The organism is Solilutibacter pythonis, assembly GCF_003697345.1.
Taxonomy (GTDB): domain Bacteria; phylum Pseudomonadota; class Gammaproteobacteria; order Xanthomonadales; family Xanthomonadaceae; genus Solilutibacter; species Solilutibacter pythonis.
In genome coordinates, this window is record NZ_RFLY01000005.1 from 1 (window position 1) to 57,671 (window position 57,671).

General features: G+C 66.5%; 49 protein-coding genes and 3 pseudogenes (1 of these 52 running past the window's edge). 43 read left to right on the top strand and 9 right to left on the bottom strand.

Annotated elements, in window-relative coordinates; all coding sequences use genetic code 11:
* A partial coding sequence (locus EBB59_RS04370) for an RHS repeat-associated core domain-containing protein (protein WP_245979030.1) occupies nt 1–932 on the top strand: 932 nt, incomplete at its 5' end.
* Nucleotides 933–934: 2 nt separating this feature from the next.
* Nucleotides 935–1,354, top strand: coding sequence for a hypothetical protein (locus EBB59_RS04375; RefSeq protein WP_122100941.1), 420 nt, complete (start codon nt 935–937; stop codon nt 1,352–1,354).
* Nucleotides 1,355–1,444: 90 nt separating this feature from the next.
* On the opposite strand, the gene EBB59_RS04380 is transcribed toward EBB59_RS04375, so the two are convergent.
* Nucleotides 1,445–1,834, bottom strand: a complete 390-nt coding sequence (locus EBB59_RS04380) for a helix-turn-helix domain-containing protein (RefSeq protein WP_122100942.1) — start codon at nt 1,832–1,834, stop codon at nt 1,445–1,447.
* A gap of 162 nt (nt 1,835–1,996) precedes the next feature.
* On the opposite strand from EBB59_RS04380, the gene EBB59_RS04385 reads away from it, so the two are divergent.
* From EBB59_RS04385 to hrpA, 7 genes and pseudogenes are all read left to right on the top strand, one after another.
* Nucleotides 1,997–3,802 (top strand): P-loop NTPase family protein, encoded by a 1,806-nt coding sequence (locus tag EBB59_RS04385; protein WP_158601710.1) that lies wholly within the window; start codon nt 1,997–1,999, stop codon nt 3,800–3,802.
* A complete protein-coding gene (xerC, locus tag EBB59_RS04390) occupies nt 3,802–4,797 on the top strand; it encodes a site-specific tyrosine recombinase XerC (protein ID WP_122100944.1) in 996 nt (331 codons plus the stop codon). The genes EBB59_RS04385 and xerC overlap by 1 nt, the downstream gene beginning before the upstream one ends.
* A gap of 973 nt (nt 4,798–5,770) precedes the next feature.
* Nucleotides 5,771–6,454: pseudogene (locus EBB59_RS04395) on the top strand (RHS repeat-associated core domain-containing protein); the annotation flags it as partial.
* A gap of 1,032 nt (nt 6,455–7,486) precedes the next feature.
* Nucleotides 7,487–8,053, top strand: a complete 567-nt coding sequence (locus EBB59_RS04400; protein ID WP_122100946.1) for a YqgE/AlgH family protein — start codon at nt 7,487–7,489, stop codon at nt 8,051–8,053.
* Nucleotides 8,050–8,511 (top strand): Holliday junction resolvase RuvX, encoded by a 462-nt coding sequence (ruvX, locus tag EBB59_RS04405; protein ID WP_122100947.1) that lies wholly within the window; start codon nt 8,050–8,052, stop codon nt 8,509–8,511. The genes EBB59_RS04400 and ruvX overlap by 4 nt, the downstream gene beginning before the upstream one ends.
* Before the next feature lie 3 nt (nt 8,512–8,514).
* The gene (locus EBB59_RS04410) at nt 8,515–9,426 is read left to right on the top strand and encodes an aspartate carbamoyltransferase catalytic subunit (RefSeq protein ID WP_122100948.1); all 912 of its coding nucleotides are present in this window, start codon (nt 8,515–8,517) and stop codon (nt 9,424–9,426) included.
* Between the two features lie 222 nt (nt 9,427–9,648).
* Nucleotides 9,649–13,662, top strand: coding sequence for an ATP-dependent RNA helicase HrpA (gene hrpA / locus EBB59_RS04415; protein WP_122101064.1), 4,014 nt, complete (start codon nt 9,649–9,651; stop codon nt 13,660–13,662).
* A gap of 10 nt (nt 13,663–13,672) precedes the next feature.
* On the opposite strand, the gene EBB59_RS04420 is transcribed toward hrpA, so the two are convergent.
* Both EBB59_RS04420 and EBB59_RS04425 read right to left on the bottom strand, forming a co-directional pair.
* The gene (locus EBB59_RS04420) at nt 13,673–14,074 is read right to left on the bottom strand and encodes a GFA family protein (protein ID WP_122100949.1); all 402 of its coding nucleotides are present in this window, start codon (nt 14,072–14,074) and stop codon (nt 13,673–13,675) included.
* 42 nt (nt 14,075–14,116) lie between these two features.
* Nucleotides 14,117–14,608 carry a hypothetical protein gene (locus EBB59_RS04425; RefSeq protein WP_122100950.1) on the bottom strand — a complete coding sequence of 164 codons (492 nt, stop codon included), beginning with the start codon at nt 14,606–14,608 and terminating at the stop codon, nt 14,117–14,119.
* Nucleotides 14,609–14,674: 66 nt separating this feature from the next.
* Between EBB59_RS04425 and EBB59_RS04430 the strand changes: the two genes are divergently transcribed.
* The 7 genes from EBB59_RS04430 to tsaB all read left to right on the top strand — a co-directional run bounded on the left by EBB59_RS04430 (nt 14,675) and on the right by tsaB (nt 25,224).
* Nucleotides 14,675–16,801 (top strand): RelA/SpoT family protein, encoded by a 2,127-nt coding sequence (locus tag EBB59_RS04430; protein WP_122100951.1) that lies wholly within the window; start codon nt 14,675–14,677, stop codon nt 16,799–16,801.
* Between the two features lie 55 nt (nt 16,802–16,856).
* Complete coding sequence (locus EBB59_RS04435) at nt 16,857–17,705, top strand: NAD-dependent epimerase/dehydratase family protein (RefSeq protein WP_122100952.1); 849 nt, start codon at nt 16,857–16,859, stop codon at nt 17,703–17,705.
* Complete coding sequence (locus tag EBB59_RS04440; protein ID WP_245979031.1) at nt 17,702–18,700, top strand: glycosyltransferase family 2 protein; 999 nt, start codon at nt 17,702–17,704, stop codon at nt 18,698–18,700. The genes EBB59_RS04435 and EBB59_RS04440 overlap by 4 nt, the downstream gene beginning before the upstream one ends.
* Before the next feature lie 5 nt (nt 18,701–18,705).
* Nucleotides 18,706–19,635, top strand: coding sequence for a glycosyltransferase family 2 protein (locus tag EBB59_RS04445; RefSeq protein ID WP_245979032.1), 930 nt, complete (start codon nt 18,706–18,708; stop codon nt 19,633–19,635).
* A gap of 89 nt (nt 19,636–19,724) precedes the next feature.
* The gene (mrcB, locus tag EBB59_RS04450; protein WP_122100954.1) at nt 19,725–22,175 is read left to right on the top strand and encodes a penicillin-binding protein 1B; all 2,451 of its coding nucleotides are present in this window, start codon (nt 19,725–19,727) and stop codon (nt 22,173–22,175) included.
* 28 nt (nt 22,176–22,203) lie between these two features.
* Nucleotides 22,204–24,210, top strand: coding sequence for a DNA repair helicase YoaA (gene yoaA / locus EBB59_RS04455; protein ID WP_122100955.1), 2,007 nt, complete (start codon nt 22,204–22,206; stop codon nt 24,208–24,210).
* 312 nt (nt 24,211–24,522) lie between these two features.
* Nucleotides 24,523–25,224 (top strand): tRNA (adenosine(37)-N6)-threonylcarbamoyltransferase complex dimerization subunit type 1 TsaB, encoded by a 702-nt coding sequence (gene tsaB / locus EBB59_RS04460; RefSeq protein WP_122100956.1) that lies wholly within the window; start codon nt 24,523–24,525, stop codon nt 25,222–25,224.
* 39 nt (nt 25,225–25,263) lie between these two features.
* Here the strand turns inward: tsaB and EBB59_RS04465 are convergent, their stop codons facing one another.
* Together EBB59_RS04465 and gshB are read right to left on the bottom strand one after the other, a co-directional pair.
* Nucleotides 25,264–26,148, bottom strand: a complete 885-nt coding sequence (locus EBB59_RS04465) for an energy transducer TonB (protein ID WP_122100957.1) — start codon at nt 26,146–26,148, stop codon at nt 25,264–25,266.
* Nucleotides 26,145–27,098, bottom strand: a complete 954-nt coding sequence (gene gshB / locus EBB59_RS04470; protein WP_122100958.1) for a glutathione synthase — start codon at nt 27,096–27,098, stop codon at nt 26,145–26,147. Before gshB ends, EBB59_RS04465 begins: the two co-directional genes overlap by 4 nt.
* A 181-nt stretch (nt 27,099–27,279) precedes the next feature.
* Between gshB and pilG the strand changes: the two genes are divergently transcribed.
* The 5 genes and pseudogenes from pilG to EBB59_RS14525 form a co-directional block, all read left to right on the top strand.
* The gene (pilG, locus tag EBB59_RS04475) at nt 27,280–27,675 is read left to right on the top strand and encodes a twitching motility response regulator PilG (protein WP_122100959.1); all 396 of its coding nucleotides are present in this window, start codon (nt 27,280–27,282) and stop codon (nt 27,673–27,675) included.
* An 11-nt stretch (nt 27,676–27,686) separates the two neighbouring features.
* The gene (locus EBB59_RS04480) at nt 27,687–28,052 is read left to right on the top strand and encodes a response regulator (protein WP_122100960.1); all 366 of its coding nucleotides are present in this window, start codon (nt 27,687–27,689) and stop codon (nt 28,050–28,052) included.
* Nucleotides 28,053–28,056: 4 nt separating this feature from the next.
* Nucleotides 28,057–28,602, top strand: a complete 546-nt coding sequence (locus tag EBB59_RS04485; RefSeq protein WP_122100961.1) for a chemotaxis protein CheW — start codon at nt 28,057–28,059, stop codon at nt 28,600–28,602.
* A 70-nt stretch (nt 28,603–28,672) separates the two neighbouring features.
* Entirely contained in the window at nt 28,673–30,694 is a 2,022-nt protein-coding gene (locus EBB59_RS04490; protein WP_122100962.1) for a methyl-accepting chemotaxis protein, read from the top strand.
* A gap of 63 nt (nt 30,695–30,757) precedes the next feature.
* Nucleotides 30,758–32,992: pseudogene (locus EBB59_RS14525) on the top strand (Hpt domain-containing protein); the annotation flags it as partial.
* Between the two features lie 451 nt (nt 32,993–33,443).
* Here EBB59_RS14525 and EBB59_RS14530 read toward each other — a convergent pair.
* Nucleotides 33,444–34,352: a pentapeptide repeat-containing protein gene (locus EBB59_RS14530; RefSeq protein ID WP_122101066.1), complete on the bottom strand. Its 909-nt coding sequence runs from the start codon at nt 34,350–34,352 to the stop codon at nt 33,444–33,446.
* A gap of 155 nt (nt 34,353–34,507) precedes the next feature.
* Here EBB59_RS14530 and EBB59_RS14535 point away from each other — a divergent pair.
* From EBB59_RS14535 to EBB59_RS04515, 3 genes and pseudogenes are all read left to right on the top strand, one after another.
* Nucleotides 34,508–36,784 (top strand): annotated as a pseudogene (locus EBB59_RS14535) (response regulator); the annotation flags it as partial.
* A gap of 1 nt (nt 36,785) precedes the next feature.
* Nucleotides 36,786–38,609, top strand: a complete 1,824-nt coding sequence (locus EBB59_RS04510) for a chemotaxis protein CheB (protein ID WP_147455507.1) — start codon at nt 36,786–36,788, stop codon at nt 38,607–38,609.
* A complete protein-coding gene (locus tag EBB59_RS04515; RefSeq protein WP_122100964.1) occupies nt 38,606–39,079 on the top strand; it encodes a chemotaxis protein CheW in 474 nt (157 codons plus the stop codon). Before EBB59_RS04510 ends, EBB59_RS04515 begins: the two co-directional genes overlap by 4 nt.
* Nucleotide 39,080: 1 nt before the next feature.
* On the opposite strand, the gene EBB59_RS04520 is transcribed toward EBB59_RS04515, so the two are convergent.
* Nucleotides 39,081–39,818 carry a 16S rRNA (uracil(1498)-N(3))-methyltransferase gene (locus EBB59_RS04520; protein WP_122100965.1) on the bottom strand — a complete coding sequence of 246 codons (738 nt, stop codon included), beginning with the start codon at nt 39,816–39,818 and terminating at the stop codon, nt 39,081–39,083.
* Entirely contained in the window at nt 39,809–41,209 is a 1,401-nt protein-coding gene (bioA, locus tag EBB59_RS04525) for an adenosylmethionine--8-amino-7-oxononanoate transaminase (RefSeq protein WP_245979046.1), read from the bottom strand. Before bioA ends, EBB59_RS04520 begins: the two co-directional genes overlap by 10 nt.
* Before the next feature lie 29 nt (nt 41,210–41,238).
* On the opposite strand from bioA, the gene nudE reads away from it, so the two are divergent.
* The 16 genes from nudE to EBB59_RS04605 all read left to right on the top strand — a co-directional run bounded on the left by nudE (nt 41,239) and on the right by EBB59_RS04605 (nt 54,733).
* A complete protein-coding gene (nudE, locus tag EBB59_RS04530) occupies nt 41,239–41,796 on the top strand; it encodes an ADP compounds hydrolase NudE (protein ID WP_122100967.1) in 558 nt (185 codons plus the stop codon).
* Entirely contained in the window at nt 41,793–42,584 is a 792-nt protein-coding gene (gene cysQ / locus EBB59_RS04535) for a 3'(2'),5'-bisphosphate nucleotidase CysQ (protein ID WP_122101068.1), read from the top strand. Before nudE ends, cysQ begins: the two co-directional genes overlap by 4 nt.
* Nucleotides 42,581–43,396 (top strand): nucleoside triphosphate pyrophosphohydrolase, encoded by an 816-nt coding sequence (mazG, locus tag EBB59_RS04540; protein ID WP_122100968.1) that lies wholly within the window; start codon nt 42,581–42,583, stop codon nt 43,394–43,396. The genes cysQ and mazG overlap by 4 nt, the downstream gene beginning before the upstream one ends.
* Before the next feature lie 77 nt (nt 43,397–43,473).
* Entirely contained in the window at nt 43,474–44,187 is a 714-nt protein-coding gene (locus EBB59_RS04545) for a response regulator transcription factor (RefSeq protein ID WP_122100969.1), read from the top strand.
* Nucleotides 44,188–44,199: 12 nt separating this feature from the next.
* Nucleotides 44,200–45,501, top strand: a complete 1,302-nt coding sequence (locus EBB59_RS04550; RefSeq protein WP_122100970.1) for a sensor histidine kinase — start codon at nt 44,200–44,202, stop codon at nt 45,499–45,501.
* Nucleotides 45,502–45,562: 61 nt separating this feature from the next.
* Nucleotides 45,563–47,092, top strand: a complete 1,530-nt coding sequence (locus tag EBB59_RS04555; protein ID WP_122100971.1) for an efflux RND transporter periplasmic adaptor subunit — start codon at nt 45,563–45,565, stop codon at nt 47,090–47,092.
* A complete protein-coding gene (locus EBB59_RS04560) occupies nt 47,092–47,850 on the top strand; it encodes an ABC transporter ATP-binding protein (RefSeq protein WP_122101069.1) in 759 nt (252 codons plus the stop codon). Before EBB59_RS04555 ends, EBB59_RS04560 begins: the two co-directional genes overlap by 1 nt.
* Nucleotides 47,847–49,082: an ABC transporter permease gene (locus tag EBB59_RS04565; RefSeq protein WP_122100972.1), complete on the top strand. Its 1,236-nt coding sequence runs from the start codon at nt 47,847–47,849 to the stop codon at nt 49,080–49,082. Before EBB59_RS04560 ends, EBB59_RS04565 begins: the two co-directional genes overlap by 4 nt.
* A gap of 127 nt (nt 49,083–49,209) precedes the next feature.
* Nucleotides 49,210–49,590 carry a diacylglycerol kinase gene (locus tag EBB59_RS04570; protein ID WP_122100973.1) on the top strand — a complete coding sequence of 127 codons (381 nt, stop codon included), beginning with the start codon at nt 49,210–49,212 and terminating at the stop codon, nt 49,588–49,590.
* Nucleotides 49,591–49,609: 19 nt separating this feature from the next.
* A complete protein-coding gene (locus EBB59_RS04575) occupies nt 49,610–50,359 on the top strand; it encodes a TerC family protein (protein ID WP_122100974.1) in 750 nt (249 codons plus the stop codon).
* A 114-nt stretch (nt 50,360–50,473) separates the two neighbouring features.
* Nucleotides 50,474–51,079, top strand: a complete 606-nt coding sequence (locus EBB59_RS04580) for a LemA family protein (protein ID WP_122100975.1) — start codon at nt 50,474–50,476, stop codon at nt 51,077–51,079.
* Nucleotides 51,080–51,117: 38 nt separating this feature from the next.
* Nucleotides 51,118–51,996 carry a TPM domain-containing protein gene (locus EBB59_RS04585; protein WP_425451795.1) on the top strand — a complete coding sequence of 293 codons (879 nt, stop codon included), beginning with the start codon at nt 51,118–51,120 and terminating at the stop codon, nt 51,994–51,996.
* Nucleotides 51,996–52,490, top strand: coding sequence for a TPM domain-containing protein (locus tag EBB59_RS04590; protein ID WP_122100977.1), 495 nt, complete (start codon nt 51,996–51,998; stop codon nt 52,488–52,490). The genes EBB59_RS04585 and EBB59_RS04590 overlap by 1 nt, the downstream gene beginning before the upstream one ends.
* Nucleotides 52,491–52,548: 58 nt before the next feature.
* Complete coding sequence (gene lgt, locus EBB59_RS04595; RefSeq protein ID WP_122100978.1) at nt 52,549–53,433, top strand: prolipoprotein diacylglyceryl transferase; 885 nt, start codon at nt 52,549–52,551, stop codon at nt 53,431–53,433.
* Complete coding sequence (locus tag EBB59_RS04600) at nt 53,433–54,227, top strand: thymidylate synthase (RefSeq protein ID WP_122101070.1); 795 nt, start codon at nt 53,433–53,435, stop codon at nt 54,225–54,227. Before lgt ends, EBB59_RS04600 begins: the two co-directional genes overlap by 1 nt.
* The gene (locus tag EBB59_RS04605; protein WP_122100979.1) at nt 54,224–54,733 is read left to right on the top strand and encodes a dihydrofolate reductase; all 510 of its coding nucleotides are present in this window, start codon (nt 54,224–54,226) and stop codon (nt 54,731–54,733) included. Before EBB59_RS04600 ends, EBB59_RS04605 begins: the two co-directional genes overlap by 4 nt.
* Before the next feature lie 16 nt (nt 54,734–54,749).
* Here EBB59_RS04605 and EBB59_RS04610 read toward each other — a convergent pair whose 3' ends face one another.
* The gene (locus EBB59_RS04610; RefSeq protein ID WP_122100980.1) at nt 54,750–55,784 is read right to left on the bottom strand and encodes a sensor histidine kinase; all 1,035 of its coding nucleotides are present in this window, start codon (nt 55,782–55,784) and stop codon (nt 54,750–54,752) included.
* 123 nt (nt 55,785–55,907) lie between these two features.
* Between EBB59_RS04610 and EBB59_RS04615 the strand changes: the two genes are divergently transcribed.
* The 3 genes in view from EBB59_RS04615 to EBB59_RS04625 are tightly spaced (at most 11 nt apart) and all read left to right on the top strand, a layout consistent with a single transcriptional unit that may run on beyond the window.
* Entirely contained in the window at nt 55,908–56,453 is a 546-nt protein-coding gene (locus EBB59_RS04615; RefSeq protein WP_147455508.1) for a GspH/FimT family pseudopilin, read from the top strand.
* A gap of 11 nt (nt 56,454–56,464) precedes the next feature.
* Nucleotides 56,465–56,887 (top strand): type IV pilus modification protein PilV, encoded by a 423-nt coding sequence (pilV, locus tag EBB59_RS04620; RefSeq protein ID WP_122100981.1) that lies wholly within the window; start codon nt 56,465–56,467, stop codon nt 56,885–56,887.
* Nucleotides 56,884–57,671 carry the 5' portion of a prepilin-type N-terminal cleavage/methylation domain-containing protein gene (locus tag EBB59_RS04625; protein WP_122100982.1) on the top strand. It continues 259 nt past the right edge of the window, so only the first 788 of its 1,047 coding nucleotides appear in the window; its start codon is at nt 56,884–56,886; its stop codon lies beyond the right edge, outside the window. Before pilV ends, EBB59_RS04625 begins: the two co-directional genes overlap by 4 nt.

Consider the following 57,671-nt stretch of genomic DNA (forward strand, 5'->3'; position numbering starts at 1 on the left):
AGGAGGGGAAGAAGATGAAAGGAATAACGTACACGAAAGCAAGGCGTCGGGTGCGGCCGTGGATATGGGCATTGTGGCTATGCTGTCTGCCGGTGGTCGCCTGGTCGCAGGTGGTGGAGTATATCCACACCGATGCGTTGGGCAGCCCGGTGGCGGTGACGAACGCATCGGGTCAAGTGATTGAACGAACCGGGTATGCCCCCTACGGAGAGAAGCTGGGCAAGGCCAACGACGACCGCCCGGGGTATACGGGCCACGTGATGGACAGCGCCACCGGGCTGACGTATATGCAGCAGCGCTATTACGATCCGGGGATCGGAGTGTTCCTGAGCGTCGATCCGGTGACGGCGTACTCGAACCCGATAGGGCAGTTCCATCGCTACCGCTACGCAAATAACAATCCGTACAAGTTCACGGACCCGGATGGACGGTCTCCAGACACGTTCATCGATGCCGGCTTCATCATTTACGATGCCGGGCGATTCCTGGGCGCTGCCGCTGCGTGGGGGCATGGGAAGTTAAGTGGCAATGAAGCCTTAGCCGCCGCCGGTCGGGAAGGAATGGCGGAAACAGGGCGTGACTTGGGCGTTTCGGCGGCTTCGGCGGCAATACCGGGACTGGCAGCGCCAATGGCACGAGGAATAGCGTCAGAAGCACGTGTTTTGAAAGAAATGGGAGAGGTAAAGAACACAGAAAGAGTGGCTACTTCTCAAGGTCGGACTATTCCTGATTTTCAGAATGCCAGGCAAGTAGGCGAAATCAAAGATACACAGCGCGTATCGAATACCGCGCAACTCAGATCACAACGGGAGCATGCTCAAGCTACAGGACGTGAGCACACGGTGGTAACTGGAACGAACACAAAAGTGAGCAACACTGTTGAGCAGCAGTCGAGAGTTATTCGTCGCGATGATCTGGGGCCACAAAGGTGACGATGAAGAAACAAACCGAGATGTTGATGAATGAGCTTCTTGGCTTCGCTGAAAAGATGCTCGGCGAGCATGGGGAATTTCATCCCTTCGGCGGCTACTTGAAGCCTTCCGGTGCAGTGGTGCATGTGGGTGTGCAATCGAATCGAGAGAGTGAGACAGCGCAGCAAAAAATAGACGTGATGGTCGAGTCATTCAAACAGCTAGCCGCACAGAAAAAGGCGATCGCGTTTGGCGTTGTGGCAGATGTAAAGCTACCTCAGGCTGATGGCGGAAAAGGTGATGCGATCAAGTTTTTACTTGAACACCAAGGTGGTTATTGCGCTGAAGTATTTTTCCGCTATGAAGTCGATGATGGCGATGTAGAAATCACGGATACGATTGCACAGCAAGGCGAGCCGCTGTTCTTTACGACCACTCATTGAGAGTGGCGGTTCCAGGCTCACTTCCTGATCGCCCATGAAACAAGGCCCGCGATGCGGGCCTTGTCGTTGTTGGGGCTGTGATCGTTGCGGTCAGCGACCGGCCTGTGCGAGCAGCGAGTCGAGGACTTCGCTCACGATGCGTTGTCGTGCTCTGGGAAGCTGGCTGATGCGTTCGAGCTGCTGTTGCAGCTTCGACGCCGGCCCGCGCTTGCCGGCAGTGCGCTTGGCCGGTGTGCCGATCAGTTCTTCGATGGAGACATCGAGCACGCGGGCGACCGTGGGCAGCATCGCCACGGCGATGCGTGCGGTGCCGCCTTCGTAATGCGCCATCGTCTGCTGGGCGATGCCCAGGTGTTCGGCCAGGTCGGTCTGGGTGAGGCCGAGCGCCTTGCGCCGCTGGGCGATCTGGCGGCCGAGCTGCCGGTAGAAATCCGGATCCTTCATGGCGTGATCGGGCGAGTGAGCGGGTAGATCGAGCATAAGGTCGGCTCCGGATGGCGACGGTTGACTATACCCATATTATGGGTAATATGTGTGCGGGTTATTTTTACCCAAAACCCCTTGACAGGTTTTTGCCCGGAGGCCCGCTCATGCCGCAAGCCCTTGATCCTTCGTCGGCGGCCCTGTCGGCGCCGTTGTCGGGTGCCCCCCCCTGCCAACCCTTCAGTTGAGATTGCCGGCGAGGACGACATCCGGCTCGCGCGAGGCCCGCGCAGTTACCGGGTGCGGGGCCTGGCTCGCAACCTGTCGGCCGAGGTGTTGAAGGTGACGCTGCGGCTGAGTGCCGGCGAACACCTGCACCTGGATACGCTGGACCTGTACCAGGCGCGGCAGCGGGCGGCGTTCGTGAAGGCCACTGCGCTGGAGCTGGGCGTGGCCGAGTCGGTGATCGCCGGCGACCTGGCGGCGCTGGTGATCGCGCTGGAGCCGCTGCAGGAAGCTGCGATCCGGGGCGCGTTGCAACCGGAGGCCTCCGGCGCGGAGCAGGTGCTCACACCGGCAGAGGAAGCCGCAGGCTTGGCGCTGCTGCGCGACCCGGCGCTGGTCGAGCGGGTCGTGGCCGACGTCGAGGCGATCGGTGTGGTGGGCGAAGGCACCAACGCGCTGGTGGGCTATCTGGCGATGGTGTCGCGGTTGCTGGACAAGCCGCTGGCGATCCTGATCCAGAGCACCAGCGCGGCCGGCAAATCGACCCTGATGGACGCGCTGCTGTCGCTGATGCCGGAAAACCAGCGCGTGCACTACAGCGCGATGACCGGCCAGAGCCTGTTCTATCTGGGCGAAGGCGACCTCAAGCACAAGATCCTCGCCATCGCCGAGGAAGAGGGTGTGCGGCAGGCGGCCTATGCGTTGAAGCTGTTGCAGAGCCAGGGCGAGCTGTCGATCGCGAGCACGGGGAAGGACCCCGCGACCGGGAAACTGGTCACCGCCGAGTACCGCGTGGAAGGCCCGGTGATGTTGTGCCTGACCACGACCGCGATCGACATCGACGAGGAGCTACTGAACCGGTGCCTGGTGCTGACGATCAATGAAACGGCCGAGCAGACCGCTGCGATCCAGCAGCGCCAGCGGCAGGCACGCACGCTTGCCGGGTTGCAGACGAAGGTGCGCAGCGAACACATCCTGCAGGCGCATCGTGCCGCGCAAACCTTGCTCCGCCCGCTGGCCGTGGTGAACCCGTTCGCCGAGTCGCTGACGTTCGCGAGTGATCGCGTGCGCCTGCGCCGCGATCACGTGAAGTACCTGGCGCTGATCGACGCGATCGCGCTACTGCATCAGCACCAGCGGCCCGTGCGCACGGTGGAGGTCGATGGTGCCGCGGTCGAGTACATCGAAGTCACGCAGGCCGATATCGCGCTGGCGAACCGGCTGGCGCACGCCGTGCTCGGCCGCAGCCTCGATGAACTGCCGCCACAGACGCGGCGCGTGTTGGCGGCGCTGGATGCGTGGGTCACGGAGCAGGCCGGTGCCCAAGGCATCGACTGGTCGGCCGTGACGTTCACGCGTCGGGCTGTGCGCGGCTACCTGGGGCTGAGCGACACGCAGTTGCGGGTGCACCTGGACCGGCTGGTGCAGCTCGACTACGTGGCGCTGCATGGCGGCAAGCCGGGGCAGCGCTTCGCCTACCGGCTGCTGTTCGACGGCGATACCGGGCAGGATGCGCCGCAGTTGATCGGGCTGGGTGTGGCGGAGACTGAGGCCGCCATACCCGCAACCTCGCGGGGTGAAAAGCCAACCTCACGGGGCAAAACGGCAACCTCGCGGGGTCAGAGCCCTAACCTCGCGGGGGGATCGCGGGCCGGTCGCGGTGGGGTTGCGGGGGGATCACGGGGCACCGAATCCGCCAAAAGCCCCGAGAAAATAGCGCTCGACCGCGTTCCAACGCCGCTTGCTGGCCAAAAACCACGTCGCGGGAAGCTCAACGGCCATGCGCACGGGGAACGCTGATGGCCGGCAAGCGCACCGAGCAGCTGCGCCTGTTGCTGGCGCCGAGTCCGCCCGAGAGCCTGTCGGCGTGGATCCGCCGCTACCTGGCCCACCTGGAAACCCTGCACCGCAGCGTGGCCGACCAGAGAACGCGCAGGAGCCGCTTGGCGCACTTCCACGCTTGGTGCGTTGATCGCGGCATCGCCCGGCCGCAGGACGTGACCCACGCGCACCTGGCGCGGTTCCAGCGGCATCTGTTCCTGTACCGCAAAGCGAACGGGCAGCCGATCGCGGTGAACGGCCAGCGGATCGCGCTGTTCACCATCGAAATGTTCTTCCGTTGGCTGGTGCGGCAGCGTGTATTGACATCGAACCCTGCCGCCGACCTCGAACTGCCGAAGCGCACGGACGATCTGCGTGAGCCGCTGACGCTGGAGGAAATGGAAGCCGTGCTGGCGCTGCCGGACATCGAGCAACCCGAAGGCCTGCGGGATCGCGCCTGTCTGGAGTTGTTCTACGCCACCGGCATCCGCCGCATGGAGCTGGCCAACCTGCTGCAGTCCGACCTCGACCGAACCCGCGGCACGCTGCATGTACGGCTGGGCAAGGGGAAGAAGGACCGGTTCGTGCCGGTGGGCGAACGAGCCTTGGCATGGGTGACGAAGTACGAACACGAGTCGCGGCCGCGGTTGTTGAGTGATCCCAACGAGCGACACCTGTTCGTGAACCAGTATGGACAACCCCTCTCTCCTGATGGGTTGAGCTGGCGCGTGCGCGATTACTTCAAGCAAGCCGGCATCGAGAAGCGGGGCGCGTGCCACCTGTTCCGGCACACAATGGCGACCGCGATGCTCGACAACGGCGCCGACATCCGCCACGTGCAGGAGATCCTCGGCCACGGCCAGATCACGAGTACGCAGCGTTACACGCACGTGTCGATCGCCCGGCTGCACGCGGTGCATGCGGCGACGCACCCGGCGGCGAAGCTGTTGCGCGATCCTGATGGCGCGGCTTAACCGCTGCGCGGTTCAAGCCGACGCCGCTTCGCTGCGCCTGGCATCTTGGCGATCGGAGACGAACAGCAAAGCGCCGCGTCACCCAACCGCGCTGCGATCGGCCAGGAAGAACGAGTGGGTCAGCGCCCTGCTGCGCAGCGCGCTGGCGTCATCTGTCCGGGGGTAAGTCGGCCTGCGGCCGCCTTAACATAACGCTGCGTTACGCAAACCGCCGGTCTGTCACGGCGCTTGCGATGCTGCAATGGGCCAAAGGCATGTTCGCAGGCAAGTGCCGCGCCAGCCCGGCGCTTCGCGTAACAAGCGTTCATGTCTTGCGCCCCCGGAAAAGCAGGATCAAGCAACGGCGTGCGTGGCCGCGTGTGCTGCGCACACCCGCCCACGTCGTGCGGGTGCGCGCCGCTGCGCGTCGCGCCGGCTTCGTGAAGCATCACGCGTTGCGCGTGGACCAGCTTGCACCGCTTCGGTCGATCTGCCGCCACGCGCTTGCGTCTGAGCGTGCGTCGCCGGCTCGGCTTAACCGCTGCGCGGTTCAAGCCGAAGCCGCTTCGTTGTCGTCGCTGTTGCAGCACAAAGCGGGTCAGCAGGGAGGATGTGTCGTCGCGTCCCGAATGCCGCCGCCCTGGGAACGCGTACCGACGCCGGCCAGGGCGCGAGAAAGAGCGTCACCGTCGGGGCTTCGCCCCGACACCCCGTCGTCGCTCCGATCACTTCCCCTGCTGACCCGAGGATCTCCGGAGCCGATCCACGATCCCGGCTGAAGCCGAACCAGGTAATCGGGACGCCGCGTCCTGCTCGCCGATCCGAAGGGGTGCCCTTGACGTACCCGCGCTGCGGCCCGAAAGTCGCTTCAAGGGCTTCGGCGAAAACGGCAGGAGGTGCATCAAGGGCAGTTGGCGACGGCGGAGCGCAGCGCGTCGGGGGTTGATCGCAGCAACAGGCGGAACCCGCGTCGGGTCAGAGTGTTCAGCGCTATTACGATCCGATGCTCGGATGCTTCCTCAGTGTTGATCCGGTATCCGCTGACACCAGCACGGCTTGGAATTTCAACCGCTATAACTATGCGGCGAACAATCCCTATAAATTTATTGATCCGGATGGGCGTGCTATACAGGCATTGTGGGGTGTGCCGATAGGTGTTGGTGTGAATTTGAGTGTTCAGTTATTGGCAGGGAAAGGCTCATTCAGCAACAGGTGGTCCAATGTTAGCTGGGGGCAAGTTGGAGTTGCGGCTGTTGCAGGTGGCCTTAGTGGTGGTGTCAGTGCCATTGCAAATACAGCTGTTACGACAACTGGTACAGTTGCTGCCAACGTGATTGGAAATGCAGGTGTTGGTGCTTTAGCGACTCAGGCAAGTGCTCAAGTTGAGGGGCGAACTGCATCTGTTGAAGAGGTTGCCCAAGGGGCAGTTCTAAGTGGTGCTGCATCAGGAGCAGGTGCTGCAATTGAGGCAATACCCGGAGCAGTTGCCCGGAGTGCAAGTGCAGGGATGTCTCAGACTGAAAGAACAGCGACAGCAAATTTATTGAACGGGATCAGGGAGGTAACCCCTAACTTTTCTCATGCGAATCCCAGTCAAACGGCAGCAAATGCTATTGGCTCAGCTGTGAGTACTAGTCCTGATTTGAGACCTTTGATTGAAAGGGAGAAAGATAAATGAACTCTTCTTGCAAGATTTTTCTGAAATCAATGGGGGGCTATTACTTAAAGTCGATTGCCTTTGCTCTTGTAAGCTATTTGTTTTTATTTGTTGTCTATGGTGGCGTGAGGATATCGCTTCTTGCGTGGTTGGTCGTGGTGATTTTTGCATTCACTATTGCCTATATTCCAACCATCATTAGATTTTACAGGGGTATCAAGTGAGTATTTTGGTCTGACAAAGTGCTAGCTTAAAAGTTTGATCTTGAAGTTGGAGGGGGTTAATGGATTGCATTCAGGGCAGGCTGGGTGCAATGAGTGGAGAGATCGGCTTTCATGGTAAGGATTATTTGGGGTTGGCTAGGCTGGAGAGCATGAGTCCTGTTGGGCTGTTGTGTATATCGGAAGAGGCAAAGGACTCTGTTGTATTTCATGTTGATGATCCCAAAGGAATTATTCTTGTTGATTGTTATCCGGCTCAGTTGAGTGATCCATTAAGCGTTGTAGTACAAGGAGATAGTCTTATCCATAAGCTAATCTCATGCTTTGGGAGCATGAGTAAGTAGGTGCATGAGGTGTTGGCGGTGTTTATTTCTGCTGGCGTTGCCGCATTGCTCTTATGGGGCGTGGCGCTGCCAAGTTTGCTTTAATTTTTATGGTGGCGTTATTTTCTGGCCTTTGCTTGGGGGGTAAAGGTAGGAATGGAGCGGGTTCTGTAATTATTTATTCGGGATATGGATAATTTTCATGGGTGAATTGGTGCTGGTTTATTATATTGGCGCTCTGGAGTGGCTGGGTCGTAATGGCATATATTTGCGAGTACGCTCATAATCAATGACGTGCGGGGTGACTCCAGGTATGGACATCACTGCTTGGTGTTAAGGGGCATGCCATCTGAATTTATGGGGCTGGTCGGTGATGGGTGAATGCCAAGAACAGCATCAACACCAGCTTCGTAAAGCTGACCCATGACGCGCAAGCAAGACAGGCTGGCAAATTAAAAATGACCAGGGCCATGAACTACTGCCTTGGCAGAAGCCGTTACAATTCACGGATGTTCGATACCGCCACCCGCCTGTCCCAGCAACTGCTGATCGCGCTGCCCGCGCTCGACGATCCGGCTTTCGCACGTACTGTCACGCTGATCTGCCAGCACGATCCCAACGGGGCGATGGGGATCGTGGTCAACCGTGCCTCGGAGCTCAGTATCGGCCAGTTGTTCGCGCAGATCGATGTCGAGGGGGGCGCGCCGGAATTGCTGGCCCGGCCGGTGATGGCCGGTGGCCCGGTGCATGCCGAGCGTGGCTTCGTGCTGCACGATGGCGAGCGCGAATGGGATTCCAGCATCCGCCTGCCCAATGGGCTTTCGCTCACCACTTCGCGAGATGTACTGGTGGCGATGGCCGCGGGCGAGGGGCCGGCGCGGACGCTGGTGGCGCTGGGGTGCGTCGGTTGGGGGGCGCAGCAGTTGGAGCGGGAGATCGCCGAGAGCAGTTGGATGACCGCGCCGGCCGACGAGGACATTCTGTTCCACCTGCCATTGGAGCAGCGTTGGCAGGCCGCCGCCGGTCTGGTGGGCGTGAACCTGATGAACATGACGCATTATTCCGGCCGGGCATGAAGCTGGACGGTACCGTGCTCGGTTTCGACGTCGGCGCGCGGCGCATCGGCGTGGCCGTCGGCAGTGCGTTGGGGGCCGGTGCGCGCGGCATCGCCGTGGTGGACATGCGCGATGACAGGCCCGACTGGCCGGCGCTCGACAAGCTCAAGCGCGAATGGCTGCCGGCCGGGTTCATCGTCGGCGACCCGATGACCCTCGACGGCGGTGATCAATCATCGCGGCAGCGGGCGCGTCGCTTTGCCCGTGCGCTTGGCGAACGCTTCGGCTTGCCGGTGCTGATGATCGACGAGCGCAGCAGCAGCATTGAAGCCGCCCAGCGCTTCGCCGTCGCCCGGGCCGAGGGCCAGCGCCGCCGCCGCGATGCGGCCGAACTGGACGCGGTGGCCGCCGCGGTCATCGTCGAGCGCTGGATCGCCGCCCCCGAAACCGCGGTGAACGTTGCCGCCAAGGACGCCTGAGCCATGCCCAAGCATCTGCTTTCCATCCGTGACCTCGCCGCCCCCGAATTGCTTGCCCTGCTGGCGCGCGCCGAGGCGTTGCGGCGTATCCGCGACTGCCGCGAGCGGCTTGACGGTCTGGCGGTGTGCACGCTGTTCTTCGAGCCCTCCACCCGCACCCGGCTGAGCTTCCAGCGCGCGGCGCAGCGGCTCGGCGCGGACGTTCTCGGGTTCGAGGCGGCCACCTCCTCGGCCACCAAGGGCGAGACCGCGCTCGATACGCTGAAGAACATCGAGGCGATGGGCGTGCGTGGTTTCATCGTCCGGGCGCGTGAGGATGGCGCGGTCGCCGCGCTGGCGGCCACGGCGGGCAGGGATACCGCGGTGATCAACGCCGGCGACGGCCGCCATCAGCATCCCACCCAGGCATTGCTGGACATGCTGACCATCCGCGAGGCCAAGGGCGAGGATTTTTCCGCGCTGAAGGTGGCGATCGTCGGCGACATCCTGCATTCGCGGGTGGCGAGAAGCGATCTGGCCGCCTTGCGGGCGCTTGGTGTCGGCGAGATCCGCGCCTGCGGCCCGGACAACCTGCTGCCGCGCGACGAGACACTGGCCGGCTGCCACGTCACCGGCGATCTGGACGAAGCCCTGGCCGATGCCGACGTGGTGATGACGCTGCGCCTGCAACGCGAGCGCATGGAAGATGGCCTGGTGGCATCGCTGGCCGATTACCACCGCGATTACGGCATTACCGCCGCGCGCATGGCGAAGGCGAAAGCCGATGCCATCGTGATGCATCCGGGGCCGTTGAACCGGGGCGTCGAGATTGGCGACGAGGTGGCCGATGGCCCGCGCTCGCGCATCCTGCGCCAGGTGGAGAACGGCGTGCTGGTGCGGATGGCGGTGCTGGAGCGGGCGTTCGCCAAAACCTGATTCGCCGGGACAGGCGGTGGGCCGCGCGCCGCCGGCATGGCGGCGAGGCCGCTATCGGCACGCACGGGATAGGGTGATCCCCGGCCAGCTTCGGGGTTCCCGGCCCGTTGCTCCACGGCGCGCGCGGGAAGCGCCGGCTTTCCCTGGCCGGCGCCTCGCGGGTTGGCGAGAATGCCGGCCATCGAAGATTGTTTGTTGGAATCCCGTCCCCATTTTTCCGCGATGTCTGAAACACCCGTCCTCGATCTCCGCCATGCCCGCCGCGCCATCGATGGCGCGTTGACGCGCGACCGTGGCCGCCTGCTGGGGTTATGGGCGAAATGGCGGGCGAAGCCGGCGGACGCGGCAATGCGCGATGCCTTTTCGCGAAAGCTGGAAGCCTCGCTTGTCGCCCGCGAGGCGCGAGGTGCGCAACTGCCCGAGGCCACGATCAATGCCGATCTGCCGATCGCCGGGCATGCCGATGAAATCGCCGGGCTGATTCGCAAGCATCAGGTGGTGGTGATCGCCGGCGAAACCGGCAGCGGCAAGACCACCCAACTGCCCAAGCTGTGCCTGATGGCCGGGCGGGGGCGGGCAGGGATGATCGGCTGCACCCAGCCGCGCCGCATCGCCGCGCGCTCGGTGGCGCGACGGGTGGCGGAGGAGTTGCGGGTGCCGATGGGCGGCGTGGTGGGTTTCCAGGTGCGTTTCAACGAACAAATGGGCGAGGCCACCGCCATCAAGTTCATGACCGACGGCATCCTGCTGGCGGAAATCCAGTCCGACCGCTGGCTGTCGCGTTACGACACGATCATCATCGACGAGGCGCACGAGCGCAGTCTCAACATCGATTTCCTGCTCGGTTATCTGAAGCAATTGCTGCCCAGGCGGCCCGATCTCAAGCTCGTCGTCACTTCCGCCACCATCGATACCGCGCGTTTCTCCGCGCATTTCGGCGATGCGCCGGTGGTGCGGGTCGAAGGCCGCACCTACCCGGTGGCGTTGCGTTACCGGCCGCTGGAGGGCGAGGGCGACGCGGACGGCGCGCGCACCGTGCTCGATGGCATCGTGGCCGCCTGCGACGAGATCACCCGCGAGAACCCGTTGGGCGACACCCTGGTCTTTCTGCCCGGCGAACGCGAAATCCGCGATGCGCACCTGGCGCTGGAGCGGCGCAAATACCGCGCCACCGAAGTGGTGCCGCTTTACGCCCGGCTTTCCGCCAGGGATCAGGACAAGGTGTTCCAGCCGGGCGTGAAGCGTCGCATCGTGCTGGCCACCAACGTGGCCGAGACTTCGCTCACCGTGCCGCGCATTCGTTATGTGGTCGATCCGGGCCTCGCCCGGGTCAAGCGCTACAGCCCACGGCAGAAGCTCGACCGCCTGCACATCGAAGCGGTCTCTCAGGCCAGCGCGGCCCAGCGCGCGGGCCGCTGCGGGCGTGTGGCCGATGGCGTCTGCATCCGCCTGTATTCCGAAGCCGACTTCGCCGCGCGGGCCGAATTCACCGATCCCGAGATCCGCCGCTCGGCGCTGGCCGGCGTCATCCTGCGCATGTTGTCGATCGGGCTGGGCGATATCGAGCGCTTCCCGTTCCTGGAGCCGCCCGATCCGCGTGCGCTGGCCGATGGCTGGCAGCAGTTGGCCGAACTCGGCGCCATCGACGGTGCGCGCAAGCTCACCGCCACCGGCCAGCGGATGGCCAGGCTGCCGGTGGATGTGAAGCTCTCGCGCATGCTGATCGCCGCGGAGAAACACGGCGTGTTGCACGAGATGCTGGCCATCGCCAGCTTTCTCGGCATTCAAGACCCGCGCGAGCGCCCGGCCGAGGCGCGCGCCGCCGCCGACAACGCCCATGCCGAATTCGCCGACCCGAAATCCGAGTTCATCGGTATCTGGAAGCTGTGGGAAACCTTCCGCACGGCCCACGAGGAGATGAGCCAATCGCAACTGCGCAAATGGGCGGAGAAACGCTTTCTCGGTTTCCTGCGGCTGCGCGAATGGCGCGAGCTGCATCGGCAATTGAAATTGCAATGCGAGGAACTGGGCTGGGCGAGTGCGCGCGTGCGCCCGCCGCCCGCCGTTGCCGCGGCGGGCAGGCGCCCACGTGAAGCGGCGAGGCGCGATGCGGAAGCCGCGGCCTCGCCCGTAATGGTGCCCGGGAAGCGCGAAGCGGAAACCGATCGTGTCGATTACGCCAGCCTGCATCGCGCCCTGATTGCCGGGCTGCCCACGCAGATTGGCCATCTGGCTGAGCGCGGGCAGTACGAAGGCCCGCGTGGCCGGCGGTTCCAGTTGTTTCCTGGCTCGGTGCTGGCGAAAAAACCGCCGCCGTGGGTGCTGTCGGCCACCCTGCTCGATACCGAGAAAGTGTGGGCCATCACCAATGCCGCCATCGATCCCGAGTGGGTGGTCGCCGAACTGCCGCATTTGCTCGCCCGCCGCCATCATGACCCGCGCTGGTCGCGCTCGCAGGGGCGGGTGCTCGGCAGCGAGCAGATCAGCCTCTTCGGTCTGGTGCTGGCGCCGAAAAAGCCGGTGCATTACGGCGCGCTGTACCCGGAGGAGTCGCGCGCGATCTTCGTCCGCGATGCGCTGGTGACGAGCGAGATCAACATGCGCAGCGGCTTTCTTGCCCGCAATCTCCGTACCCTGGCCGAAGCGAAGCAGGAGGAAGCCAAGCAGCGACGCGCCGGCCTGGTGGTGGACGAGGACTGGCAGGCGCAGTGGTATCTCGAGCGCCTGCCCGCGCAGGTACACAACGCGCAGGCGCTGGATGCCTGGTTCAAAGGCTTGCCGAAGCCGGAACAGGCGGCGCTGGAATGGACGCGTGACGACCTGCTGGTGGTCGAGGAAACCGATGCCGCGCGCTTCCCGCCGATACTCGCCCTGGGCGCGGCGCGGCTGGCGGTGCGCTACCGTTTCGAGCCGGGCGCGGCGGACGATGGCATGACGCTGGTGGTGCCGCTGCACCTGCTGAACGCCCTGGACGAGGCGCGGCTGTCGTGGCTCGCCCCCGGCTTCGTGCGGGACAAGGCCGCGGCGCTTATCAAATCCCTGCCCAAGCCGCTGCGGCGCAATTTCGTGCCCGCGCCGGATTTCGCCCGCGCGTTCGCCGAAGCGCACCGCGAACCGGAAGCCGACGCCCTGGTTTCCGCACTGGCGAGATTCCTGAAAAGACTCTCCGGCGTCGACGTCGCCGCGACCGATTTCGATGAAGCCGCCATCGAACCGCATCTGCGCATGAACCTGCAATTGCAGGATGAGTCCGGCAAGCAGGTGCTGGCGGTCTCGCGCGAACTGGCGCGATTGCGGACGCAATTCGGCGCGCGCGCGCAACGCGCCTTCGCCGGACGCGCGGCGAAGAACCTGGCGCAATCCGGCCTGGTCGATTTTCCCGATGCGCCGGTGCCGGTGCGGGTCACGGGCGATGGTGGTATTCCCGCTTTTCCGGCGCTGCATGACGATGGCGACTCGGTCTCGCTGCACGTCCACGCGCAGCGCGAAGTGGCGCGCCGCCATCACGCGGCCGGTGTGTGCCGCCTGTTGCGGATCGCCCTGGCAGACAAGCAAAAACAAGCGCGCCGGCAATTGCCGATCAAGCCCAAGACCGGGCTGCTGTACGCCGCCATCGATCAAGCGCCCGGCAAAATGCAATCGCTGCGCAAGCCAGTGGCGCGTGATGCCGAGCGCTTGCGCGAGGATCTGCTGGAAGGCGCTTTCGCCACGTTGCTGGCGGCCGATTTCGATGACGTCCGCAACGCCGATGCGTTTGCCGCGCGCCGCGACGCCATCGGCAGGACATTGTTCGCCGAGGCGATGAAACGCCTCCAGCAGGCCGAAACCATCCTCGACCTGATCGCCGAGGCGCGCGCCCGGTTGGAATCGACGTTGATGGGTTGGGCCAGCGGCAACCTGGACGACATGCGCGCGCATCTGGCCGCGCTGGTGCACCCGGGCTTCCTGCGCGATGTTCCCGCCGAGGCGCTGGCCGAATACCCGCGCTGGTTGCGCGCGCTCTCGCTGCGCGCCGAGCGCGCGCAACGCGATCCGGCCAAGGATCAGGCGCGGATGCTGGAGATCAAGCCGTTCGTCGACGCGCTGGCCAGCGCCGCCGTGGACGACGCCGAGGCGCAGACGCTCCGGCGCGAGCTGGAAGAGTTGCGCATCGCCACCTTCGCCCAGGAGGTCGGGGTGAAGGGGGGCGTGTCGGCGAAAAAACTCGCGGCGAAGATCGCCGCCTGGCGGGGCTGAGGCTCAAGCTTTAAGCGTCTTCCCCGGCGAATTGCGCGAAGGCTTGCGCGCCGGTGAGCTTGGGCGTCTGGTTGGCCAATTCGTACCAGTCGGGCTTTTCGTCGATGAAAATCTGGCTGCCCAGATGGAAGGGCCGCTCATGGAAGAGGCCGGCGGACAAGATGTATTCGTTGGACGAGAGCAGGCGATAGAACAGGTGGGTGCCGCATGTGGGGCAGAAGCCGCGTTCGGCCCATTCCGAGGAACGGTAGGTGCTGGGCTTGCCGCCGCCGAATTCCACATGGGTGCCGAGATGGAGGGCGAAGAAGGGACCGCCCGACCAGCGGCGGCACATGCCGCAATGGCAGAGACCGATGTCGTCTTGATCGGGGGCGGTGACTTCGATCGCACCGCACAGGCATGAACCTTTCATGGTGACTCCGGGGAGGGGGAAACAGGTGTGCCTGGAGCGGCGTTATTTGATGCGCTTGACCTTGGCCTGTGTGGCGTTGTTGCCGACCCGCAGCCACCACACGCCCAGCATGCCGGGACGGATTCTCGCCTCGGGGTTGTGCTCGCGCACGCCATAGAGCGTGGTGTCGTCGGTCTGTTGCCAGACCTGGCCATTTTCCAGTGCGTATTCCTTGCCGCGACCGAAACCGCGGAATTCGCCGCTCAGCCGGCTTTCGATCGGTTCGCTGGCGCCGAAATCGAAGAAGCCGCGGTTCTTCTTCACCATTTCCCGCCGGCCTTCCTCGCGGGCGCGTTCCAGCGCGGTGGGATCGGCGGCGGCGTGCGACAGCCAGGCGTTGAGCCGGGTCAATTCGGCGGGCGTCAGTTTGTCCAGACCGGCGGCCTTGAAGGCCTCCGCGCTCATCCGTTTTTCGATGGGCGCCGGGGTTTGCGCGTGCAGGGGCGCGGAAAACACCAGGGCTGAGGCGAGTAGCGGAGCGAGTAGTGGCTTCATCGGGCTTCCAATCGCGGGGCTTCGCGGTAGTGTAGCCGTCACGATTCCACGAATGCGAAGCCCCGCTTGATCTCTCCTCCCGCGCTTGCCGACGTGCTCGACCTGCCGGATGCCGTATTGCCGGCCCCGGCGTCCGAGCGCTTGCGGTCGGTATTGCCAGCGCTGCCGGATGGCCCGGGCTGGCGGCGGTTGCCGGCGCTTCTGGCACTGCTGGCCGGGCTGAATGCCGATGCGGAGATGATCGAAGCCGCCATCGTCGATGCCGCGGGCGGGGCGGCGGCTGGGTGCAAGGCGTTGCCGGCGCCGCCCGGCGTGGCGGCTCTCCTGGAAGGTCTGGCGGCCGAATCGCGGGTGCGGGCCTTGCATGCCGAGCAGGCGCAGGGACGCGATCCCGAGGGGCTGCGCCGGCTGTTGCTGGCCATGAGCCAGGATCTGCGCGTGGTGCCGGTGCTGCTGGCCCGTCATCTCGTCCGCCTGCGCCATGCGGTGGCGATGGAGGCCGCCGATGCCGTCGAGCTGGCCCGGCTGACCCGCGATATCCATGCGCCGCTGGCCAATCGCCTGGGCATCTGGCAGCTCAAGTGGGAGTTGGAGGATCTGGCCTTCCGCGTGCTGGAGCCGGAAGCCTACCGCCGCATCGCTCGCCTGCTCGACGACAAGCGCCGCGACCGTGAGGGCTACATCGAGGTGTTCAAGCGGGAGCTGGGGGCCGCGTTGGCCGCCAATGGCATCGAAGCCGACATCGCCGGCCGGCCGAAGCACATCTACAGCATCTGGCGGAAGATGCAGAAGAAGAACCTGCCGTTCGAGGGGCTTTACGACCTGCGCGCGGTGCGCGTGCTGGTGGGGGAAACCGCCCAGTGCTATGCCGTGCTCGGCCTGGTGCATGCGCAGTGGATGCCGGTGCCCGGCGAGTTCGACGATTACATCGCCCGGCCCAAGGCCAACGATTACCGCTCGCTGCATACCTGCGTGGTCGGGCCGGGGGGGAAGATCGTCGAAGTGCAGATCCGCACGCGCGAGATGCATGCGCATGCCGAACTTGGCGTGGCCGCGCATTGGCGTTACAAGGAGGGCGGCACAGGCGATGCCGCGCTGGAACGCAAGGTGGCCTGGATGCGGCGGCTCCTGGACGCCGCCCACGAGGAAAACGATGCCGGGTTGCGCGCCGACCTGGATCAGGAACTGACCGAGGACCGCGTCTACGCGCTCTCGCCCAAGGGCGAGGTGATCGACCTGCCGGCCGGGGCCACGCCGCTGGATTTCGCTTATCGCGTGCATACCGACATCGGCCATCGCTGCCGCGGGGCCAAGGTGAATGGCCGCATCGTGCCGCTCGACCACAAGCTCTGCACCGGCGAGCGGGTCGAGATATTGACCGGCAAGATCGACGAGCCGCGCCGCGACTGGCTGCTGCCCGGCAATCGCTTCCTGGCCAGCCCGCGTTCGCGCGAGAAGGTGCGCGCCTGGTTCCGTAAACTCGACCGCGAGCGCAACCAGCAGGCCGGACGGGAGATTCTGGAACGTGAATTCAAGCGCATGGCGTGGGGCGAGACCGAGCTGAGCACGGTGTTGCCGCGCTTCCACGTCGGCACCATCGAGGAGTTGTGGATACAGGTCGCGCTTGGCGAAACCGGGCCGAGTCAGGTGGTGCGCGCCCTCAACGATGCCCGCAGGGCCGCGGCGCCCGAACTGCCGCCGCCAGCGGCCAGCGGTGGCTCGCTGCCGGCCCGGGCGTGCGATGGGGCGCGTCCTGGGGTATCCGTGGCCGGCGTGGACAATCTGCTGGTGCATGTGGCGCGTTGTTGCCAGCCGTTGCCTGGGGAGCCGGTGCTCGGCTATCTCACCCGCTCGCGCGGGCTGTCGATGCACCGGGCCGATTGCCCCGCGCTCAAGCGCATGGCCGCCGCCGACCCCGACCGCCTGCTGCCGGTGGACTGGGGCGATGCCGGCGTGCGCCAGGAGGTGGAGATCGTGCTTTGCGCCATCGACCGCAAATGGCTGCTGCGCGATGTCGGCAACCTGATCGCGCAGGAGGGCGTGCAGATGAATGCCATCCGCAGCGCGCCGCGCAGCCGCGATGGCCGCATCCGCTTCCACATCGCCTTGCAGGTGCGTGATTTCGAGCAGCTTTCGCAACTGCTCGGCAAATTGGCCGCGCTGCCGGGCGTGGCGGAGGCGCGGCGAGGGTGAGCTCGAGGTTGGTATCGGCGATAATTCCGCCCCTTCATACTCTCTAGAGTCTCGATTGGAAGCGTTCCGTCTCGTGGTTTCCGGCGCCTCCAGCCAGCTTGGCTGGGCGCTGCGTGAGCGATTGGCGGAAGAGCGGCTCTCGCTCACCGCGCTCAGCCGCCAGGCGCGTCCCGCCCAGGGCGACGAGACGTGGCTCCGGGCCGACCTGGATGCGGGATGGCCGGCGTTGCCGCCGCAGGACGCCATGGTGAGTTTCGGTCCGATGCGGGCCTTGGCTGATGCGCTGTCGCGGCTTGCGGCGGCGCCGTTCGCCCGCCTGGTGGCGACCAGCTCGATGAGCGCGATCAGCAAGCGCGATTCGCCGGTGGCGGAAGACCGTCGCCTGTCGGCGGAGTTGCGAGAAGCCGAGGCGGCGCTGATGGTGGCCTGCGCGCGCCTCGGCATCGGCTGGACGATCCTGCGGCCGACCATGATCTATGGCGTGGGACGCGACCGTAACCTTACCCCGTTCGCGCACCGTGCGATGCGTACCCGGCTGTTTCCCTATCCCCTGGCCGGCGGGCTGCGCCAGCCGGTGCATGCTTGCGATGTGGCCGAGGCCGCCTGGCGCGCCCTGCATCGCCGCGAAGCGGAGGGCAGGATCATCGAGATCGGCGGTGGCGAGCGATTGCGTGGGAAACGGATGTGGCGGCGTGTGCGACGCAGCCTGCCGGTCGCCAGCCTGCCGCTGCCGGTGCCTTCGGCATTGCCGGGGCTTTTCGCGCGTGTCTTGCCCGGCTGGCGCGGCCCGGCCTCTCGCCTGGAGGCGGATCTGGTGGCCGACAACACCCAGTTGCAATCGGTACTTGGGTTCGTGCCGCGACCGTTCCGGCCCGATGCCGGCTGCTGGGTTGCGCGGCCGTGAGCGATGGCATGACCCTGCCGACGACAGCCGTGGTGCTTTGCACCTGGCACGGCGAACGCTATCTGCCCGAGCAACTGTCCAGCCTGCGCGCACAGACCGTGCAGCCCGATGTCTACGTCCTCTCCGATGACGCTTCCGAGGACGACAGTTGGGCATTGCTTCAGGCATTCGCCGAGGATCGTCACACCGCCGGTTGCGCGGTGGTTTTGCATCGCAACCCGGTCAATCTCGGCTATGTGCGCCATTTCGAACAGGCCCTTCAGCGGGTGGACGCGGAGTTGCTGTTTACCTGCGATCAAGACGACATCTGGCATCCCGACAAGATCGGGTGGATGCGCGCGCAGTTCGCCACCCGCCATTCGCTCGATCTCCTCCACGCGGACGCGCGGCTGGTGGATGCCGATGGCGTCGATCTGGGCGGAAATCTGCTGGGTCTGCTCGGGCTGTCCAAGGCGGAGCGCGCGGCGATGCACGAAGGCCGGGGTTTCGATGTCTTGCTGAGGCGCAACATCGTGACCGGGGCGACGATGGCATTTCGTCGCCGCGTGTTGCGGCATGCGCTGCCCTTCGCCGAGCACTGGGCCCACGACGAATGGATCGCGATCCAGGCCGCCTTGCATGGCGAGGTCGATACGCTCGAATCGGTGGTCATCGACTACCGGCAGCATGGCGGCAACCAGATCGGTGTGACTGCGCGTCCACGGTGGCAACGCTGGCTTGGTCTGGGCGTGGATCGCCATGGTTACCTGCGACGGCAGGTACTGCGGCAAGAGGCGTTGCTGGCGCACCTGGGGCGGCAGGCGGCGGACGCGCCCGCCGCGATACGACAAATGGCGATTTCCGAGCGGTTGGCGCATGCGCGCGCGCGCGCCGGGACGCCGGCTTCGATCCGGCGGCGCCTGCCTTGGGTGGCGGCCGAGTGGCGCAGTGGCCGTTACCGGTGCTTTGGCTCCGGCTGGCGATCGGCATTGGCCGATGTATTGGGTATGGGGTGATGCGCTTGCCTGGCCACATCGCGGGGCGGATCGACGCGGGCCGGGTAGTGGCCGTAGCGGTGACTTATCGCCCCGATCTCCCCGTTCTGACCGAACTGCTTGAGCGGCTGCGGCCGCAGCTCGGCGCGATGGTGCTGGTCGACAACGGCTCGGGCGATGCCGCGGTGGCGGGCTTGCGGGCGTTGGCGCTGCGATTCGAGGCCGATTTGATCGTCAATGCGGAGAACCTGGGAGTCGGGGCCGCGCTCAACCAGGGAATCGCCTGGGCGCGCACTTGCGAGGCGGATGCGGTGCTGCTGATGGATCAGGACAGCCTGCCGGCCACGGACATGCTGGTGCGCCTGCTGGAAGCCTGGCGGGTCGCTTCGTCCAGCGCGAAGGTGGCGGCCGTCGGGCCGCGCGCGGTGGACGTGCGCAATGGCGACAGCGCGCCGTTCGTGCGGGTCGGCTTTCCGCTCAACCGCAAGATCGTGACGCGCGAGGCCGTGCCCCTGGCCTGCGACTTCCTGATCACCTCGGGCAGCCTGATCCCCATCGGCGTGCTCGACGAGGTGGGGGACATGGATGCTTCGCTGTTCATCGACAGCGTGGATCTGGAATGGTGTTTCCGGGCCCGGGCGGCCGGTTTCTCCTGCTTCGGCGCGGGAAACGCGGAAATGGGGCACCGCATCGGCGATGGCATCCGCCGTTTGGCGTTCGGCAGCAGCTTCGTGCATTCACCGGTCAGGTTGTATTACATGATGCGCAACCGCGTGCTGCTCTATCGCCGGCCGACCACGCCGGGCGTATGGATTGGCCAGGACATCCCGCGGGCGATCTTCAAACTGTTGAGATTCTCGGCGTTGGTCGCGCCGCGTGGCCGCAATTGCGCGGCGATGCTGGCGGGCATCCGCGATGGCCTGCGCGGGCGCGCCGGCCCGCGCGATGCCGCGTAAACGCGCGGCCTTTCGGTGCCGGTAATGGGCATAACGGGTAGACTCCCGCCACTTTCCCCATGTCCGAGGCCAGACCCCGGCGATCCTGCATGGCCAAATACGATTACGACGATCCCGACCACGAAGGCGATATCGACGAGGAGGCGTCTCCGCGCTCGCCCTGGCTGCGCCGCCTGCTGGTGCTTGGGCTGGGCGTGGTCGGCATCGGGTTGGGCTTCCTCGTGCCCTACACGCTGTATCTGAATCATCAGGTCAGCCAGCGTTTCGGCCAGTTGCAGTGGCAGTTGCCGACCCGCGTCTATGCGCGGCCGCTGCAACTGGAACCGGGCATCGCCCTGGACGCGGCCACGCTCAAGACCGAACTGGATGCAGCCGCCTACCGCGAGGACGGTGAGGGCGCCAAGCCCGGCACCTACGCCCGCCAGGGGAGCGGTTTCACCATCTCCAGCCGGGGTTATTTCGATGTCGAGGGCCGCATCGCGCCACAGCGGATCAGCGTCGGGCTGTCCGGCGGGCGGGTGGCCTCGGTGCGGAAGGCCGAGGGTGCTGCGCTCAAGGCGGCGCGGCTCGATCCCGCCCGCATCGCCACTTTGTACGGGCGGAACCAGGAAGAGCGCCGGCTCGTCCAGTTGAACGAAGTGCCGGAAAAGCTCATCACCGGCTTGCAGGCGGTGGAGGACCGCGATTTCGCCCGCCACCACGGCATCGATCCGACCGGCATGATCCGCGCCGTCTGGGTATCGCTGCGTTCCGGCGGCAAGAGCTTGCAGGGCGGCAGCACGCTGACCCAGCAGGTGGCGCGCAGCGGCCTGCTCGACATCGGCAAGGAAGTGACGCCGGCGCGCAAGTTCAAGGAAATTCTCTACGCGCTGATCCTGGAGGCGCGCTACGACAAGCGCACCATCCTGGAAACCTATTTCAATCAGGTCTATTGGGGGCAGCGCGGCTCGCAGGCGATCCACGGGGTGTCCTCGGCCTCGGAATTCTGGTTCAACCGCAGCCTCGACCAGTTGACCACCGAGCAGATCGCGCTTCTGATCGCCATCGTCAATGGCCCGTCCTACTACGATCCGCGGCGCAACCCCGGGCGCGCCAAGGAGCGCCGCGATTTCGTGTTGGGGAAGATGCGCGAAAACAACGTCATCACCCAGGCTGAGCACGATACCGCGGTCAACGCACCGCTTGGCGTCAGCAAGGAGCCGGGCGGCGCGGCGCCGAACCGCTTCCCCGCCTATGTCGACCTGGTGCGCCGCCAGTTGGTGCGCGATTACCCGGCCGATTCGTTGCAAGGCGCCGGCCTGGCGGTGATGACGGCGATGTCGCCCGCGGCTCAGGGCTATGCCGAGGGCGCGGTGACGCGGACGATGAAATCGCTGGGCCAGCGCCGCAAGGTGCCGCTTGAGGCCGGTCTGGTCATCACCGACGTCCAGACCGGGCAGGTGGTGGCCGCGGTCGGCAGCAAGGATTTCGCCAATCCCGGCTTCAACCGCGCGCTGGAGGCGCGGCGGCCGGTGGGTTCGATCATCAAGCCCTTCGTCTACATGCTGGCGCTGGCGCAGCCGGGCAAGTGGTCGCTGGCGAGCTATATCGACGACTCGCCGCTGACCATCCGCCTCGGCAATGGTCGGCGCTGGGCGCCGGGCAATGCCGATGGGCGCAGCCATGGCACGGTGCGGATGATCGACGCGCTGGCGCAGAGCTACAACCTGGCCACGGTGCGGGTCGGCATGGAGGTCGGCCCCGAGCGCGTCGCCGAGCTGATCCGCACGCTGGCCGGCATCGAGCCGCAGAGCAATCCCTCGTTGCTGCTCGGCGCGATGGACCAGAGCCCCTATGCGATGGCGCAGCTCTACCAGTTCCTCGCCTCCGGCGGCGAGGTGCAGCCGCTGCACGCGGTGCGTGGCGTGCTTGATCCCAAGGGCCGGGCGCTGAACCGTTACGACAAGGCCCCGGCGCCGGCGCAGAAGGGCGATGCGGTGGCTTCCCGCCTCATCACCATCGCATTGCAGCAGGCGGTGTCCTCGGGCACCGCCCGGCAACTGGTGGCCGATGGCCTGGGCCGGCTGAAGCCGGCCGGCAAGACCGGCACCTCCAACGACAGCCGCGACAGTTGGTTCGCCGGCTGGACCGGCGATCATCTGGCGGTGATCTGGGTCGGCAACGATGACAACAAGCCGACTGGTCTTTATGGCTCCACCGGCGCGATGCGGGTGTGGTCGGGCATCTTCTCCAAGCTGCCCAGCCGGGCGCTGGAAGTAGGGGACGAAGGGCTGGACTGGCAGTGGGTCAGCGGCAGCGGCGCCACCGACGCCAGTTGCCCCGGGGCGCGCCGTTTCGCCTTCGTCAGTGGCTATGCGCCGGCCTGGCAGCCCTGCGCCATGGAGCCGCCGCCGTTGCTGGACGAATTCGGCAACCCGATAGAACCGGCCGAGCCGCCGGCCGAAAGCGAGTCCCGCGGCGGTGGCTGGCGCGAGTTCTTCGGCATCGGTCGCCGTTCGCGGGCGCCGGAACCGGCGAGCGCGCCGCCGCCCTCGCGATGAGGGCGATGGCGAAGGCGCGCGCGTCCCGATGAGCCTGCCCGATCGCACCCTCGGGGCGCTTGGTGACGCGGGCGCGCTGGCCACGGGCATCCCCGGCTTCGTCCCGCGCGAGGCCCAGCAGCGGCTGGCCGGCGCGATCGCCGAGGCCATCGTCGAGACCGGCACCTTGCTGGCCGAAGCCGGCACCGGCACCGGCAAGACTTATGCCTATCTGGTGCCGGCGCTGCTCTCCGGGCGCAAGACCATCATCAGCACCGGCACCCGCGCGTTGCAGGACCAGCTCTATCACCGCGACCTGCCGCGCGTGCGCGAGGCGCTCGGCATCGGCCATAAGTCGGCATTGCTCAAGGGGCGGGCCAACTACCTCTGCCGCTACCGCATGCGGCAGACCGAGGGAGAGCCGCGCTTCGCATCGAAGGAACAGATCTCGCAGTTCCAGCGCATCGTCGCCTGGAGCGGGCGCACCCGCTTCGGCGATCTGGCCGAGATGGAAGGTATGCCCGAGGACTCGCCGGTGTTCCCGGCGGTCACCTCCACCAACGAGAACTGTCTCGGCAACGAGTGCCCGTTTTGGGGCGAGTGCTTCGTGGTGCAGGCCCGGCAGCGCGCCCAGGTGGCGGACGTGGTGGTGGTCAACCACCACCTGCTGCTGGCGGATCTGGCGCTGAAGCAGGAAGGCTTCGGCGAGATACTGCCCGGCGCGCAGACCTTCGTCGTCGACGAAGCTCACCAGTTGCCGGAGCTGGCCGCGCAGTTCTTCGGTGAAGGGTTGGGCGCGCGGCTCCTGGTGGAGCTGGCGCGCGACGTTATTCACGAGTGTCGCGCCGTGCCCGCCGCGCTTTCCGCCCTGCAAGCGCCGGCGCAGCAACTGGAACACATCACCCGCTACCTGCGCGCGGCGATGGAGAATCTGCCGATCCGTGGCACCCGCACCCGCGCGCTGGAGGACGAAGCGGTGGTGAGCGCGTTCGATGCGCTGTCCGACGCCCTGCTCGCGCTGATCGGAGCGCTCGGCCCGTGGCGCGAAACCGGCCCCGGCCTCGAAACGGGGCATGCCCGCGCGGTCGAGGCCGAAGCGCGGCTGTCGCGCTGGCGCGAAGCCTGGAACCGGGAGGAAAACGAGGACGAGGCGCCGCTCGACGAGCGCAGCCCCGATCCCGGCCGCGACAACGTCTACTGGTACGAGCTGACGCCCAAGGGCTTCCGCCTCCAGTGCACGCCCTTGGACGTGTCCGGCCCGTTGCGCCGCCACCGCGAGCAATCACGCGCGGCGTGGATATTCACTTCGGCCACGCTGGCGGTGGGGGGCGGATTCGTCCACGTCTCGAAGCGGCTTGGCCTGTGGGCGCCGGAAACGCGGCTGGAGCCCGGCCCGTTCGACTGGCCGAAGCAAGCGCTGTGTTACTTGCCGAAGCGGATGCCGGAACCTTCCGCCTTCGGCTTCACCGATGCGGTGGTCGAGGCGGTATTGCCGGTGCTGCGGGCTTCGCGCGGCCGTGCCTTCGTACTCTTCGCCTCGCACCGCGCGTTGCGCGAGGCGGCGCGGCTCCTGCGCGCGCGCGCGGACGCGCCATGGCCGCTGTTCGTGCAGGGCGAGGCCGCGCGCGCGCAGTTGTTACAGCGCTTCCGCGATTCCGGCAACGGCGTCCTGCTTGGCGCCGCCAGTTTCCGCGAGGGCGTGGACGTGGCCGGCGACGCGCTGTCGGTGGTGGTCATCGACAAATTGCCGTTCGCCGCCCCCGACGACCCGGTGTTCGAGGCGCGGCTCGAAGCCGTGCGCCGTGGCGGCGGCAATCCCTTCCGCGACGAACAGTTGCCGCAGGCGGTGATCGCGCTCAAGCAGGGCGCGGGCCGGCTGATCCGCACCATCGATGACCGTGGCGTGCTGGTGCTGTGCGACCCGCGCCTGTACGGCAAGCACTACGGCCGCGTGTTTCTCGACTCGCTGCCACCAATGCCGCGCACGCGGGAGATCGGCGATGTCGAGGCGTTTTTCGCCGAGCGCGAGGATGCCCGCCCGTCGCGGGCCGAATGAACGCGCCCGACGATTCGACCGGGCGTGCGTTGGCCCAGGGCCGGTTGCGCCCCGCATGGGCGAGCCGGCGGATGTCGATCGGAACCGGCGGGGCAGCCCGCGTCGGGTGCCGTGAACTTTGGCCCATTCCATTGGAAATCAATGGTTTGTCGATGATTCAAATGGCGGGGCCAGGGTATCCGCGTCGCCCGGGGCGATTCGCTGCGCGCAACGCGCAACCCGCGTCGGGCGACGATGAATCCGCATCGAAGCGCCCGAAACCGGCATCATGACTCCCCGCCAGACCGACCAACGCACATATTCCGCATCGCCATGAACCTGCTCGCTCTCGAAACCTCCACCGAAGCCTGTTCGGTCGCCGCCGTTCACGGCGATCTGTTGATCGAACGCTTCGAAGTCGCGCCGCGCCGCCATGCCGAACTGGTATTGCCCTGGGCCGAGGCGGTGCTGGCCGAAGCCGGTCTCGACCGCCGCGCGCTCGATGCCGTCGCGGTCGGGCGCGGGCCGGGGGCGTTTACCGGCGTGCGTCTGGGCATCTCGTTGGGGCAGGGCATGGCGCTGGCGCTGGATCGCCCGGTCATCGGCATTTCCACGTTGGCCACGCTGGCCATGCGCGCCAACGCCGGCGAGGGCGCGCGGGTACTCGCCGCGATCGACGCCCGCATGGGCGAGGTCTACTGGTGCGCCTACCACGTCCGCGATGGCGAGCCGTGGCCGTTGGCGCCGGAGCGGGTCGGCGCACCCGAGAGCGTGCGGGTCGAAGGGGAAGGCTGGCATGGCGTCGGTACTGGATTTTCCGCGCAACACGGGGCGCTGGCCGCACGGTGCGCGGCGCGGCTGGCCTCGGTCGATGCCCTCGCGCTGCCGCGCGCCGCCGATCTGGCCCGGCTTGCTGTGCGGGCGCACGCGCGTGGCGAGGCCGTCGCGCCGGAACGCGTCGAGCCCGCCTACCTGCGCGACAACGTCGCCCTGACGCTGGCCGAACAGGCCGCCCTGCGCGCATCGCGGCGATGAGCGTGCGCCGCCTTCGTGCGCCCGCCGCCGCCGCGGCGGCTATTCGTCGATGAATTCGCCGCCCGGTTTGAAGTTCCAGGTGCGGATCACGTTCAGCACGTCGACCTCCTCGTCGGTCTTCGGCAGCGCCGGATAGGGCTGGGCGAGCCGGGCGATGCGCAGCGCGGCCTGGTCGAGGATCGGTTGCCGGCTGGATTCCACGATCGTCACCGATTCCACCGAGCCATCGCGGCGGATGCCGATGCTCACCACCACCTGCCCGGCGAGATTGCGCGCCCTGGCGGCCTCCGGGTAGTTGAGGTTGCCGATCCGCTCGACCCGCTCGACCCAGCGCCGCAGGTATTCGGCATAAGCGTATTCGCGCGTGCTGGCGGAGACGAACCTGCGCTTCGGGCGCTTGGCGTAGCGCTGCGAGTTGAGATGGATTTCGGCCGCCAGCCGCGCCATTTCCATGTCGCGGGTGATCTTGCTCGGCCCCGGCGGCAGCGGTTCGGCCTCGGCCTGGGGGTGTGGTTGCGGCAGGGGGACGCGGTCGCGGGCGTCCGCGGCGGTGATCACCCGTGCCTCGGGGGCCGGTGTGGCGCGCGGGCTCTGCGCCTGTAGCGGTTGCAGGGCGATGCCGGCATCGGGCAGGGGCAGGCGGCCGCTCTGGTCGTCGGTGGGGCGCGTGGATTTTTCGTGCTCGCCGCCGCCCTGGTTGCTGGCCTGGGCGAGGAATTCGGCTTCCTTCGGCGTCAGCGGCGTGCGCGCGCCAGTGAGCATGACGTCCAGCACCGGTGCGACCTGTGCCGGCTTGATGGCGACGAAGCCGACACCCAGGATCACCAGCGCATGCAGCGCCGCCGACAGCGTCAGCGTCGCGCCAAGGCGGTCGCGTTCGCCCAAGCGGGCCGGGGCGGGCAGCGGCGGCGCGGCGGCGTTCATGCGGCGGTGAGACGTTTCTCGATGGCGTCGAACAGCAGGCCGGCGATGTTGAGGCCGAACTGGCGGTCCAGTTCGCGCACGCCGGTCGGGCTGGTGACGTTGAGTTCGGTCATCCAGCCGCCGATCACGTCGAGGCCGACGAACAGCATTCCGCGCCGCTTCATCTCCGGACCCACCTGCGCGGCGATCCAACGCTCGCGTTCGGTCAGCGGCCGGCCCTCGCCGCGGCCGCCGGCGGCCAGATTGCCGCGGAACTCGTCGCCCTGGGGAATCCGCGCTAGAGCGTATTCGACCGGCTCGCCGTCGATCAGCAGCACGCGTTTGTCGCCATCGACGATTTCCGGCAGATAGCGCTGCGCCATCGCCAAATGGCGGCCGCCCGCGGTCAAGGTTTCCAGGATCACGTTCAGGTTGGCGTCGCCGGCGGCGGCCCGGAAGATCGAGCGGCCGCCCATGCCGTCGAGAGGCTTCAGCACGGCATCGCCGTGGGCGTGGACGAAGGCTTTCAGCGTGGCGGCATCGCGGCTGACCACGGTCGGCGGGCAGCATTGCGGGAACAGCAGGGCCGCCAGTTTCTCGTTGTAGTCGCGCAGCCCCTGCGGGTCGTTGACCACCAGCGCGCCCTGGCGCTGGGCGAAACCGAGAATCTGGGTGTCGTGAAGGTAGTCGGCATCCACCGGTGGGTCGGTGCGCATCAGCACCGCCTGGCCTGGGCCGAATTCCAGCGGGGCGAACTCGCCCAGGCCGAACCAGTCGCGGGCATCGTCGCGGACTTCGAGCGCGGCGGCGTCCGCGATGGCCAGGCCGTCGCGCAGCGCCAGCGTGCTCGGACGCACGTAGTGCAAGCGGTGGCCGCGCCGCCGCGCCTCCAGCAGCATGGCGAAAGTGGTGTCCTTGGCGGCCTTGATCCCGTTGATCGGGTCCATCACCACCACGATGTCGAACGGCATCGGCCGGTCCTCGGTTGCTTTGCCGCGATGGTAGAGCCTTCGCGCGGGTATTTCGATGCCGCGACCGCAATGAATGCACGTTTTGGCAGTGAATTCGGAATCGGTGCTTGACAGTTTCGCCCAGGGATGAAAAATTTCACGTTTGAATGTTGCCCGTGGGGTGACAGCCGGGGACGCATCAATGCAAGCAGGCAGCACCAGCGGCTTCGATGGCCTGAAGGTGATGGTGATCGACGACTCGAAGACGATTCGTCGCACCGCGGAGACGTTGCTCAAGCGCGAAGGCTGCGAGGTGGTCACCGCCAACGACGGCTTCGAGGCGCTGGCCAAGATCGCCGACCAGCATCCGCACATCATCTTTGTCGATATCATGATGCCGCGCCTGGATGGCTACCAGACCTGCGCGCTCATCAAGAACAATCAGGTTTTCAAGCGCACGCCGGTGATCATGCTGTCTTCCAAGGATGGCCTGTTCGACAAGGCGCGCGGCCGCATCGTGGGGTCCGAGCAGTACCTGACGAAACCATTCACCCGTGAGGAATTGCTGGGCGCGATCCGTACCCACGTCACTGCCTGAGGAGGGAGGGCATGGCACATATCCTGATCATCGAGGATTCACCAACCGAGGCGGCGGTGATGGCTCAAATGCTGGAAAAGAACGGCCACCAGGTCAGCGCCACGGCCAATGCCGAGGATGGCATCGAGCTATGCCGTCGCGAAAAACCCAGCCTGGTGCTGATGGATGTGGTTCTGCCGGGCATGAACGGCTTCCAGGCCACCCGTGTCCTGAGTCGTGACGAACAGACCCGGGGCATCCCGGTGCTGATCGTCAGCACCAAGGGAATGGAGACCGACGTGGCCTGGGGAATGCGCCAGGGCGCCCGCGACTACGTGGTCAAACCGCCGAGCGAGGCCGATCTGATCTCGCGCATCAACGCCGTGCTGGGTGCCTGAGCCGATGACGACCGTCACACTCCCGTCGGCAATCGACCGGCTGCGCGATTACGAGCGCCGCAGCTTGGCGCACGTCGCCGGCAGTCCCCTGGCCGCCGGTGTCGCGGCGGGGTGGCGCGGCCTGGCCTGGCGCGTCGGCCGACATCGGCTGGTGTCGGCCTTCGACGAGGTGGTGGAGATCCTTGGCGCGCCGGCGGTGGATTCCCTGCCGGGCGCCCAGCCCTGGCTGCGTGGCCTGGCCAACGTGCGCGGCAACTTGCTGCCGGTGGTCGATCTCAAGCATTTCCTCGAAGGTCAACGCAGCGTGGCCCAGGAGCGCCAGCGCATGCTGGTGATCCGTCAGCCCGGCGGCGACGTCGGCGTGCTGATAGACGAACTGTTCGGCCAGCGCGTGTTCGAGGAGGAGCACCGCATCGAGGTCGGCGTGCTCGCGCCCGGTCGCTACGCCTATTTCGTCGATCGCGCCTACCGGCTCGACGGCGTCGAATGGGCGGTGTTCAGCCTGGATCGTTTGTCCAGAACCCCGGAGTTCCGCCAGGCCGCCGCCTGATCCTTTCCATCCTTGCCGTCGCGCGCCGGTCGCCGGTACCCGACAAACCCGTAGAAAATCGAGGTAACAGATGAGCGCAGTCAACAATTCGGTGGTCGGCAGGAGCCGCGAAGCCAGTACCAACGTCTGGTTGACCATCCTGATCATCGCGATCCTGGTGTTCGCCGCCAACACCGTCACGTCGGTCTGGCGCGCGACCAGCCTCGGTGGCGCCAATACCGCGGTGGCCGATCTACAGGTGCTTTCGCAACAGTTGGCCAGCCGGGCGCTGGAGGCTACCGGCGGCGACGCCGAGGCATTCAAGAGTTTCAAGGCGACGCGCGAGCAGATCGACCGCAACATTTCCCTGGTCGATTCGAGGTACGGGCAGGACATGTCGGTATCGGCGTCGATCGCGCAGATTCAGAAGACCTGGCAGCCGCTGGCGCGGAAAGCCCAGCAAATCGTCGCCTCGGAAGCGGTGGTGACGGGGCTGGGCGGCGATGCCGGGCGATTCAACGACGCCGTGCCGCGCTTGCAGGCCCAGCTCGACGAGACGGTGCGTGCGATGTCCAGCGCCGGGGCGCCATCCAGCCAGCAGTATCTGGTCATGCGCCAGTCCATCCTGGTTTCGTCGATGGCGCGGAACATCGCTGAAATCCGCGCCGGCGGCAGCGCCGCGACGCTGGCCGGGCAGCGCCTGCAACAGGATGAGTTGATGTTCGAGCAGGTGATGACCGGGTTGCGCGAAGGCGGCGAGAACGCCCAGGGTGCGCGTCGCGTCGCCGCCGCCGCGGCTGGCCCGCTGAATCAAGCCAACCAGATCTGGCAGGGCATGAAGAAGGACCTGGACGCGATCCAGGACGGCTCGCCGAAGCTGCTCCAGGCCCAGGCCGCTTCGGCCGAGATCGCCGGCAAGGCCGATACGATGTTGCAGGACTCGCGCAATCTGTTCAGCGCGTTCACCGCGGCCGGGTCGCTGAAGGACACCAATCTCATCGGCAACATCTGGATATCGATCGCTTCCGGTCTGGTGGCGCTCGCGGCCATCGCCGGTTTCGTCTCCACGCAATACCGTGTGCAGCGAGTGCGTCGTACCTCGGCCGAGGAACTGACCAACCGCAACCAGGAGGCGATCATGCGCCTTCTGGACGAAATGGGTTCGCTCGCCGAGGGCGACCTGACCGTGAAGGCCACCGTGACCGAGGACATGACCGGCGCGATCGCCGACTCGATCAACTTCGCCGTCGAACAGTTGCGTTCGCTGGTGGGCACGATCAACAACACCTCGGTGCGTGTCGCCTCCTCGGCGCAGGAAACCCAGGCTACCGCCATGCACCTGGCCGAGGCCGCCGAGCACCAGGCCACCGAGATCGGTTCGGCCACCGACCGCATCAACGAAATCGCCGGTTCCATCAACCAGGTCTCGGAGAACTCGGCGCAGTCGGCGGAAGTGGCGCAGCGCTCGGTGGAAATCGCCGCGAACGGCGCGGGCGTGGTGCGCCAGACCATCCAGGGCATGGACAGCATCCGCGGGCAAATCCAGGAAACCTCCAAGCGCATCAAGCGCCTGGGCGAATCCTCGCAGGAAATCGGCGCAATCGTGGAACTCATTAACGACATTTCCGAGCAGACCAATATCCTGGCGCTGAATGCCTCGATCCAGGCGGCGTCGGCGGGCGAGGCCGGCCGTGGCTTCGCGGTGGTGGCCGATGAAGTGCAGCGCCTCGCCGAACGCGCCTCCAACGCGACCAAGCGAATCGAAGGTCTGGTTTCGACCATTCAGTCCGATACGATCGAAGCGGTCAGTTCCATGGAACAGACCACCACCGAGGTGGTGCGCGGCGCGCGTCTGGCCGAGGACGCGGGCACCGCGCTGGGCGAGATCGAACGCGTGTCAAGCGACCTCGCAAGCCTTATCCGGAACATTTCGCAGGCGGCTTCTCAGCAGTCCAACGCGGCGTCCAACATCACCGACGCGATGAACACCATCCAGTCGATCACCGTGCAGACCTCCCAGGGCGCGCACCACACCGCCGAATCGATCGGCAATCTGGCGCAGCTCGCTTCCGACCTGCGTCGCTCGGTTGCCGACTTCAAGTTGCCGGCCTGACCGCGACGGGATCGCTCCTAAGATGATGTCCGCCTTTTCCGTCGCCTCACCAAGGATGCAGCCATGAAGAATGTGCTGCGCGAGGCCATTGACCACGCCACGCTGGGCTGGATCAAGCCCGAGCTTGATGCCGCATTGGCGCAGGTGCGCCAGGAGATAGAAGCCTCGATCGAGACGGATGCCGACCGGACGCGGCTGCGGGTGGCCGCATCACTGATGCATCAGGTGCAGGGCAGCCTGCGGATGATCGAGCTGTACGCCCCGGCGCTGGTCGCCGGCGAGATGGAGGCGCTGGCCAGTGCTTCCGCCGAAGGCCGCGTCGATGCCTACGAGGATGCCTGTGCCGCCCTGATGCGCGGCACCGTGCAGTTGCCGGATTACCTGGAACGCCTACAGGGCGGCCACCGCGATATCCCGATCGTGCTGATGCCGCTGGTCAACGAATTGCGCGCCGTGCGCGGACTCGGCCCGGTCAACGAGGGCGGTTTCTTCCGCCCCGATCTCGACCGTGCGCTGCCGCAACTGGCGGCACGCGAGACCGCGCCCGACGATAGCGCCGCCCATCTCGCCGCGGTGCGTGGATTGCTGGAGGACTGGCAAGCGGGCGATGCGGTTGACGCCGCCGCTCTGCATGACCACCTTGCCGCGCTGTCGCGCCTGCCTGCCGCGCCCGAGGCGCGCCGGCTGTTCTGGGTGGCGGCCGACGTGGCCGAGGCCGTGCGCGATGGCGCGCTTGAGCCGGGCAGCGCGATGCGCGATGCCTATACCAGCGTCGAGCGGGAGGGCCGTCGGTTGTTCGGCGCCGACGACGGAGTGATGCCGTTGCCGGCGTCCTCGCTGGTCGAACCAACCCGGCAATTGCTCTACCAGGTGGCCAGCAGCGGTGCCGAGCACCCGGCGCTGTCGCGCCTGCGCGAAGGCTTCGGCCTGGCGCCCGGGGGGCAGGTCTCCGAGGACGAGATCGCCCACGCCCAGGCCAGCGTCAGCGGCCGCAACCGCGCCCTGCTCGATACCGTGTCGGCGGCGGTCAAGGAGGACGTGCTGCGGATCAAGGACGCCCTGGACCTGTACCTGCGCACCGGCCGCCAGGATGCCGAAGCCTTGGCGCCGCAAGCCGAGGCGCTCGGCCGGGTTGCCGATACCCTTGGCATGCTCGGGCTCGGCATGGCGCGCGATGTCGCCGCCACGCAGCGCGACTTGCTGCAATCGATGGCGCGCGGCGAAGTGCCGGTGAGCGAACACGCCCTGCTCGATGCCGCCGGCGCGCTGCTCTACATCGACGTCGCGCTCGATGACCAGGTCGCCCGCCTTGGCGAGACGCAGACCGGCGCCGCCACGCCCGAATTGCTGGCAAGCAGCGATGCGCTTGGCGCCGCCGAGGCGCAGCAGCTGCTGGATGCCCTGACCCGCGAGGCCATCACCAATTTCGCCGATGCCCGCCAGGGGTTCGTGGCCTTCGTCGAGACCGGCTGGGATCACGCCCAACTGAGCGACATCCCCCGTCTGCTGAGCGAGGTCGGCGGCGCCCTGCGGATGCTCGAACTCAACGAACCGGCGCAATACCTCGCCGGAATCCGCCGTTACACCGAGCACGAACTGATCCAGCGGGGTCGGGTGCCGGGCAAACAGCAGCTCGATACCCTGGCCGATGCGCTCAGCAGTATCGAGTACTACCTCGAAGCCGTGCGCGAGCAGCGCGGCCGGCGCGACGAAATCCTCGCCATCACCCGCCACAGCCTGGAGGCGCTACGTTACTGGCCGCTGCCGCCGGAGGCATCCGACGACGATCTCGCCCCGTTCGAAGATCACAAGTTCGAGGACGACTACGAGGCATGGTTGAGCGATGCCATGCAAGGCGACCCGGCGGAAGCGCCGCCGGCCGATGGCCCGCTCCAAGCCGGGCCGGATGCGGCGCGGCGGGAGGAAGCCGCCGTTCCGACGCGTGAGCCGGTGGCCGCGCCCGCCGAACCCGAGGCGTCATCGCCTCCCGTGGCCGCTCCGCTCTCCGTCGCCGAGGGCGGCTTCGATCTCGGCAATATCGAAATCGACGATGAAATTCGCGAGATTTTCCTTGAGGAATTCAGCGAAGAGATCCACAAGCTCGACCAGTTGCTGCCGGACTGGTACCAAGCGCCGGAAGACATCGAGCGCCTGCGCCCGATCCGCCGCGTCTTCCATACCCTGAAGGGCAGTGGCCGCCTGGTCGGCGCGCGGTTGCTCGGCGAGTTCAGTTGGAAAGTCGAGAACATGCTGAACCGCGTGCTCGACCAGAGCCGACCCGCCACGCCGGCGGTGATCGCTCTGGTCGGCCATGCACACGCCAGTCTGCCGGCGCTGCACGGCGCATTGCTGGGCACGCCCGCGCAATTGGATGTCGCCGGCATGGAGGCCGTCGCGGACCGGCTCGCCGCTGGCGAAGAAGCCGCTTATCAGGCGCCGGCATCCGCTGCCGCCCCGCCCGCCGATAGCGCTTCGTCCACCAATAGCGCCTCGCCGCCCGAAATGACGGCCGTGACCGATGCGGCCGTGTCCGGCATCGTGGTCGACGTCGATGACGTGCTGCTGGAAATCCTCGACACCGAGGTCGATGGTCACTTGCAGACCGTCGATGCCTGGCTGGCGGCTTCGGCCACCGGCTCGACCGTACCCAGCCAAGCCTTGCTGCGCGCCCTGCATACCATGAATGGCGCCTTCGCAATGGCCGAGGTGCCGGAAATCACCGATGTCACCGCTCCGGCCGAAGGCTGGGTCAAGCGGCTGATCGTCGATGGGCGTCATGCCGATGCTCAGGGCTTGGCGGCGCTGGCCGGGTTGTCCACGCAGATTCGCGCGACCATTGCCGGTTTGAAAACCCGCCCGCAGCGCGTCCCAGTACAGACCGAGTTGGCGGCCCGCTTCGAGGCGCTGCGGGACGCAATGCCGGAGAAGGCCAGCATATTGGCCACCACGTTCGAAACCGAACGCCTCGAAGCCGAGCGTCTCGAAACCGAACGTCTCGAAGCCGAGCGCCTCGAAACCGAGCGTCTCGCAGCCGAACGCCTCGAAACCGAGCGTCTCGAATCCGAACGTCTCGCAGCCGAACGTCTCGAAGCCGAACGTCTCGAAACCGAGCGTCTCGCAGCCGAACGCCTCGAAACCGAGCGTCTCGAATCCGAACGTCTCGAATCCGAACGTCTCGCAGCCGAGCGTCTCGAAACCGAGCGCCTCGAAACCGAACGTCTCGCAGCCGAACGTCTCGCAGCCGAACGTCTCGAAACCGAACGTCTCGAAACCGAACGTCTCGAAACCGAACGTCTCGAAACCGAACGTCTCGAAGCCCAACGTCTCGAAGCCGAACGTCTCGAAGCCGAAAGTCTCGAAGCCGAGCGCCTCGCGGCCGAGCGTCTCGTGGCCGAACGCCTCGAAGCCGAGCGCCTCGCGGTCGAACGTCTCGCGGCCGACCGCCTCGTGCTCGAACGTGCTCACCGCGAGGCCAAAGAGGCCGAGGCCGCCGTGCAGCGGCTTGCGGAAGCGCAGATGCTGGAGGCCGAGCGCCAGTTGGCCGAACAGCGTGAATTGGCCATTGCCGCCGCCGCGAGCCGGGCCGAGGCCGAACGCGCCGCCGAAGCGTCGCGCAAGGCGGCCGAAGCCAAGGCCGAGGAGCAACGGCTTGCGGAATTGCGCCGGATCGAACACGAAACCTTCCTGCGGCAGGAAGCCGAGCGCCTCGAAGCCGAGCGCCGCGAACGCGAACAGGCCGTCGTCTGGGGGGATGACGCCATCGGCCCGGCTTGCGCGCTCGACATGGCCGGTCTCGATGAAGACCTGCTCGATATCTTCATCGAGGAAGGAAACGACCTGCTCGACCATGCCGATGGCCTCACCGCTCGGCTGCGCGCCGAGCCGGACGACAGCGAAGCGCTGGTGGCGTTGCGGCGCACCTTGCACACCTTGAAGGGCGGCGCGCGCATGGCGGGCGTCATGGCCATGGGTGACCTTGGCCATGCCATCGAGTCGTTGCTGGAATCGGTGGCCGAGGCGCGCATCCAATTCGCCGCGAGCGACTTGTCGCTGATCGAGCGCTCGCTCGACCGCATGACCGCGATGCTGGGCCGGATCGGCCAGCGCCGCGCGGTGCATCCGGCCGACGAACTGGTGCGCGAACTCGCCGGGCGTGCTGGCGGTGAAACCGTCGAAATCCCCGGTGCCGGCGAGCCGGCGCAGGTGCCGGTCGAATTGTCCGAACTGTCTTCGCCAATCGAGCCGGTCGACACCCATGCCGTCGAGAGCCGTGGGCAGCAGGAACAGGTGCGCGTGCGCGCCGATCTGCTCGACCGCCTGGTCAACTACGCGGGCGAGGTGGCGATCTACCGCTCGCGTCTTGAGCAACAGTTGGGTGCGTTCCGTGGTGCCATGGCGGAAATGGAGCAGACCAATACCCGGCTTCGCGACCAGTTGCGCCGCCTCGACATCGAGACCGAGGCGCAGATCATCGCCCGTTATCAGCGCGAGCAGGAAACGGCCGATCCCGCTTTCGACCCGCTCGAACTCGACCGCTTCTCCACCTTGCAGCAACTCTCGCGCGCGCTGGGTGAATCGGCCAACGACCTGAGTAGCTTGCAGGGCTCGTTGGAAGACCTGACCCGCCAATACGAAACCTTGTTGCAGCAGCAATCGCGCGTCAGCACCGAGTTGCAGGAAGGTCTGATGCGTACCCGCATGGTGCCGGTCGAGAGCGTGTTGCCCCGCCTGCGCCGGGTGGTCCGGCAGGCCGGTAGCGATGCCGGTAAGGACGTGCAGTTCGTGCTCGATAGCGCCCATGGTGGCGAACTCGATCGCAACGTTCTGGAGCGCATGCTTGGCCCGCTGGAGCACCTGCTGCGCAATGCCGTGGCGCACGGCATCGAACCCCCGGGTGTGCGCACCGCCGCCGGCAAGCCTGCCACCGGCGAAGTACGCATGAAAGTGCGCCAGGATGGCTCGGAAGTCGTGCTGGAAGTCAGCGACGATGGCGCCGGCCTGAATCGCGACGCGATCCGTCGTCGCGCCGAGGCGCGTGGCCTGGTGGAAGCCGGCGAGACACTGTCCGACACTCGCATCGACAACCTAATTCTGGTGTCGGGCGTCAGTACCGTCGATGGGGTGAACCAGCTTGCGGGCCGTGGCGTCGGCATGGACGTGGTCAGCAGCGAAGTTCGGCAGATCGGCGGCAGCCTGGAGATCGCCTCGGTGACGGGGCGGGGCAGTCGCTTCACCCTGCATTTGCCGCAGACCCTGGCAGTCACCCAGGCGGTGTTCGTGCGTATCGGTGAGAGCGTCTATGCGGTGCCGGTGGCTTCGGTGCGCGGCGTCTCGCGCATCGATCGCGCCAACTATGAGGCGGGAGAGCGCCACCATCGCTACGGTGGTGAGGACTATCTCGTCCACGACCTCGGCCAACTGCTCGGTCTTGCGCCGGTCAAGGCCGAGGACCAATTGCAGGTGCCGCTGGTGCTGGTGCGTTCGGGCGATCTGCGGATCGCGGTCGGTGTCGATCAGGTCCTCGGCAATCGTGAAATCGTGGTCAAGCCGACCGGCCCGCAGGTCGCTTCGATTCCCGGTGTCTTCGGCGCCACCGTGATGGGCGATGGCCGGGTGATGATCATTCTCGACATCGTGCCGTTGGCCCGCCGCCATGCCAGCCGGCTGGCCGAGGGCGGCGCCGAAGCGCCGGTGGCCGCAGTCAAGGCGTCCAGGGAGCCGTTGGTGATGGTGGTCGACGATTCCATCACCATGCGCAAGGTCACTGGCCGCGTATTGACGCGCCAGGGCTTCGAAGTGGTGACGGCGAACGACGGTATCGACGCCCTCGAACGCATGGAGGAGCGCGTGCCCGACCTGGTGTTGCTCGATATCGAAATGCCGCGCATGGACGGCTACGAACTGGCCGCCGAGATGAAACGCCAGGCCGGTCTGTGCCAGGTGCCGATCATGATGATCACCTCGCGCACTGGCGATAAGCATCGCCAGCGCGCCCTGGATCTCGGTGTTGACCGTTATATCGGCAAGCCTTACCAGGAGCAGGAATTGCTGCGCAACGTCAACGAACTGCTGGGGACGGGTGGTGAATAGCGTGGAGACCCGCACCGTTGTGCTGGCCCGCCCGGGCCCGGCCCGCGAGCAGTTGCTGACGGCCATGGCCGGCATCGGCATCGAACCGGTGATGGTGGTCGACCCGCTGGAAACGACCGAGGCGGAAATACTCGCGTTGGCGCCGCGCAACGTGGTGATCGCGGTCGATCCAACGGTCGACGAGGCGCTGGAGCGTTTCGACGCCTTGCTGGGCGACCCCGACCTGCGATTGCTGATCGAAGAAGCCGACCTGGTGGTTTCGCGCACCGGCTGGGATGTGGCTCGCTGGTCGCGTCACCTCGCGGCCAAGCTGTTCGGCCATGACGATGTGCTGCCGTTCGGTCACGAAGCCGATGAGGCGGCTGTCGTCATCTCGCCCCCTACCCGTGTGGAAACCGCCGAGCCCGTATTGGCGCTGGAAGCCGGAACCGAAGCCGCTGGCGATGCCGCCGCGCCCGAAGTGGCGGATGAAGTTTTCTCCTCGCCTTTGCACGAGCGCGAAGTGGCGCCCGTGGCGGAAACCGCCGAGCTCGCATTGGCGCTGGAAACCGAAGCCGGAACCGAAACCGCTGGTGATGTCGCCGGCCCCGAAGTGGCGGACGAAATTTCCTTCCCGCTTCTGCACGAGCGCGAAGCGGCGCCGGTGGCGGAAACCGCCGCGCCCGAAGTGGCGGATGAAGTTTTCTCTTCGCCTTTGCATGAGCGCGAAGTGGCGCCCGTGGCGGATGGCGCCAGCTTTCCCGCCGTGGAAGCTGGACCTTCCGATGACCTGTCGGGATTGACGCTGACGCCCGATATCCCGATAGCGCCGGAAGAACTCGACCTGCTGGAGCGCGCGCCGGATTTCCGCGCCGATGCGCCGGCCGGAGACACGGGCGATGAATGGGCCAGTTTCCACGAATACGACGACAGCGCCTTCGATCCGGGCCGGTTCAGTACCGACCATCGCGATGTACTGGCGCCGCCGGAGTCCGAGAACGATCTGGCCCCCGAGGAAGCCTACCGGCGCTCGCGGGAAGCCCTGGAGCAGTTCCAGACCGGCGACGACGGCGATCGCTGGCAGGATTTCGAGCGCCCAGTGCCGGAGGCATCCGAATCTCAAGCGCCGTCATCGGGATCGCCCTCGATCCCGGCGCACTGGAACCTCACCGATGAACCCCTGGCTCCGGTCGCCGGCGAGGGGAAGGCCGACGAAACCGCCCAGCGGTGCCGGCTGGATGCGCTGGAGGAGAAGATATCCTCGCTCAGGCTGGTCGATGAGGAGGCCAACCATGGCCACGGTCACGAGGGCGTGGTGGTGCTGGTTGGCGGCATCGGCGGGCCGGACCCGCTGCGCCAGATTCTCCAGCAACTGGCGCCGGGTTTCCCCGTGCCGGTCGTCGTCCAACAGTGGCTGGATGGCGGTCAGTACGACCGGCTGGTGCGGCAGATGTCGCGGGCGACCCGCCTGCCGGTGGTGATGGCCGAACCCGGTCAGTCGCTGGCGCCGGGCGTGGTCCACATCGTGCCGCCGTCGCTGGGCCTGAGCCGTGAGAGCGCGGAGCGCACTTTCGTGCCGGTCGACACGCGCGCCTTCGCCGATCTGCTGGCGAGCCTGCCAGCGGCTTCGAGCGCCCTGCTGCTGTTGTCGGGCGGCACCGAGGATTTCGTCGAGCCGGCGTTGCGCTTCCTGCAATCGGGCGGTCAGTTGCTGGCCCAGGCGGCCGAAGGCTGCTATGACCATACCGTGCCCGCGTTGCTGATCTCGCGCGGCGCGCGCGCCGAACCGCCCGCCGGGATGGCCACCTGGCTCAATCATCGCTGGCCGGCGCAGGAATCCAAATGAACGATGCCATCGAAGAAACCCGCGCAGACCTGCGTGGCGTGCTGATCCAGATCGCCGGTGGCCGGTTGCTGCTGCCCAATGCCTGCATTGCCGAAATCCTTTCGGTGGCCGACCCGGAGCCCATCGCCGATGCGCCCGACTGGCTGCTTGGCCGCGTGCGCTGGCGTGGCTGGCAGGTGCCACTGGTGGCGTTCTCGCGCCTGATTGGCAGCGGTGCGCCGAACTCCCGCCTGCGCGGGGAGCGCGTGCTGGTGCTGAAGGCGCTGGGTGGTAACCCGCGCATGCCGTATTTCGCCATGCTGACCCAGGGCTTCCCGCGCCTGGTCACGGTGGCGCCGGCCATGCTCCAGCATGGCGATGACGCGCACACCGATGCGCTTGCCCTGCCGGTGCGCTTCCAGGACGAGGACGTATTGATCCCCGATCTCGACGCATTGGAAGACCGCATAGGGGCCGTGGCGGCCGCCTGACTCAGCCCAGGTCGCCCAGCCGCGTCTGCAAGGCCGAGATCGCGGCCAGCCCGGCGGTTTCCGTGCGCAGAATGCGTGGGCCAAGCCGAAGTGTGCGAAAGCCGGCATCGGTCAGTTGCCCGAGATCGCGGGGCGACCAGCCGCCCTCTGGGCCGACCGCGACGAGCAGGCGGCCATCGTCCGGTCTTGCCAGCGATTCGATACCCTCGGAAGCCTCCGGCGACAGCGTGTAGCGCCGGCCGGGCAGGCCGGGGACGGCCAGCGCTTGCGTCAGCGTTCGCGGCGCGGTGACTTCGGGCACGAACGCGCGCCCGCTCTGCTCGCATGCCGATACCACCACGCCACGCCAATGGGCGAGGCGCTTATCGGCACGGGCGCCTTCCAGCTTCACTTCGCCGCGCTCGCTGTATATCGGAATGAAAGCGGCCACGCCCAGTTCGGTGGCCTTTTGCAGGATCAGGTCCATCTTTTCGCCACGGGCGATGCCCTGCATCAGCGTGATGCGCAGCGGTGACTCGTTGTCCACCGGCGTCATCGCCACGACGTCGGCCTGCGTGCCGCGCTTGCCGACCTGGCGCAGCTTCGCCGCGTAATCGTGGCCGTCGCCGTTGAAGAGCACGCAATCGTCGCCTTCGGCCAGTCGCAGCACGCGCACGAGATGGCCGCCGGCATGCTCGGGCAACGCCACGCGCGCGCCGATGACAAGCGGCATCCCGACATACACCCGGGTCAGGCGCATGCGGTGGCCTCCGCGATGGCTTCGGCGGTGGTGTCGGCCAGCCGCTCCAGGTCGGCCGCGCTCACGCAGTAGGGCGGCATCCAGTACAGGATGTCGCCCAGCGGCCGCAGGATCACCCCGCGTGCCAACGCCGCGCGATAGGCGCGCAGGCCGATCCGCAGGGCCGGGTCGAAGGGCGTGGTCTTGTCGCCGTCGCGGGTCAGCTCGAAGGCGCAGACCATGCCGAGCTGGCGGCCGTTGGCGACGTGCGGGTGTTGGGCGATGTCGCCGGCGTGCCGGCGCATCGTCTCGGCGGTGGCGCGGTTGCGGGCGATGACCTCATCGTTCTCGAAGATGTCGAGCGAGGCCAGCGCCGCCGCGCAGGCCAGCGGGTTGCCGGTGTAGCTGTGCGAATGCAGGAAGGCGCGCTCGCGCGAGTCGTCGAGGAAGCCCTCGTAGATCGATTGCGTGGTCAGCACCGCCGCAAGCGGCAGGAAACCGCCGGTCAGCCCCTTCGAAAGACAAAGGAAATCCGGCTGCACGTTGGCCTGCTCGCAGGCGAAAAGCGTGCCTGTGCGGCCGAAGCCGGTGGCGATCTCGTCGGCGATGAAAAAAGCACCATGGGTGTCGCACAGCGCGCGCACCCGCTTCAGATAGCTGGGGTGGTGCATTCGCATTCCGCCCGCGCATTGCAGTAACGGCTCGACGATCACCGCGCAGATTTCGCCGGGATGACGGTCGAAGATCGTGGCGAGATGATCGGCGGCGCGCAGCGCGCAGGCTTCGGCGGATTCGCCCTCGCGGGCCTGCCAGGCATCCGGCGTCGGCGCGAAGATGCACTCCGACAGCAGCGGCGCGTAGGTGCGGCGGTACAGCGGGATGTCGCCGACCGAGAGCGCGCCCAGCGTCTCGCCGTGGTAGCCGTTCTCCAACGCCACGAAGCGGACGCGGCCAGTCTCGCCGGCGTTGTGGAACCAGTGGAAAGCCATTTTCAGCGCCACTTCCACGCCGGCCGAGCCGTTGTCCGCGTAGAACACCTTGGAGAGCGGGGCGCGGTTGGCCTCGCGCGGGGCGATCGCCAGCAGTCTTTCCGCCAGTTCGATGGCCGGGCGGTGCGAGAAGCCGGCCAGGATCACCTGCTCCAGCGTGCCGGCCTGCCTGGCGATCGCGGCGGCGATGCGCGGCTCGGCATGGCCGTGGATGTTGGTCCACCAGCTCGATACTGCATCGAGGTAGCGGCGGCCGTCGATGCCTTCCAGCCATGCGCCATCGCCGCGCGCGATCGGCACCAGCGGCAATGTGTGCGGGTGTTCGCGCATCTGCGTGCAGGGGTGCCAGAGCACGTCGAGATCGCGCGCCTGCCAGTCGGCGGCCTCGGCTAAACTGGAGGCCGGATGAAGATCGTTCTGCATAGCCCGCATTATCGCCGCTTGGCCGGAGCATGGCCGTGAGCCGCCCGCCGCCGCTGATCCACGGTATCGAACGCCGCGAAGAAGGCGACGGCCGGGTGGTCGAGGAGCTCGATCTGGAGTTTTCCAATGGAGAGCGTCGCCGCTATCACCGGCTGGTGGCGCAGGGGCCGGGGGCGGTGATCGTGGTGGCGATGCCCGACCCCGGCCACGTCCTCTTGGTGCGCGAATACGCCGCCGGGATGGCGCGCTACGAACTTGGCCCGGTCAAGGGCGCGATCGACCCCGGCGAAACCCCGGAACAGGCCGCCAACCGCGAGCTGATGGAAGAGGCCGGTTTCGGCGCGCGCGAGGTTCGCGTGCTGCGCGCGCTGTCGCTCTCGCCTTCTTACATGACCCACCACGCGCAGGTGGTGCTGGCGCGCGGGCTCTACCAACGGCGTCTGCCGGGCGACGAACCGGAACCGATGGAAGTCGTGCGCTGGCCGTTGGCGGAACTGGGCGAACTGGTCGCGCGCGAGGACGTGTCCGACGGCCGCGCCATCGCCGCCCTGTTCATCGCGCGCGAATGGCTGGCGGCGAACCGATGAAGCTCGACACAGGGTTGCGCGAAGGCGTGATCGCCATCGCCCAGGCCGCCGCCGTCGAGATTCTCGCGGTGTACGCGGGCGATTTCGAGGTGACGCACAAGGCCGATACCTCGCCAGTGACCGCGGCCGATTTCGCCGCCCATCACCGTATCGTCGCCGGTCTCGCCGCGCTCACGTCGGACATCCCCGTGCTGTCCGAGGAATCGGCGGCGGATGACTTCGCGGCGCGGCGGACGTGGCGTCGTTTCTGGCTGGTCGATCCGCTCGATGGCACCCGTGAGTTCGTCAAAAGGAACGGCGAGTTCAGCGTCAACATCGCGCTCATCGAGGACGGCGCGGCGGTGTTCGGGGTGATCCAGCAGCCGGTGACGGGCCTGGTCTGGCATGGCGCGCCGGGGTGGGGCGCGTTCCGGCGCGAAGGCGGCACCGACGTCGCCCTGCATGCGCGCCGCCCGGCCCGCCCGCCGCTGCGCATTGCCGCCAGCCGTTCGCATCGCGACGCCCGCACCGAGGCGGTGATCGCGCGTTTCCCCGGCGCACAGATGCTTGGCCTCGGCTCATCGCTGAAGTTTTGCCGCATCGCCGAGGGCGCGCTCGATCTTTACCCGCGCTTCGGCCCCACCAGCGAATGGGATACCGCCGCCGGCCAGGCCATCGTGGAGGCGGCCAGCGGCGTGTTGCTCGACCCACGAGGCCGGCCGTTTCGCTACAACCAGCGCGAAACGCTCCTGAATGGCGATTTCCTCGCCGGTGGCGACCCGGTTCTAGTGGAGGAGTTGCTGCGATGACGAAACGGGACGTCGGTGAACTCCTGCGGATCATGGCCGCGCTGCGCGACCCCGCGCGCGGCTGCCCCTGGGACCTGGCGCAGGATTTCGCCAGCATCGCCCCCTACACCATCGAGGAAGCCTACGAGGTCGCCGATGCCATCGACCGTGGCGATCTCGACGACCTCAAGGACGAACTCGGCGACCTGTTGTTGCAGGTCGTGTTTCATGCCCGGATGGCGGAGGAGCGGGGCGCGTTCGCCTTTGCCGACGTGGTGGAAGCCATCTGCGACAAGATGACTCGCCGCCATCCGCATGTCTTTGCCGGCGCCGGCATTGCCGATGCCGAAGCGCAGAGCACGGCATGGGAGGCGCAAAAGCGGGCCGAACGCGCGGCCAGGGAGCCCGCCGACGATTCGGCGCTCGCCGGCATCGCCCGTGGCCTGCCGGAATGGCTGCGCGCGGTGAAACTGCAATCGCGCGCGGCGCGCGGCGGCTTCGACTGGCCGGACTGGAAGCCGGTGCTCGCCAAGCTGCGCGAGGAACTGGACGAGTTGGAAGCCGAATTCGTCGCCCGCGACGTTGCGCCGGACGACGAGGCCGTCACCGTTAGGCTGCATGAGGAACTTGGCGACGTGTTGTTCGTCGCCGCCAACCTGGCCCGCCACGCCAAGGCCGATCCCGGCGCGGCGTTGCGCGCGGCCAATCACAAGTTCGAACGGCGCTTCCGTGCGATGGAGGCCCTGGCGCGGGCGCGTGGCGAGGCACACGGCGACCTCGATCCGGCGGCCTGGGAAATACTCTGGCGGGCGGTCAAGACGCGCGGTGCCTGAATGGGCGTCCCGCCCCCGTCTTCACGCGCCTTGCACTTGAAACCTCGAACACTTCACAAAACTGAAGGGGGTTATCCATGCGCAGTACACAAGAGTCCAATGGACTTGTTCTCATCATCGAGGACAATCGCAACATCTCGGAAATGGTCGGTGAATACCTCGAAAGCAAGGGTTTCGAAGTCGATTACGCAGTCGATGGGCTGGATGGCTATCGACTGGCGGCCGAAAACACCTACGACGTCATCATCCTCGACCTGATGTTGCCGCGCCTGGATGGGCTGGAAGTCTGCCGTCGCCTGCGCGAGGAAGCGCGCAAATCGACGCCGATCCTCATGTTGACCGCGCGCGACACCCTTGACGACAAGCTGACCGGCCTGTCCGCCGGCGCCGACGATTACCTGACCAAGCCATTCGCCATCCAGGAACTGGAGGCGCGCCTGCGGGTGCTGATCCGCCGCGAGCGCCGCCAGGTGGGGTCGGAAGTGTTGAAGGTGGCCGACCTGGTGCTGGACCCGGCCAGTTTGCGCGCCACCCGTGGCGGCAGTGAATTGCTGCTTTCGCCGATTGGCCTGAAGCTCTTGACCATCCTGATGCGCGAATCGCCACGGGTGGTCAGCCGGCAGGAGATCGAACGCGAGATATGGGGCAACAGCCTGCCCGATTCCGATACCTTGCGCAGCCACCTCTACAACTTGCGCAAGGTAATCGACAAACCGTTCGACAAGCCGCTCCTGCATACCGTGCAGAGCGCCGGTTATCGCGTCGCCGATATCGATCAGCCGCCAGCGTGAGCGGGGCCGGGCATGGCGCCGAGCGATAACCTGTCTGAAAGGCTGCGCTGGGTCTTCCTGCGGCAGGCGTTCATGGCATGGCTGCTGTTGGCGGTCGGGCTTAGCCTGGGCAGCCTGCTGTTGCGTGACGCCTTGATGCAGCAACGCATGCTGAACGAAGCCGAGAACGCCTGGAATCTTGCCGGGCGCACGCACTACCGCTCGGGTTCGCTGCCGCACAGTACCGGCATGGGGACCTATTTCGTGCCCACCGGGGGCATGCCGGACCATGTGCCGCCGGCCTTGCGCTCCCTGCCTCCCGGATTTCACCGGATGGACGGGCCGTGGCGGCTGGTCTACGTCGGCGAGCGCGCCCAGGGCCGCCTGTACATGCGCATCGCGCCGGGAATGAGCGACCGCATCGTTTATTGGACGACGATATTGGCGCTGGGATTGTCGATGATCGGCATCGCGATGATCTCGTGGCTGGGGTATCGGCGCAGCAAGCGGGTGGTGGCGCCGTTGTCGCGGCTCACCGAGATGGTGCTGGCCTGGGACCCGCGTCATTCCAGCGCGGCCGATTTCCGCATTCGGGTGCGCGCCGATGTCAATACGTATGAAGTCACCCACCTCGGTGAGGCGTTGGCCAGCATGGCCGAGCGCATGGAAGCCTATGTCGAGCGCGAGCGTGATTTCACCCGGGATTCCAGCCACGAGCTGCGCACGCCGTTGACGGTGATCGGCGTGGCCAGCGGCCTGCTTGCCGGCGAGCTGCTGAGTGAGCGCGGGCGGCGTTCGCTGCGCCGCATCAGCACCGCCACCCGCGACATGGGCGAGGTACTGGATGCCTTTCTGGTGCTGGCCCGGCATCCCGATGTGCCGGTCGATGCCGAGCCGGTCGATGTGCTCGACATCGCCCACGAGGAGGCCGCCAATGCCATCGACTGGCTGGAAGGCAAGCCGGTCGAGGTGCGGGTGCATGCCGTGGGGGTGCCCGGGGTGCACGCGCCGCCGCGGGTGGTCGGCACCATCCTCTCGCAATTCCTGCGCAATGCCTGCCGCTTCACCGAAAGCGGTCGCATCGACATCGAGGTCGGGGCGGATTCGTTGCAGGTGCGCGACAGCGGCATCGGCATGGATGCCGAGACGATGGCGCGCGCCTTCGACCCGTTCTGGCGCGCCGATATTTCCGACTACACCGTCAAGGGCATGGGTCTGACCCTGGCGCGCCGGCTGGCCGAGCGCTTCGGCTGGTCCATCGGCTTGCAGAGCGAGCCGGGCGCGGGCACCACCGCCACCCTGTATTTTTCCGACATCCCCCGCGTCAACCGTTGAGCCGCGCGGGCGTTGGCAACGGTTCGCACCCCGCGCCACTCACTCCCGAACAGGCTCGAAGATGTCGTCCAAACCCCGCTCGGCCGGTAAGAAACGCCACCGTCTCCTCGTTCCGGCCGTCGTCGCCGGCGCACTGCTGCTGGCGGGCGGCGGGTGGTGGTACAGGCAGCACGCCGCGGAATCGGAAAGCGGCTGGCGCACGGCCAGGGTGGAAAAGGGCGACATCCGCGTGGCGATCTCGGCCACCGGCACGCTCTCGGCGATCTCCACCGTCACCGTCGGCAGCCAGATTTCCGGCCAGATCACCGAAGTGCGGGTCGATTTCAACAGCCCGGTGAGGAAGGGCGACGTGCTGGCGCGGATCGATCCCAGCACCTACGAAGCACAGATCGCGCAAGGGGCGGCGGCCATCGCCAGCGCCAATGCCAGCCTGAGCCAGGCGGCGGCCACTCTGACCAATGCCCGGGCCGATTACCGCCGCAAGGCCGCGCTGGGCGAACGGCAACTGGTCGCGCGCGGCGATGTGGACACCGCCCGCATGGCGATGCGGCAGGCCGAGGCTCAGATCGAGGTGGCCCGCGCGCAGATCCGCCAGCAGACCGCTTCGACCCAGGCCACCCGTCTCAACCTGGAACGCACGGTGATCCGCTCGCCGGTGGACGGGGTGGTGCTGACCCGCGCCATCGAGCCGGGTCAGACCGTGGCCGCGAGTTTGCAGGCGCCGGAGTTGTTCACCATCGCCGAGGATCTTTCGAAAATGAAGATCGAACTGGCGGTGGACGAATCGGACATCGGCCAGGTCGAGCCGGGGCAGCGCGTCGGTTTCACCGTCGATGCCTTCCCGGATCGCCAGTTCAGCGGCGTGGTCGAGCAGGTGCGGCTGTCGGCCACCACGACCAGCAACGTGGTGACCTACCCGGTGGTGGTGACGGTGGACAACGGCGACGGCACCTTGTTGCCGGGGCTGACGGTGAATGCCGAGATCGAGGTCAGCAAACGCGAGGGCATCCTCAGGATCGCCAACGCGGCGCTGCGCTACAAGCCATCCGATGAGCGCTTGAAAGCGATGGGCGCCACACCGCCGGATGGCGCGTCCGCCGCCCGGCGGGGCGGCGGCATGGGCGATGAACTGCCGAAGATCGCCGCCAGCTTGGCGCTGACGCCGGCCCAGCGGGCCGCCTTCGACCAGGCGCTGGCGGACATGCGGCGGCGGCAGGCCGGGCGCACGGGCGCGGCACGCGGCCAAGCTGACCCATCACAGCAGGACAACCGCGTCATGGGCGGCGGCGCGCCGGATGCGGCGACGCAGGCACAGATGCGCAGCCGCGTGCGTGAGCGTTTCCGGCGGCAGTTCGCCGGCTTCCGCAACAGTCTGGACGATGCCCGCCGCGCGCGCTGGGACAGCGCCACCAACGCGCTCATCAATGCGCGCCGCGCGCCGCTTTACCTGCTGGCCGATGGCCAGCCGAAGCGGGTGATGGTCCGGCTGGGCGTATCCGACGGCAGCAATACCGAAGTGGCCGGCAACATCAAGGCCGGTGACGAGGCGATCACCGGCGAGCGCGCCGCCAGCGCGGTGACGGGCCGGTGATGACGGCGTCGCGTAACGCCAGGCCGCCGGTCATCGAGACCCGTGGCCTGCGCAAGGTCTATGCCGAGGGCGGCCAGTCCGAGGTGGTGGCGCTCAACGGCGTCGATCTGCGCATCGCGCATGGCGATTTCGTCGCCATCATGGGGCCGTCGGGGTCGGGCAAGTCGACCTTGATGAATCTCATCGGTTGCCTCGACACGCCCAGCGCCGGTTTTTACGCTTGCGATGGTATCGACGTCTCCACGCTCGATGCCGGGGAGCTGGCCGCGTTGCGGCGCGAGAAGATCGGTTTCGTGTTCCAGGGTTTTCATCTGCTGTCGCGGATGAGCGCGCTCGACAACGTGGCGATGCCGCTCGGTTATACGCGCGTGCCCCCGGCCGAGCGGCGTGAACGCGCACGGGCGGCGCTGGCGGCGGTGGGGCTGGGCGAGCGTGGTCAGCACCGGCCCAACGAGCTTTCGGGCGGCCAGCAGCAGCGCGTGGCGATTGCCCGCGCACTGATCAATTCGCCCCCGATCCTGCTGGCCGACGAACCGACCGGCGCGCTCGACAGCAAGACTGGCGAGGAAATCCTCGCCCTGTTCAAACGCCTGCGCGACGGGGGCCGCACCGTGGTGTTGATCACCCACGATGCGCACGTCGCCGAGCATGCCGACCGCATCTTCGTCATGCGCGATGGCGAACTGCACGAGGCCGACGACGCCCATTCGGCGCTCGCCGGCGCATCGCCATCAGTCTTCCCGGTGCCCGGTCAGTGAGCTGGCTCGACATCCTCCGCACCGCCTTCCACGCACTCCGGGGCAACTGGATGCGCAGCGCGTTGACTTCGCTTGGCGTCATCATCGGCATTGCCGCGGTGATCGTGATGGTCTCGGTCGGGCAGGGCACGCGGGAGGAGATCGACAAGCTGGTCTCCGGCCTCGGCTCGCAGCGGCTCGACATCTCGCCGGCCGGCCGGCGCGGGGCAGGCGGCGCGCGGATGAGCGCATCGAGCTTCTTCACCCTCTCCGATGACGATGCGCGGGCGATCCGCGACGAGGTGCCCGAAGTGCAGTACGTGGCCGGCGCACTGCGTGGCAACGTCCAGGCGGTGTACGCCGAGAACAACGCTTCCACCAACTGGCAGGGCGTGCAGCCGGACTATTTCGTGATCAACGGATGGCAGGTGGCCGAGGGCAGCCTGTTCGATACCGGTGATTACGGTGGCAATGCGCGTAACGTGGTGATCGGCGATACCGTGCGGCGCACGTTGTTCGGCGAGGATTCCGGCATCGGCCAGACCATCCGCCTTGGCCGCTCGCCCTTCACCGTGGTCGCCACCTTGCAACCAAAGGGGCAGGGGGGCTTCGGCCAGGACCAGGACGACGTGGTGATGGTGCCGCTTGAGACCGCGCGCCGTCGCCTGATGGGCAACATGGGGCTGTCGCCGGGCGCGGTGATGCAGATCGCGTTGACGGTGGCCGATGCCCGCGAGCTGGACTACGCGCAGGTCGAGGTGGAGGCGCTGCTGCGCCAGCGCCACCGGATCAGGCCCGGCGCCGAGGACGATTTCAACGTGCGTAACATCAGCCAGATCGTCGCCACCCGCACCGCCACCACCAACCTCATGTCGAAACTGCTGGGCGCGGTGGCCGGCATCTGCCTGGTGATCGGCGGCATCGGCATCATGAACATCATGCTGGTCTCGGTCACGGAGCGGATCAAGGAGATCGGCCTGCGGATGGCGGTCGGCGCCAGTCCATCGGACGTGCGCCGGCAATTCCTGATGGAGGCGATGCTGATCTCGCTGATCGGCGGGGTGATCGGCATCGTGATCGGCATCGGCGGGGCGCTGCTGGTGTCTGAATTCAGCGAATTGCCGGTCGCGTTGAACATGCGGGTGGTCGGGCTGGCGGCGGCGTTTTCGGTCGCCACCGGGCTGTTCTTCGGCTATTACCCGGCACGCAAGGCTTCGTTGCTGGACCCGATCGAAGCGCTGCGGCAGCAATAGCGTGGCGGTGGTCGGCAACCTCGCCCGCCGGCGGCGCTGCCCGGTATGGCAGAATTACCGGTTCCCGCCTCGCCGAATGACCCCATGACCGTGCCCGATTGCCGACAGCCGTTCCGGAACCGTGCCCGTGGCTGACGGCTATGGCCATTTTCCGCGCGGCCCGCGAGGGTTGTGGCGGGCGGCGATCTGGTCGGCGAAGGGGCTGCGCGCGGCCTGGCTGCACGAGTCCTCGTTCCGGCTGGAGGTCGTGGCGTTCGCGGTGCTGGCGCCGATAGGCTTTCGCCTGGGCGAGAATGGAGTGGAGCGCGCGCTGTTGGTCGGCTCGATGCTGCTGGTGATCGCCACCGAACTGCTCAATTCGGCGGTGGAGGCGGTGATCGAACGCTACGGCCCGGAGTTTCACGAACTGGCCGGTCGCGCCAAGGACATGGGCTCGGCGGCGGTGTTCGTGTTGACGATGAATGTATTGCTGGTCTGGGGCGCCATCCTGCTGCCCCGCTGGCTCTGATCAAGAAAAGGTATTGCCGATGGACCTGAGTTTCCTAGCCGACCCGAATGCCTGGCTGACCCTCATCACGCTTTCCGCGCTGGAGATCGTGCTGGGCATCGACAATCTGGTGTTCATTTCCATCGCGGTCGGCAAATTGCCGGGACATCAGCGCCCGATCGCCCGCAAGATCGGTATCGCGGTGGCTTGCGTCACCCGCATCGGCCTGCTGGTGATGCTGGCGTTCCTGGCGCGGATGGAGCGCGACCTGTTCCATGTCTTCGAGATGGGGATCTCGGTGCGTGACATCATCCTGATCGTCGGCGGCCTGTTCCTGCTGGTGAAGGGCACGATGGAAATCAGGGAACTCATCACCGGCGGCGAGGACGAGGACCCGACCACCAGCAAGGCGTCGGGCGTGTTCTGGGTGGTGATCGCGCAGATCGCGGTGATCGACATCGTGTTCTCGCTGGACTCGGTCATCACCGCCGTCGGGATCGCCGAGCACATTCCGATCATGGTCTTCGCCATCCTGCTGGCGGTCGCGATCATGCTGCTGGCGGCCAACCCGCTCGGCCGCTTCATCGATGCCAACCCGACGGTCAAGATGCTGGCGCTGGCCTTCATCCTGCTGATCGGCGCGGTGCTGATTCTCGATGGCTTCGACACCCATGTACCCAAGCCCTACATCTACTTCGCGATGGGCTTCTCGGTGATGGTGGAATGGCTGAATCTGCTGATGCGTCGCCGCGCCATCGCCCATCGCGTACCTGGTGCCGGCAAATGGTGATGCCGGCATGATGCCCGTGGCCACGGGTTTTCACTTCACCTGAACGCCTATCACGGCAACTTGAATACCTGAACGCGCGGCGCGGTGCCGCGCATCGAAAGCGGAGATTCCCCCATGCGCGCGATGCGAATGCTAGCCGTGGTGCTGCTGGCCTCGTTCCTGTCCGGCTGCGGTTACAACGATATCCAGCGGAAGGACGAGGCGGTCAAGGCCGCGTGGTCGCAGGTGCTGAACGTGTACAAGCGCCGCGCCGATCTGGTGCCGAACCTGGTCAACACGGTCAAGGGCTATGCGGCCCACGAGGAACGCGTGTTGACCGAAGTCACCAATGCCCGCGCCAAGGTCGGTGGCATCAACGTCAATGCCTCGGACGAGACATCGGTCAAGCAGTTCCAGCAGGCCCAGGGCGAGTTGAACGGCGCCATCGGCCGTCTGCTGCTGGTGGCGGAAAACTATCCGCAACTCAAGGCCGACCAGAACTTCCTGCAATTGCAGGCGCAGTTGGAAGGCACCGAGAACCGGATCGCGGTCGAGCGCCAGCGCTACATCGCCGCGGTGCAGGATTACAACACCTACATTCGCAGCTTCCCGCAGAATCTGGTCGCGATGATGTTCGGCTACAAGCCGAAACCGAATTTCGGCGTCGATGACGAGCAGCAGATTCAGCGGGCGCCCACCGTGGATTTCGGTGCGCCGGCCGCCACGGCGCCGGCTAACTGATCTGCCGCCGGGCTGACGGGAGGCTCGCGGTGGATCGCCTGCACCGGCTCATGGCGATGTGCGGCCTGCTGCTGGTGGCACTGGCATGGCCGGCGCACGCCCAGCGGCTGGCACCGATTCCCGCACTCGATTCGCCGGTAATCGACAGCACCGGCACCCTCGATGCCGCCACCCGCGCCGAGTTGGAGCGGCAGGCGCTGGCGCTGCAAACGCGCAAGGGCAGCCAGTTGCAGGTGCTCATGGTGCCGACCACCCAGCCCGAGGACATCGCTCAGTACGCGCAGCGGGTATTCGACCAGTGGAAGCTGGGCCGCCAGGGCGTCGATGACGGCGTGCTGCTGATCGTCGCCAAAGACGACCGCCGGGTGCGCATCCAGCCCGGCTATGGTTTGGAGGGCGCGATTCCCGATGCCACCGCCAACCGGGTGATCCAGGAATACCTGGTGCCGCAGTTCCGAAACGGCAATTTCGCCGGCGGTATCGTCGATGCCACCGGCCAATTGGTGCGGCTGATCGATGGCGAGCCATTGCCCGCGCCGGTGTCCACCCATCGCCCCGCCCCGGACAACGCCGGCAACTGGATGATGGCGCTGTTCTTCGCCTTCGCCGCCGCCAACGTGCTGCGCGGGGTATTCGGTCGATTGCCGGCGGGTGCGCGCGCACTGGCGTCCGGCGGCGGCGCGGGCTTGATTGCCTGGGTGATTTCCAGTGCGTTGCTGGTCGGCGGCGTCGGTGCGGCGATCGGCTTCTTCATTGGGTTGCTCGGCGCGGGCGGCGGCGGCCGTTACGCCCGCGACAACGATTGGGGCGGCTGGGGTGGCGGTGGTGGTGGCTGGTCGGGCGGTGGTAGCGGCGGTGGTAGTTGGTCGGGTGGCGGTGGCAGCTCCGGCGGCGGCGGCGCATCGGGGAGCTGGTGATGAAGCGGCTTCTTCGTCATCTGTTCGCGTCCTCGGCGCATCGGCTGTTTCCGCCCGAAAGCCTGCGGCGCATCCACGATGCCATTGCCGCGAGTGAGCGCCGGCATCGTGGCGAGATATGCTTCGCGGTGGAATCTGCCCTGCACTGGCGCGATGTGTTGGCCGGAGTCGATTCCCGCCGCCGCGCCGAGCATGGCTTCTCCGCGTTGCGGGTCTGGGATACCGAGGCCAACAACGGCGTGTTGATCTATCTGCTGCTGGCCGATCACCGTATCGAGATCGTCGCCGATCGCGGCCTGCGCGAGCGGGTCGGCCCAGCGCAGTGGCGCGGCATCTGCCAGGCGCTCGAGGCGCGCATGCGCGCCGGCGAGTGCGAGCAAGCGATCATCGACGGCGTGGGCCGCATCGGCGAGTTGCTGGCCGAGCATTTCCCGCCGCGCAAGGGCGAGACCGACGAGGACGAATTGCCCAACGCGCCGGTGATCCTGCGCTGACTTCGCGCTTGTGGCACCGCTCGGGCAAAATGTCCGGGTCACGTCATCGAAGCCGCCCATGTCGCCCTATCTGCACCAGCTCGATCCCGTTGCCGCCCAGCTCGGCCCGCTCAAAATCCACTGGTACGGCCTGATGTACCTGCTGGCCTTCGCCAGCGCATGGTGGTTGGGGCGTCGGCGTATCCGCCAAGGCCGCCTGCCAGGTATCGACGAGACCGCCTTCGGCGACCTGCTGTTCTACGGCATGCTGGGCGTGGTGCTGGGCGGGCGTGTCGGCTACATCCTGTTCTACGATCTACAGACCTACCTCGCCCACCCGTTGCAGGTGTTCGAGGTGTGGAAGGGGGGGATGAGTTTCCACGGCGGCCTGATCGGCGTACTGCTCGCCGCGCTGTGGTGGTCGGGCAAGCACCGGCGGCACTTCTTCGACGTGATGGATTTCGTCGCCCCGCTGATCCCGCTGGGGCTGGGCTTCGGCCGGCTCGGCAACTGGATCAACGGCGAGTTGTGGGGCAAGCCCACCGATGGCGGCTGGGGCGTGATCTTCCCGGGCGCGCTGCCCGCCGAGATCGCCACCCTGCCGGCCGGTCCGCTCAGGGCGATGTACGAATCCGGCATGCTCGACCAGTACGCCCGCCATCCCAGCCAGCTCTACCAGATGGCCTGGGAAGGCATCGTCATGTTCGCCGTGCTGTGGTGGTATTCCTCGAAGCCGAGGCCGCGCTATGCGGTGAGCGGGATGTTCGCGCTGCTCTACGGTGCGTTCCGCTTCGCGGTGGAGTTCGTGCGCCTGCCCGATGCCCAGCTCGGCTACCTCGCCTTCGGCTGGCTGACCATGGGGCAGTTGCTCAGCCTGCCCTTGATCGGGCTGGGGCTGTACTGGCTGTGGAAGTCGCGCTCGCAACCCGTGTCGCAGCCGCGGCTGCCGCCGGAGAAGCGCTGATGCGCCAATACCTGGAGCTGCTCGATCACGTTCTTCACCACGGCGTGGAGAAATCCGATCGTACCGGCACGGGCACCCGCAGCGTGTTCGGCTGGCAGATGCGTTTCGATCTGCGTGAAGGCTTCCCGCTGCTCACCACCAAAAAGCTGCATCTTCGTTCGATCGTCCACGAATTGCTGTGGTTCCTGCGGGGCGAGACCAATATCGCTTCCCTGAAGCAAAACAAGGTGTCGATCTGGGACGAATGGGCCGATGAAAACGGCGAACTGGGCCCGGTCTACGGCAAGCAGTGGCGGCGCTGGGCCGATGGCCGGGGCGGCGAGATCGACCAGATCGCCTGGTTGGTGGACGAAATCCGCCGCAACCCGGATTCGCGCCGCTTGATCGTGAGCGCCTGGAACGTGGCCGACCTGCCGGATATGGCGCTGATGCCCTGCCATGCGCTGTTCCAGTTCTATGTGGCCGATGGCAGGCTCAGTTGCCAGCTCTACCAACGCAGCGGCGACATCTTTCTCGGCGTGCCGTTCAATATCGCCAGCTACGCATTGCTGACCCACATGGTTGCGCAGGTCACTGGCCTGGGGGTGGGCGATTTCGTCCATACGCTGGGCGATGCGCATCTGTATTCCAACCATTGCCGGCAGGCCCGCGAACAATTGGCGCGCCTGCCCGGCCCCCTGCCCAAGCTGCGCCTCAACCCGGAAGTGAAGGACGTTTTCGGTTTCCGTTTCGAAGACGTCGAGATTCTCGGCTACCAACCGCAGGCGGCGATCAAGGCGCCGGTGGCGGTGTGAGTGTCGCGCTTGCCCTCGTCGCCGCGCTCGATCGCGCTCACGCCATCGGCCGGGGCAACGCATTGCCCTGGCGCCTGCCCGATGACCTCGCGCGCTTCAAGGCGCTGACGCTCGGCAAGCCGGTGCTCATGGGGCGCAAGACCGCCGAGTCGCTGGGCCGTGCCCTGCCGGGGCGGCGCAACTTGGTGCTGACCCGTGGCGGCAAGGCGCCGTTTGCCGGGATGGAAGTGGTGGCCTCGCTGCGCGCGGCGCTTGCGATGGCAGAAGCCGATGGCGCGAAGGATTTGGCGGTGATCGGCGGAGGCGATGTGTTCGCGCTCTGCCTGCCGTTGGCCGAACGCCTGCATCTGACCTGGGTCGATGCGACTACCGCCGATGCCGATGCGTATTTCCCGCGCTTCGATGCGGCCGGCTGGCGGGAAACCGCCCGCGAGCATCATCCGGCCGATGCCCGCCACGCCTACGCTTTCGATTTTGTCGATTACGCCCGTACCGATCGCGGCTGAGCCGTGACCGGCTGATTTACCCGCTTGCGTCGGCGGGTGGCGGCAGCTCGATTTCCGCTTCGAACACCCCCTCGGCGTGGCGGATATGCAGCTTGCCCCGGCCATCGCCGGCCGCCTCGATCCGCGCGCGGGTGGCGGCGATCCCCACCCGGTGCCCGGCCGCCGCCGCATCGGCATCGGCCTGCGATGGCGTGGGATTGCGTACACGTAGCCGCAGCCCCCCGTCGTGGGTGTCGCCGGTGATTGCCAGTACGCCTCCCCCCGGTATTTGCTCGATCCCGTGCCGCACCGCGTTTTCGGCCAGCGTCTGTAAGGCCAGGGAGGGGATCGGCAGCTCCGGTAGTGGCGAGGGGAGGTCCCACGCCAGCCGCAGCCGCTCGCCCAGCCTGAGCCGCTCGATCTGGAGATAGCGCTCGGTCAACGCCACCTCCCGTGCCAGCGTGTGCTCGCCCTTGCCGGAGAGCGCCGCCCGGAACAGGTCGGAGAGGTCGAGCAACACCCGCTCGGCCTGATCGGGCTGGACGTGCACCAACGCCGTGGCGGTATTGAGCGTATTGAACAGAAAGTGCGGATCCACGCGCGCGCGTAAGGCGTCGAACTCGGCCTGCTTGAGCCGGAGGGCCAGTTGTCTGGATTCCCATTGCGCGCGTAGTGCCAGCAAGCCGATGAGCGTCGCGGAAAAGATCGATATGAAGAAGCGGATGCCGCCCCGCCACCAGTCGCTTTCGCTGATGCCCCAGAGGCTGCCGGTGGTCTGCCAGGACAGCCAGGTGGAAGCCAGTGTGACCGCCAACAATGCCAGCAATGCGAACGCGATGACCTCGCGCGCGCTGCGTTGGCGCAGATCCTTGCGTAGTAGAAATAGCAGCGACAAGGTGCAGAGGATCACCCACTGCACCGCGAACGACAGCAGCCCGAAATGAATCAACCGTGCTTCCCCGGTTCCCGAAGCCAAGGCGAGCGTCAAGGCCAGCAGCCCACCAGCCGCGAAGATTGACAAAAGCGTGTTCGGCTGCCAGAGCACGTCGACGGGGTGGGAGAGCGATCGCATCGCCACATGTTAGCCAAACAGCGGCGCCTGCCGCTTGTCGGGGTGTCGATGCCGTCCATCCGCCGTGTCCGTTGGCCTCGATGTCAATCGGATAACTTGCACGAGGAATCAGAGGGGTGATGCGTGTACCTGCCGCGAAAAAAAATGTATGGCTTTACGCTGCTCGAATTGATGGTGACGGTCGCCGTGATCGCGGTCGTCGCTGGGCTGGCGGCGCCGAGTTTTGCCGAACTGACCCGGCGCAACCGGCTGGCGACGGCGGCCAACGAGATGGTGGCCCTGCTTCAGTTCGGCCGCATCGAGGCCATCAGCCGGCGTGCCGCTATCAGTGTCTGTCCCAGTGCCGATGGCGGGAGTTGCTCCAATGCCATCGGCAATCGCTGGATCGTGTTGTCCACGAAAAATGGCACCAACCAGGTTCTCCGCGACCTCAACCTCCCGGCCCAGGTCACACTCCGCGCCAGCGCCAATCTTCAAGGCGCACGAAATAGATTCACCTTTTCGTCCAATGGATTCTCGTCGGCCGGCAATAACGCCAGTGGCACCCTCCGCGTATGCGTGCCGGAGCTGGGGGGGGAGAACAGCGTTGATGTCAGCGCCAGTGTTGGCCGGATCAATACCACGCGCCAGCGCGGAACGGCTGCTTGTTCCGCGCCGGCGGATAATTGAGGTTTACTCGGATGAAAAACTATCAGCGCGGTGTCGGATTGCTCGAAGTGTTGATCGCGGTGCTCGTCCTGTCGATTGGCCTGCTTGGGATTGCCGCGCTTCAGGCCATTACCTTGCGGAATACCGGCAGCTCGGCCAGCCGAACCCAAGCGGCCGTTCAGGTTTATTCGATGATGGACATAATTCGCGCCGACCGCGCCAACGTGGCGGCTTACAACACCAATATTTTTATTTCGGGAGACGGCACCGGCAAGCCTGGCACGATGAAGGGCTGGCTTGATGGTCTCAAGACCACGGTCGCCCCGGATGCCGAGGGGAGGGTGATTTGCATTGCCGACAAGATGCGTTGCAGGGTGGGAGTGAAATGGAATGACGAACGGGCGACTGGAGGAAAAGGCACCCCGGGAGAAGTCGAAATCGAGAGCCAGCTATGAAACGACTTCGCGTTAGTGCCGGTCAACGGGGCTTCACCCTGATTGAGCTGATGATCGCCCTGGTGCTCGGCCTGGTGGTTGTGGCGGCGGCGGGTGGCATATTCATTTCCAACCGCAGGGTGTATGGCACGACTGAGTCGATCAATCGCATCCAGGAAAATCAGCGCGCGGCGTTCGAGCTGCTGGTGCGGGATATCCGGGAGGCGGGCGGCAACCCCTGCCTCCGCTTTACCGCAAGCAATACGCCCGTCGTACAGCTGACAAGACCGGATGCGCTGTTTTGGCAGCGCTATCCCGCTGGGATTTTCGGCGTGGATGCAAGCAGCCCGACAGGGTCGGATAGCATCTCCATCTATCACGCGGGTGATAGCCTGTACAGTGTCGCGGAGCATAAGTCTCCCACCGATGCGATTACCGTGGATACGACGGGTGGCTTGAGTAACGGTCAGGTGCTCATGGTTTGCAATGCGGATCACGCGATTGTCTTCTCGGCCAGTGGCGTTACGTCTGGCGGGAAAACGATTGGCCATGACGGCGCATTGAATTGTGGCAGGGGCCTGACGCCAACACCGGACTACAGTCAATGCAAGGCTGCCTCTTCGGGGCCGGGCTACTGCTTTAAGGTGCCGGGCGTTCCGCCAGGCAAACCGACGCCAAGCGATACCGCGAAGTGCCCCAGGGGGATTGGCAGGTCGCCCGCGTTCGTGGTGGTGCCGAGTGGCGCGCAATGGACGGTTGAAAGCAATGGGCGCGGGGGAACCTCCCTGTATCGAACCGTGCTTGG

Coding starts and splice junctions, on each gene's coding strand:
- EBB59_RS04375 (WP_122100941.1), top strand. CDS start 935: ATGAAGAAACAAACCGAGATGTTGATGAATGAGCTTCTTGGCTTCGCT.
- EBB59_RS04380 (WP_122100942.1), bottom strand. CDS start 1,834: ATGCTCGATCTACCCGCTCACTCGCCCGATCACGCCATGAAGGATCCG.
- xerC (WP_122100944.1), top strand. CDS start 3,802: ATGGCCGGCAAGCGCACCGAGCAGCTGCGCCTGTTGCTGGCGCCGAGT.
- EBB59_RS04400 (WP_122100946.1), top strand. CDS start 7,487: ATGTTCGATACCGCCACCCGCCTGTCCCAGCAACTGCTGATCGCGCTG.
- ruvX (WP_122100947.1), top strand. CDS start 8,050: ATGAAGCTGGACGGTACCGTGCTCGGTTTCGACGTCGGCGCGCGGCGC.
- EBB59_RS04410 (WP_122100948.1), top strand. CDS start 8,515: ATGCCCAAGCATCTGCTTTCCATCCGTGACCTCGCCGCCCCCGAATTG.
- hrpA (WP_122101064.1), top strand. CDS start 9,649: ATGTCTGAAACACCCGTCCTCGATCTCCGCCATGCCCGCCGCGCCATC.
- EBB59_RS04420 (WP_122100949.1), bottom strand. CDS start 14,074: ATGAAAGGTTCATGCCTGTGCGGTGCGATCGAAGTCACCGCCCCCGAT.
- EBB59_RS04425 (WP_122100950.1), bottom strand. CDS start 14,608: ATGAAGCCACTACTCGCTCCGCTACTCGCCTCAGCCCTGGTGTTTTCC.
- mrcB (WP_122100954.1), top strand. CDS start 19,725: ATGGCCAAATACGATTACGACGATCCCGACCACGAAGGCGATATCGAC.
- yoaA (WP_122100955.1), top strand. CDS start 22,204: ATGAGCCTGCCCGATCGCACCCTCGGGGCGCTTGGTGACGCGGGCGCG.
- tsaB (WP_122100956.1), top strand. CDS start 24,523: ATGAACCTGCTCGCTCTCGAAACCTCCACCGAAGCCTGTTCGGTCGCC.
- EBB59_RS04465 (WP_122100957.1), bottom strand. CDS start 26,148: ATGAACGCCGCCGCGCCGCCGCTGCCCGCCCCGGCCCGCTTGGGCGAA.
- gshB (WP_122100958.1), bottom strand. CDS start 27,098: ATGCCGTTCGACATCGTGGTGGTGATGGACCCGATCAACGGGATCAAG.
- pilG (WP_122100959.1), top strand. CDS start 27,280: ATGCAAGCAGGCAGCACCAGCGGCTTCGATGGCCTGAAGGTGATGGTG.
- EBB59_RS04480 (WP_122100960.1), top strand. CDS start 27,687: ATGGCACATATCCTGATCATCGAGGATTCACCAACCGAGGCGGCGGTG.
- EBB59_RS04485 (WP_122100961.1), top strand. CDS start 28,057: ATGACGACCGTCACACTCCCGTCGGCAATCGACCGGCTGCGCGATTAC.
- EBB59_RS04490 (WP_122100962.1), top strand. CDS start 28,673: ATGAGCGCAGTCAACAATTCGGTGGTCGGCAGGAGCCGCGAAGCCAGT.
- EBB59_RS04515 (WP_122100964.1), top strand. CDS start 38,606: ATGAACGATGCCATCGAAGAAACCCGCGCAGACCTGCGTGGCGTGCTG.
- EBB59_RS04520 (WP_122100965.1), bottom strand. CDS start 39,818: ATGCGCCTGACCCGGGTGTATGTCGGGATGCCGCTTGTCATCGGCGCG.
- bioA (WP_245979046.1), bottom strand. CDS start 41,209: ATGCAGAACGATCTTCATCCGGCCTCCAGTTTAGCCGAGGCCGCCGAC.
- nudE (WP_122100967.1), top strand. CDS start 41,239: ATGGCCGTGAGCCGCCCGCCGCCGCTGATCCACGGTATCGAACGCCGC.
- cysQ (WP_122101068.1), top strand. CDS start 41,793: ATGAAGCTCGACACAGGGTTGCGCGAAGGCGTGATCGCCATCGCCCAG.
- mazG (WP_122100968.1), top strand. CDS start 42,581: ATGACGAAACGGGACGTCGGTGAACTCCTGCGGATCATGGCCGCGCTG.
- EBB59_RS04545 (WP_122100969.1), top strand. CDS start 43,474: ATGCGCAGTACACAAGAGTCCAATGGACTTGTTCTCATCATCGAGGAC.
- EBB59_RS04550 (WP_122100970.1), top strand. CDS start 44,200: ATGGCGCCGAGCGATAACCTGTCTGAAAGGCTGCGCTGGGTCTTCCTG.
- EBB59_RS04555 (WP_122100971.1), top strand. CDS start 45,563: ATGTCGTCCAAACCCCGCTCGGCCGGTAAGAAACGCCACCGTCTCCTC.
- EBB59_RS04560 (WP_122101069.1), top strand. CDS start 47,092: ATGACGGCGTCGCGTAACGCCAGGCCGCCGGTCATCGAGACCCGTGGC.
- EBB59_RS04575 (WP_122100974.1), top strand. CDS start 49,610: ATGGACCTGAGTTTCCTAGCCGACCCGAATGCCTGGCTGACCCTCATC.
- EBB59_RS04580 (WP_122100975.1), top strand. CDS start 50,474: ATGCGCGCGATGCGAATGCTAGCCGTGGTGCTGCTGGCCTCGTTCCTG.
- EBB59_RS04590 (WP_122100977.1), top strand. CDS start 51,996: ATGAAGCGGCTTCTTCGTCATCTGTTCGCGTCCTCGGCGCATCGGCTG.
- lgt (WP_122100978.1), top strand. CDS start 52,549: ATGTCGCCCTATCTGCACCAGCTCGATCCCGTTGCCGCCCAGCTCGGC.
- EBB59_RS04600 (WP_122101070.1), top strand. CDS start 53,433: ATGCGCCAATACCTGGAGCTGCTCGATCACGTTCTTCACCACGGCGTG.
- EBB59_RS04610 (WP_122100980.1), bottom strand. CDS start 55,784: ATGCGATCGCTCTCCCACCCCGTCGACGTGCTCTGGCAGCCGAACACG.
- pilV (WP_122100981.1), top strand. CDS start 56,465: ATGAAAAACTATCAGCGCGGTGTCGGATTGCTCGAAGTGTTGATCGCG.